The organism is Agrobacterium sp. CGMCC 11546 (assembly GCF_013365515.1).
GTDB lineage: Bacteria > Pseudomonadota > Alphaproteobacteria > Rhizobiales > Rhizobiaceae > Agrobacterium > Agrobacterium fabrum.
The window spans coordinates 508,907-566,577 of sequence record NZ_CP047387.1 but is presented as its reverse complement, the minus strand read 5'-3'; the positions used below and the strand labels follow the sequence as shown (position 1 = coordinate 566,577).

The following is a 57,671-nucleotide window of genomic DNA, read 5'->3' as shown; positions in this document are numbered from 1 at the left end:
AACTGGTCAATGCCGGCATCATGCAATCCGGTGATGGCCTTCACCCCTCCTCCAAGGGCAAAAGGGTTGTCTTCGACGGCGACAGCCGCACCGTCGTCAACGGTCCTTTCCCGCACACCAATGAGCTGGTCGCCGGTTTCTGGATCTGGAACGTGAAGGACATGGACGAGGCCGTGGAATGGGTAAAGCGTTGCCCGAACCCGATGTTGGAGAAGAGCGAGATCGAAATCCGCCCGATGTTCGAGATGGAAGATTTCGGCGATGCGGTGACGCCTGAGATCGCCGCGCATGTCGAAGAACTGCGCGCGCGTGTCGGCAAGCAATAGGCCTTCCGGCCGAAGGAGACCCCTAATTAACGAGTAAGGTGCGGCTTTCGTAGTCCCCCCACCGGAGACGACATTCGCCGCACTGCCCCTTCCCGCCTGTTCCGGCTCTGCCTACCCGTCAGGCGGGTTGCCACGGACGACGTCCGCTGGTAATGCTCAGAGCGGTTCAACACGTTTCGAGAAAGGAGGCTTCGCATGGATATTTCCTGCTTCTGGCGCAATCGTCAGCTCTGCCACCTTTTTGCCCTGCAGACACGTTTGCAGGGCTGACCGGAACACCAACACTCTGGTTTGCCCAAAAGGCCGCGCAGAATGCAGCTTGTCTGCCATTGCGCCTGTTTTCACGACGGATCACCACGAACCGAAACCCGGTACTGCCTGTGGCAGACCACGGTTGTTGACGGGTCCGTCCTGCCAGAGACGACTTCATGACCATCATCACGCTTCGAAATCTCGGAATCATTCTGGGTAAGCCGCTTTTTTCCAATCTCAGCCTCACCGTGAATGCGGGAGACCGCATCGGCATCGTTGCGGCCAATGGCTGCGGCAAATCCACCCTGCTCAACTGCCTCGCAGGTGCCATGGAGCCCACCAGCGGCGACATTACCCGGCTGCGCGGGCTGACGCAGTCGATCGTCCACCAGAATCTGCCCTCCGCGCTGATGGACCATACGATGCGCGACGCCGTGCTTTCCGCCCTGCCGGCGGACACGATCGACAGCGAAAACTGGCGTGCCGACATCATCTTCGACGCCATGCTGGTGCCCGAACCATTCCGCGAGCGTCGCCTGAAAGAACTGAGCGGCGGCTGGCAGAGGCTCGCCATGCTGGCCAAAGCCTGGATCACCGAACCTGACGTGCTGCTGCTCGACGAGCCGACCAACCATCTAGACCTCGAAAAGATCAACGTGCTGGAAAGCTGGCTGGGTGAATTGCCGCGCGATACGGCCGTCATCATCGTCAGCCATGACCGCGCTTTTCTCGACAATGTCACCCGGACCACGCTGTTCCTGCGACCGGAAAACTCGGCGCTATTCCGCCTGCCCTATGGCCATGCGCGCGTGGCGCTGGAGGAGGAGGATGCTGCCGATGAGCGGCGTTTCCAGCGCGACATGAAAACCGCCCAGCAATTGCGCCGGCAGGCGGCCAAGCTCAACAATATCGGCATCAATTCCGGCAGCGATCTCCTGACCATCAAGACCAAGCAATTGCGCCAGCGTGCGGAAAAGATCGAGGAGAAAGCGCGCCCTGCCCATAGCGACCGATCCGCCGGCAAGATCCAGCTCGCCAATCGCGGCACCCATGCCAAGGTTCTGGTGACGCTGGAGGACGTGCCGGTCTCGACGCCGGATGGAACATTGCTGTTTCGCACCGGCCGGCAATTTATCCGTCAGGGCGACCGCATCGTCATTCTCGGCCGCAATGGCGTCGGCAAGACGCGGCTGATGTCGCTGCTGCAGGCGGCGGTAACGGGTGCTGGCCAGATACAGGACGGCATAAAGGCCACGCCGTCGCTGGTGGCCGGTTATGTCGACCAGTCGCTGGCCGCAATCGACGACGACAGCACGCCGGCAGCGCTGCTGTCGCGCCGTTTCGACATTGGCGACCAACGTATCCACGGCCTGCTCGCCGGCGCTGGCATCGACATGGAAATGCAGAAACGCCGCATCGCCACGCTCTCCGGCGGGCAGAAGGCGCGGCTTGCCATGCTGGCGCTGCGGCTGGCGGAGCCGAATTTCTACCTGCTGGACGAACCCACCAACCATCTTGATATAGATGGTCAGGAAACGCTGGAGGCGGAAATCATCAGCCGTGAGGCCAGCTGCGTGCTTGTCTCGCACGACAGGAGTTTCGTGCGGACGGTCGGAACCCGCTTCTGGCTGATCGAAAAGCGCAAGCTGGTGGAAGTCGACGATCCCGAAGCGTTTTTCGCCTCGGCTTGATGCTCCCCACCAACAATGCCTCGTCAGCCGAGCAGACTGGCGAGGCGTGGATCGCCGGCGAAATCCGAGACCGCGAAACCGGTTCTGCGCATTGGAAATTCGCACAATGCCTGCACGCCCGTCTTCGACAGGCGGATGCGCCAGCTCATGCGTTCCACCGGCGCTTTTTCGGCAAAGGCTTTGGGAGAAAGGATCGCAATATTGAGGCCAGCGGCGGGATCGCGCACCGAACGGTAGAGGATCGCCTCCACCTTGGCCAGTCGCGCCTGCTCGGCCAGCGCCTGGCACGGCTCGTAATTGGTGAGATCGGTCCACGCGGTTTCGTCGCGGTTCAGGTCCGGTTGCGTCAGGTCAAGCGCCGCATCGGTGGCGATACGGGCGGCGAAGGCGGAATAATCGGCGGGATTGGCCGGAAGCGGCGTGCCGGGGGATTCGGCATAAAACAGCAGCCGGTAAAAGGCCATTTCGGCGAGCGCCGTTTCCACCTTCGCGGCGGCGTAATAGACGCCCTCGGTATAACCCGCGCGGCGGAAACGCGAGCCATGCGGATAAGCGGCGCCATATCGGAAAGGCGTGGCGAGAAGATAATCGAAACCGGCGCATTCGGGCGGAAACGGCCTTTTGCTCGTCTCCAGAATATCTTCCAGCAGCGATTGCTCCTCCACCGTATCCACCAGCTTCATGGTGGAAACCTGATGCTGCGCTTCCACCAGCCGCCAAAATTTTCCCGATGCGGCGCGTTTTTCAGACAGGAGCGCGTCGGGCGTCCAGATAGGAGAGGACATCGATCAATCCGGTAATGGTGGTGAGCCTTTCGGCAGGCACGGCATCAAGCGCCGTATTGTGATTGCGCAGCCAGTTTTTCGCCACCGCCTCATCCCCGCCGGTAATCGCATCCAGCGAGCGGAAAACCCGGATCAGCAGCACCGCAAGCTCGAAGGACTTGGCGCCCGGCTCCAGGAGGAAATCAAGCCGCCTCATGCGCGAGACCGTTGGCGCGGACACACCCAGAATATCGGCCGTGCGGGCAGCGTTCAGGCCCAGCCGCTCGGCGGCGGCGATGACGGCCTTGGTGACGATCCTGCCCTGCGATGCGGGATCCATGGCAGTCTTGGCGTGAATATTCATGGCGCACATCCTTTCCTTGGAAAGAATATAGCATATTTCTTTCTGTAAACAAGAGGGCCGGGATGAACCCGGCCCCAAGATTTATAATCAGGCGCGTAAGCCCGCTTTATCAGGCCACCGAGACCGGCACTTCCGTAGAGGTGCGCATGGCGTGGCTGTAGGGGCAAACGATGTGTGCGGCAGCGACAAGTTCTTCGGCTTTCTCACGCTCGAGACCGGGAATGTTGACCTTCAGCGACACTTCGATGCCGAAGCCGGTGCCGTCTTCGCGCGGGCCGATACCGACGGTTGCCGTCACAGTCGTGTCTTCCGGAATCTTTACCTTATGCTTGCCGGCGACAGCCTTCAAAGCGCCGAGGAAGCAGGCGGAATAACCGGCCGCGAAAAGCTGTTCCGGATTGGTGCCGCGGGCGCCATCGCCGCCCAGTTCCTTCGGAACGGTGAGCGTGACGTCGAGAACGCCGTCTTCCGACTTGGCGTTGCCGGCGCGACCACCGGTGGCGGATGCTTTGGTCGTGTAGAGAATGGGCATGGCATTTACTCCTTCGGGTTGGTGCTGGGTATCTTATAACGCACAATTAAATTGTGCGCAATATAGTTTTGCGCATTGAATGAAGATTTGTTTTTTGCGATAATTCTCAGGAAATTTCGCCGCGCATCCATGTGGCAGGAACCGAAAGCGGGGGCTGATTGTTCCCTCCCCGGTTGATTTTGGAGCAGGAAAATGGACGCAGAGGGCAACGAGAAGACAATGGAAAGCCTGTTGAGGCTGGACCAGCAGATATGTTTTGCCCTTTACGGCGCAGCGCATGCCTTTACCCGCGCCTATAAGCCGCTGCTCGACCCGATTGGGCTGACCTATCCACAATATCTCGTCATGATGGCGCTGTGGGAAAAGGAAACATCCACCGTCAAGGCGCTCGGCGAAATGCTGGGGCTCGATTCAGGCACGCTGTCGCCGCTTCTCAAGAGGCTGGAGCATGCCGGTCTGATCACCCGCAAACGGGGCACGGTGGACGAGCGTCAGGTGCTGGTGGCGCTGACCCCGAAGGGCGCCGACCTCAAGAAAGAGGGTGTGAAGATCATGGCCGCCATCGGCGGCGCCACCGGCTGCGGGCTGGAGGAACTGGCGCAGCTGCGCGATCAGGTGAATGCGCTGAAGGAAGGTCTCTCCCGGCCGTAATCCCGAAAAGAGAAAGGCGGCACGAGGCCGCCTTTTTATGCGAGGAGTTTTCGGCTTACTGCCACACCACCACACGCGCCTTCTGCGGCACGCGGTCGTAGAGGTCGATGACGTCCTGGTTCATCAGGCGTACGCAACCGGAGGAGACGGCCTTGCCGATGGAGTTCCATTCCGGCGAGCCGTGCAGGCGGTAAAGCGTGTCCTTGCCGTTCTGGAAGATATAGAGCGCGCGGGCGCCGAGCGGGTTTTTCAGGCCCGGCGGCATGCCGCCGTTCTTGGAGGAATATTTGACCAGTTCCGGCTGGCGGGCGACCATTTCGTCCGGCGGGGTCCATTTCGGCCATTTCTGGCGCCACTGGATGACACCTTCGCCCGACCAGGCGAAACCATCGCGGCCGATGCCGACGCCGTAGCGCATGGCGCTGCCGCCCTGCTCCACGACATAAAGGAAGCGCGAGCGCGTATCGACGACGACGGTGCCGGGGCGTTCGCCGGTCGGGTCGACGACCCGCTGGCGATAATAGCGGCGGTCGATCTTCTGATAGGGAACCGCGGGAATGACGTAACCGCCATCCTCGACCGAGCCGTACATGACGGCCAGTTCCGCATCGCTGACGCCTGACGAGAACATCTGGCGGAAATCGCTGCCGATGCTGCTCGCCTGCTGGCGAATGGCTTCACCCGTGCCGGAGGACGCGCAGCCGGCCAGCAATGAAGCGGAGGAAATACCCAGAAGGGAAAGAAAAGTACGTCTGGAAAGATCTGTGTCGGTGCTTGTCATAAGGCCGGATTGTCCCACATTTCGAACGGCTATATCGCCGCTGTACATCGTTTGTTCCACGTGTACAGGCGTATTGCGAAAATAGTTAACCGACCGCTAAAAGCCAGTCGGAAGGCGCTGGCAGAACGACGCCCGCATCTCTTTCTTTTAGAACGTGGTCAGATAACCACAATCTGCGCCCCCTTCGGCACACGTTCGTAGAGGTCGATCACATCCTGATTGAGCATGCGCACGCAGCCGGACGACGTCGCCTTGCCGACGGACTGCCAGTCAGGCGTTCCGTGCACGCGGTACAGCGTGTCCTTGCCATCCTTGAAGATGTAAAGCGCACGGGCGCCGAGCGGGTTGTTGAGACCCGGCGTCATACCGCCATTGGCAGCCGAGATGGAGGTGAGTTCAGGCTGGCGCTTGACCATTTCGTCGGGCGGTGTCCAGCGCGGCCATTTCGCTTTCCACTGGATCTTGCCGCGGCCCGACCAGGCATAACCATCACGGCCGAGGCCGACGCCATAACGGATCGCCTTGCCGCCGGACTGCACGAGATAGAGAAAATGCTGTCTGGTATCGACCACGATGGTGCCCGGCGCTTCCGCCGTCTGGTAGCTGACTTCCTGCCTGAGATAACGCGGATCGATGCGGCCATAGGGAATGGCCGGCAGCGAGCGGTCCTCGTCACGGATCGGGCCATACATGACCCGGTGCAGCGGGTTGGAGACAGGCAGGCCATAGGCCATCATCTGGCCCTGCGGCCGCGGCGCATTATAGCCCTGCACCTGCGGGGCTTGCAGCCCCTGCCCGCGCACTGGCGGGCCGTATTCCTGATGGAAGCGGGTTCTGAACAGATCCGGCGGGCGCGTCGAAAGCTGGCCCGGCTGCGGCGGCAGTTCCGGCTGGCGATTGGAGCTGACGGAATTAAAATTGAAGACCGGCGCCGTTTCCCTGACGAAGACGTCCGGGTCCATCCGGGTCGTATCCGTCACGAAAAGGCAGCCGCTCATCAGCGGCAGCAGGGCGAGCCCCAGCAGAGAGGCCGCCCGGCGACCGTTTTTCAAAAGGAGTGCTATCATCTGAACCGCTTCATGGAATCCAATCTGCCGGCATGATGAACCGCGCGGCTGGCGCGAGGCTGGCGTCGGTATTTTCAAAAAAAATCGGAAAACTGCATTTTTCCTCTTGAAGCTCTAGTTGCTAGAGGTGCCAGATTGGCTGTCGACTGGAATTCAGGAGCGAGAACCATGAATATTTCGACACGCGGCAGTTTGAACGGGGAATCAGAGGAACTGACCTTCAAGGTCGGCGGCATGGATTGCGGCAGCTGTGCGGCGAAGATCGAAACCGCGCTCTCGCGCCTGCCCGGCGTTGCAGACGTCAAGGTGTCGGTTGCCCGCGAAAGGTTGAACCTGTCGCTTGCCGAGAATAAAACCCCGGTCGAAAAGATCGAGGATACGTTGCGCAAGCTCGGCTTCAAGCCCGCTTTGCTGCCGCGCGACAAGGCTCCCGAGGCAAAGGCTCCCCAGGCAAGGATCGAGGCCGATCATCACGACCATTCCACCTGCGGCGGTCACCACCATGATGAAGCCGGAACACCGGCTGAAAAGAACAAAGCACTGATCTTTTCGGTCGGCGGCATGGATTGCGGCAGCTGCGCGGCCAAGATCGAAACCGCGCTTTCCCGCCTGCCCGGCGTTGGCGACGTCAAGGTCTCGGTGGCCCGCGAAAGGCTGAACCTCTCGCTTGCCGAGAACAAGACCCCGGTCGAAAAGATCGAGGACACGCTGCGCAAGCTCGGCTTCAAACCCGCTCTGCTGCCGCAGGAAAAGACTGCGCGCGAAAAGACGCCTGAGCAGAATCACGACCATGACCACGCGACATGCGGCGGCCATCACCACGATCATGATCATTCCGGACATGACCATTCCGGGCACGACCACGCGGCGCATGACCATTCGGGACACGACCACCAGTCCTGCAAAGGGCATGACCATGACCATTCCGACCATGATCATTCAGGTCATGACCATTCCGGCCACGATCATGCGGGCCACTCGCACGCTGCCGCACCTGCCGCCGCAAGCCAGAGCGCCGAGATAGGGCATGCCCATGGCGCGGATGAAAAAGGCGCGTGGTGGCGCACCGCGAAAGCACGCAATACCTTCACCGGCACCATTCTGGTCGCCATCGCCTATGCGGCGGAACTGACCTTCCCGGCCTGGGGCAGCTATGCCTTCATCGTCGCCACGCTGGCCACGCTTTTCCCGATCGCGAGAAATGCCTTCAACGCCGCCCGTTTCGGCGCGGTCTTCACCATCGAGATGCTGATGACGATTGCCGCCATTGGCGCGATCATCATTGGCGAGGCGGAAGAGGCGGCTATTGTCGTGCTGCTGTTCTCCGTCGGCGAATTGCTGGAAGGTTTCGCGGCCGCACGCGCCCGCTCCGGCATCAAGGCGCTCGGTTCGCTGCTGCCGAAAACGGCGCTGGTGGAAGAAAACGGCTCGCTGCGGCAGATCGCCGCCGATCAGGTGCGCATCGGCCAGGTGGTCGTGGCCCGCCCCGGCGACCGCATCGCCGCCGATGGCGTTGTCATGGAAGGTCAATCCAGCGTCGACGAATCGCCGATGACCGGCGAAAGCATTCCCGTCGCCAAGGAAAAGGGCGCGCGTGTCTTTGCCGGCTCGATCAACCATGACGGCTCGCTGCGCATCCGTGTCGACCGCGCGCCGGAAGACAACACCATTGCCCGCATCATCACGCTTGTCGAAGAAGCCCAGGACGCCCGCGCCCCGACGGAACGCTTCATCCAGAGCTTCTCGCGTTATTACATGCCGCTGATCGTGGCGATTTCCGCACTCACCATAGTCGTGCCGCCGCTCGTCGGCCTCGGCGACTGGGATACCTGGATCTATCGCGGCCTCGCTCTCCTGCTTATCGGTTGCCCCTGCGCGCTGGTCATCTCCGTTCCCGCGGCCATCGCCTCCAGCCTTTCGGCTGCGGCACGCCACGGCATGCTGGTGAAGGGCGGCGCGGTCATCGAAATGCTGGCGCGCACCGAAACCGTCGCCTTCGACAAGACCGGCACGCTGACGCTCGGTGAACCCGTGGTCACTGACGTGGTGGCGCTTGACGGCAATGAAGCCGAACTGATTGCGCAGGCTGCGACCATCGAGCATGAATCCAGCCATCCGCTGGCACGGGCCATCGTCAACCACGCCGAAAAGCTGGGCGTGAAGCCCCTGCCCGGTTCCGAGATCAAGGCGATTTCCGGACGCGGCATGCAGGGCAATGTCGGCGGCAAACGCCTGTTCATCGGCGCACCGCGCTTTGCCACCGACGTCGGCAACGTTTCGAAGGACCTGTCCGACCGTATCGCCAAGCTGGAGAGCGAAGGCAAGACCGTGGCCGTTGTCATGGCCGAGGGTGCGGCAAGCGGCCTCTTCGCCATGCGCGACGAGCCACGCAAGGATGCGGCCGAAGGCATCAAGGCGCTGAAGGAGATGGGCATTTCCTCGCTGATGCTGTCGGGTGACAATGCCCGCACGGCGAAGGCAATCGGCAACAAGCTGGGCCTTGAGGCGCGCGGCGAATTGCTGCCGCAGAACAAGGTCGAGGAAATCCGCAAGCTCGCCGAAAAGAAGACCGTGGTGATGGTGGGCGATGGCATCAATGACGCACCGGCCCTTGCGGCGGCCAGCGTCGGCGTCGCCATCGGCTCCGGCACCGACGTGGCGATGGAAGCCGCAGATGCGGCGCTGATGCGCAACAATGTCGGCGATGCCGCCCGCCTTATCGGCCTTTCGCGCGCCACCATGAGCAACATACGCCAGAACGTGACGATCGCGCTCGGCCTGAAGGCTGTGTTCCTGGTCACGACCGTCACCGGCCTCTCCGGCCTGTGGCTCGCCGTCTTCGCCGATACGGGCGCCACGGTTCTGGTGACCGCCAACGCCATGCGGCTGCTCGGTTACTTCAACGGCCGCAAAGCCTGACCCCCAGCTTTTCCGAAAACGGCCGAGCCCAGTTTATCCGGGCTCGGCCGGCTTGTTTTCAGCGTATTGACAAATTAATTGCCTACAATAAATACCGCGTACCGCCGTTTCCACGCGCGTGACAATAGCGACAGGAAGTGCTGGCGATTCCACACGCGGGAGCATTGAACTTGACTAAGCATGGCTACAACCCCATTGCGTACCGCGCGATCAAGATCGGCGGCAACATCGTCAAGGTCATCTTCTCCATCGATCTGTTCCTGCGGCCCGGCAGAAGAAAGACGCTTCCAGCGCACCAGCCGGCCCGCCGCCGCCCGAAATCGGAAAAAGCCATTCCACGCATCATCTGGCAGACGAATTACTCCAACCGGGTAACGACGCCGATCTATGCGAATTTCCTGTTCAACCGTTGGCTGACCCCGGAATTCGAATATCGTTATCATGATGACGAGGCGTGCCAGGCCTATATCGACCGGCATTTTCCCGGGCGTTACGCCGATGCCTTCCGCCGGCTGCAGGTGGGTGCCGCCAAGGCGGATTTCTGGCGCATTCTGGTCCTTTTGCAGGATGGCGGTATCTATCTCGACATCGATTCCAATTTCGCGGCCCGCCCGGAAGATGCGATCGGCCCGGATGAAGAAGCCGTCTTCATCGCCATGAAAGATGGCGAAGTGACGAATTATTTCATGGCCTCCAGACCCGGTCACCCGGCGCTGAAGCTGATCGCCGACCGTATTGCCCAGAATATCGAAGAGGGAACGCTCGTCAGCGTTTATGACATGACCGGCCCGACGGTAGTGCATGCCGTCGTCAAGGAGCTTGGTCTGCCGGAGCGCAATTACCGCGAGATGTGCACCCAGGGGCAATTCACCAACAAACGCGCCCAATATGCCGACAAGAAAGATGGTGCCTGGTGGGCGGAGCAGGCGAAGACGTCCATCGTCAAGAGCTAAACCTCACACGTCCTAACCAGCGGCGTCATATCGCGTTTCAAACAAATGCGTTGAAAAGGCGGATGCTCTCCTCCACCGCATGCGGCACCACGCCATTGTGGGTGCCGGGCAGCAGTTTTTTGTCGATCTTGAATCCGGATGTCAGGGCGCGATCCACGAAAAGCTGGTGATCGGCATCAAACGGCCGCTCCTCCGTGCCGCGCAGAAGCAGCGCCGGACATTTGAGGCTGGGGCCGAAGCAGACGGAGGAGCGCATGATGAATTCGCGCTCGTCGGTCTCGTCGAAACAGATCTCGTCGCTATAGCGGTTGAAATAACGCCAGGAATTGACACCGGCGGAGATGGGGGCTGCGGCGCGGAACTTGCGGCTCATGGCGGCCAGAAGCGTCAGCGTGCCGCCATTGGAATGGCCGGCGATGAAGAAGCGGTTTCGATCGATGCCGGGCAGATTTTCCAGATAGGTCGCCGCCGCCAGCGCATCCGCCGTTTCGTTGTAAAAACCGGAATAATGGCCGCTCTGGCCGTTCTCCCCGCGGAAGGACGGTAAAAGCACGACATAGCCCGCTTCCCAATAGGGCTTCATCAACGCCCAATGGCCGTCCCCCGTGGCGTTGCCGCCATGGAGAAACAGGACCGCGGGTTTCAACGTTTTTGAGGGCTGGTAGTGGGAGAGCCAGGCGACAAGCTCGATCGAACCATCCGGACCGCCGGGATAGGTGACGCGTTCCGCCCCCGGTGGCGTGCCGAGAACCGATGATTTTTCCGGCGCGGCCATCTTTCGCAGGAGATGGGTGTGGAACCGTTTGCGCGCCTCCGCATAGTCCTGCCGTTCCAGCGGCAGCACCTCGGGGGCGACAATGCCCGCTTTCGCGCGGGGTGGTAAAAATGCGGCCGCCGACAGACCCATGGCACCGGCCAGCAGGCTTCGCCGGGTCATGCTCTTCATGGTCGCGCTGCTCTCTTCCTGTCCGACGGTTGAGGAGAGAAAGCGCTTGTCTGCCATAAGGTCACCTGAAGAGGATGGTTGTAACAACAGTTCAGCACTGCGGCGGGGAGCTGTCCAATCACGGATTCGCGAATGACAACAATGTATTCGCAGCCATCATGGCAATTTCTGGACAGGGTAAGGTTTACGATCGCGAAGCTGTTTCATTTCCCTAACCCTCCACACCATCTATCATCGAAACGAGCGTCGAGAGCCTGTCGGCCTCAGCCGGCAGCTTGTCGGCGCGCAGTCTTGCGATGCGCGGGAAGCGCATGGCGACGCCTGACTTGTGGCGAGTGGAGCGGTTGATGCCTTCAAAGGCCACCTCCAGCACGAAGCCGAAATCCGGCGTGGCGCGCACCGCCCGCACCGGGCCGAAACGCTCGACGGTATTGTCGCGCACGAACTTGTCCAGCACTTCCAGTTCCGCATCGGTGAAACCGAAATAGGCCTTTCCAACAGGCACGAGCTGTTCGCCATCCTCGCCTTCCGCCCAGACGCCGAAAGTGAAATCGGAATAATAGCTCGATCTTTTGCCGTGGCCGCGCTGGGCATACATCATGACAGCGTCGATATTGTAGGGATCGCGTTTCCACTTGAACCAGGGCCCCTTGGCGCGGCCGGCCTGATAGGTGCTGTCGCGGCGCTTGATCATCACCCCCTCGATAACAGGATCGGGCGGTGCGGTGCGCAGCGTGTCGAGTTCCGACCAGCTGGAGAAGCCGATCAACGGCGACAGGTCGAAGCGATCATGCGGCGCGCGCTCGATGATGTCAGACAGCCGGTTGCGGCGCTCCAGGTAGGTTTGCGCGCGAATGTCGCTCTCGCCCTCGAACAGCAGGTCATAAGCGCGGATGAAAGCGGGATAGTCATCCCGCATCTTCGCCGTCACCGTTTTGCGGTTCAACCGCTGCTGCAAATCGGAGAAGGTGCGGGTGAGATTGTTGGATCGCGCGGTGCCGCCGATCAGCAATTCGCCATCCATCACGCCTTCGAAATCGATGGCGTCAAGCACATCCGGGAAGGCGCCGGAAATATCGTCGCCGGAACGAGAATAAAGCTTTCGCGTTTCGCCGGCACGGGACAATTGCACACGAATACCGTCCCATTTCCACTCCGCCGCATAATCAGCGGGGTCCAGCGCATCGAGATCGCCATCGGCGACCGGTGTCGCCAGCATTACCGAATGGAAGATGGCGGGCGTTGCCAGCAGCGGGCGGTCCGACTTGCCCTCCAGCCAGGCGAAAAGCGTGGTGTAGGGCGGCGTCAAACCGTGCCAGAGGGTTTCGATTTCAGTGATGTCCTTATCCGCAAAATCCGCCAGCGCCTGCCGCGCCAGCCGGGCCGAAACGCCGATACGCAGGCTGCCGGTGGCGAGTTTGAGGAAAGCGAAACGGGAGGAGGTATCGAGCCGATCAAGCAGATCGCGCACCGCGCCGCGCACCTCGGTACGCCCCAGCGAATTCATCAGCGTCACGACTTCGCCAAGGCGCGGATCCTGCGCCTCGGAATCGTCAGCACCGCCGATATTGCCCCAGACCAGCGAAATGGTCTCGGCCAGATCGCCGACATAATCATAGGAATAACGGAACAGCACCTCGTCCATGCGCTCCATCACCAGCTCGCGCAGCATGGCCGGTTTGACGCTTTTGAGGTCCAGCGTGCCGGCTATCGCCGCCAGCCCGTAACCCCGGTCGGGATCGGGCGTATCGCGGAAATAATCGGTCAGCAGCTTCAGCTTGCCGTTGCGCGACGGCGTGAGGACAAGGCGATCAAGAAGCGTGGCGAAGGCTTTCATTTCAGTCCCCCTCGTCTTCGTAACCGACGAGATGCAGCGGCTTTGCGGCAATGCCCTGCAATTCGCACCAGCGCACTAGCGCCTCCTCGCGGCCATGGGTGACCCAGACGGCCTGCGGGCCGATTTCCGTGATGGTTTCCAGCAGTTCCGGCCAGTCGCAATGGTCAGATATGACCAGCGGCAGTTCCACACCGCCCTGCTTCGCGCGCTGCCGCACCATCATCCAGCCGGAGGCGAAGGCGATCAGCGGCTCGTTGAAACGCCGCGCCCAGCGCTCCTGAAAGGCCGAGGGGGGGCCAACAACGATGGCACCCTTGAAGGCGGCGGGGTTGCTTTTTTCCAGCGTCGCGGGCCTGAGATCACCGAGATCGACACCCTGCGAGACGTAATAATCACAAAGCCGCGCCAGCGCGCCGTGAATATAGATGGGATCGGCATAACCATTATCGCGCAATAGCCTGATAACACGCTGCGCCTTGCCGAGCGAATAGGCGCCGACGAGATGGGTACGGTCGGGAAACTGTTTGATGGAGGTGAGCAGCTTGCCGATTTCCACGCGCGGCAGCGGGTGGTGAAACACCGGCAGGCCAAAAGTGGCTTCTGTGATGAAGACATCACACGGCACTGTCTCGAAGGGCGCGCAGGTGGGGTCGATACCGCGTTTGTAATCACCGGATGCGACGATGCGCAGGCCATTCATTTCCACGGAGATTTGCGCCGAACCCAGCACATGGCCTGCGGGGTGGAAACCGACGGTCACGCCGTTCACCTCCACCGTCTCACCGAAGCCGACCGCCTGCTCGCTGCCGCAGAAATCCTCGCCGTAACGAATACGCATGATATCGAGCGTCTGGCGCGTGGCCAGCACCGCGCCATGGCCGGCGCGGGCGTGATCGGAATGGCCATGGGTGATGAGCGCCCGCGCTACGGGGCGCACGGGATCGATATAAAAATCGCCCGCCGGGCAATAAAGCCCCTTCGGCGTGGAATTCAACAGCTGTTCCGGCTTCATATTCATCGAGATAGGGCCGCCCGCGCGAATGTAAAGTGCTGCGAGCATAACGCGGAACGGGCGTTAAATTTCCCGCAGGGGTGTTTTTGTTTGGCTGAAACTGGTGAGCCACCCGCCTCCTCATTCCTGTGCTTGTCACAGGAATCCAGCCAACGCGCGTCTGCGCGGTGCTAGAGTCTTTCCAGCCCAAGGACTTGGGCTGGCTGGATCCCTGTGACAGGCACAGGGATGAGGGAAGAGCGAGCAGACGGACGAAAGTGCGCGTGGGAACCGACACACCTTCGTGCAATCGTTCCTACTCTCCCGCTGCTTCCGCCGGCTTCGCTTCAACCGCCGCCGGCAGGCGTACCGGTTTCAGCATCAACGCCGCGGCAAGACCAATCGCGGCGGTGGCGGCGGCCGCGAAGAATAGCGGCGTAAACGCATCCGAATAAAGCGAGGCGACGGCGGCCTGGGAGGTTGCGGGCAGTTCGGCGAGCATTTTCGGCGTCAGTTCCTCGATCCTGCCGACACCGGGAATATCGATCGCGACACCTTTCAAGCTCGATGACACGATGGCGCCATAGACCGAGATGGCGATGGCGGCGCCGCCCATGCGGGTCAGGGTCACCGCGCCGCTTGCCGCGCCGATATCGGCCTTCGGAGCGGAGTTCTGTACGCCGATGATGGGCGCCTGCTGGCCGAGGCCGACGGCGAAACCCTGCGCCAGCATCAGCACCGCGATCAGCCAAAGCGGCGTTCCGGCATGCATCTGCGTGAAGAGCAGCATGGCGATGACATTGATGGTGAGACCGGCCACCGAGAAAGGCTTGTAGACGCCGGTGATCGAGATCAGCCGTCCGGCCGAAAGTGAGCCCATGACGATGCCGCCGGTGACGGCGATGAAGAACAGGCCGGCATGGGAGGGCGAAAGCCCGGTCGTGGTCTGCAGGAACAGCGCGTAATAATTGACCATACCGATACCGATGCCGCCGCTGGTCAGCGAAACGATCATCAACAGCGGAAAGGTGCTGTCCTTGAAGAGACGCAGCGGCACGACGGGTTCCGGCGCGCGACGCTCCACCTGCACCCACAGGAAAGCGGCGATCACGGCAAAGGCGATGATGCCGAGACTGGGGCCGGCGATGAGCGAGCCGAACAGTTCGCTGCTATCGGCCCAGAACACCACGCTGGCAATGGTGGCGGCCAGAAGAACCGCACCGAGATAATCGATCTTTGGCTGTCTCGCCGGGCGACGATAGGGCAGCATGAGAGCAAGGCCGGCGATGACGATAATACCGAGCGGCAGATTGATAAGGAAGATCGACCGCCAGCCGAACAGGTCGCTCATGGTCCCGCCGAGAATCGGGCCGACACTGCCCGACGCCATGATGGTGAGGCTGGAATAGCTCTGGTAGCGAGCTCTCTCGCGTGGCTCGAACAGATCCGCATTAACGGAGAAGATCGACACCATGATGCCGCCGCCGCCAAGCCCTTGAAGCACACGGGCCGCGATCAGGCTGTCCATAGACCATGCCAGCCCGCAGGCGAGCGAACCGAGCGTGAAGATGACGACCGCCGCAATCATCACATATTTGCGGCCGAAGAGATCACCGAGCTTGCCATAAACGGGCATGACCGCGCTGGTCGCCAGAAGATAGGCCGAGCCGATCCAGCCGAAACGCTCCAGCGCGCCGAATTCACCGACGATGGTGGGAAGCGCTGTCGAGACGATCTGGTTGTCGAGTGTGGCCATGAACATGGCCAGCATCAGAAACAGAAAAACGATGAGCCTGCGGCGGTGATCCGACACAAGCGGCGCCACGGGGGCGGTGGACATATCCATGAAAAATCTCGTTGAGTTCCGGCGATTTTGCTGCGACAATTTGTGTGCTATTGGCATATATATGTCAATGGCAAGTTTTTGACATCTGTGTTATCAGCGCTAAAAGTGATCGGAAACCGGCATCGAAAGGAACGGCTGAGAGTGGCGAGCGAGGAAGACTGGAACGAGGATTTGCCCGAGGACATCAAGCGGATCGGCAATACGATGACGCGTATGCGCATCATGATCGGCCGCCGCATCATCGGCCGCATGGCGCTTGCCAAGCTCGCTCCGGGTCTTGAACTCTCCCATATCGATGTTCTCGATATTCTGCGCCGTGCCGAAGGCGACGTCACCGTGGGTGCGATTGCCGAGGGCATGCGCATTGACCCTTCGCGCGGCAGCCGGGTCGTCGCGGATATGGTCGGGCGCGGCCTGTTGAAACGTGGCGTATCGCAGGAAGATGGCCGCCGCAGCATCGTCGAAATCACGCCGCTCGGCACCAGCCTTTTGCGGGAAATGCGCCGGACCAAGATGAGCGTCATTGAGGATGTGATGGATGGCTGGCCGGCAGAGGATGTGGAGACATTCGGCCGCCTGTTCGAGCGCTTCATCGACCGTTTTGAAAACCGGCTTTCGCCGGATGCGGACGTGCTCACGGATCAGAAAAAATCATAGTTACCCCTGACATCCACAACTTCACTTTACAACGACGAGACCGTAACGTGCCGGCGATCGAACAGGTTTCAAGGGGTAATTTCGATGTTGACGATTTACGGTGTGTACCGTTCCCGCGCCACGCGCACATTGTGGCTGGCTGCTGAACTCGGCATAGAATTCAAGCATGTGCCTGTCATTCAGGCCCGCCGCCTTGCCGATCCGCTCGCCACTGATGCGCCGCTCAACACGCTGTCGCCGGCATTTCTCGCCGTCAACCCGATGGGCACCATTCCCTGCATCGAGGATGACGGCATGGTGCTTTACGAATCCATGGCCATCAATCTCTATCTCGCCCGCAAATATGGCGGGCCGCTCGCCCCGGTCGATCTGAAGGAAGATGCGGCGATGCTGCAATGGTCCTTCTTCGCTGCCACTGAAATCGAAACGAATTCGCTGAAGATTTCTTCCGCCATCGCCGAAGGCCTTGCGGAAAGCGACGCCGGCAAGGCAGTGATCGATGTCGCCGCGCGTCTGCTGAAACGCCCCTTGCGGGTGCTGGAACAGCATCTTGCCACGCATGATTATCTGGTGGGCGACCGCTTCACCGTAGCCGATCTCAATGTGGCGGAAATCGTTCGTTACGCGCAGGGCCACCAGCCGCTGTTCGATGCCCATCCGGCGCTGAAAGCCTGGCTCGCCCGTTGCCAGGCGCGCACGGCGTTCAAGTCCATGTGGGACAGCCGGACGGCCGAGGCAGCGTAAACGAGCTCTGTGCGCGAGCTGGAGACATCTCTCCATACTCAACGTCATCCTCGGGCCTGTCCCGAGGATCCAACCACGTCTAATAAAATCAATAGGTTGCAGATCCTCGGGACAAGCCCGAGGATGACGATAGCGACTATTAACCCCTCTCCCCCTCCAGCGCCCGCTGCACCGCCGGGCGGTCGTTCATGCGGCGGAAGTGGTCGTGCACTCTCGGGAAGCGGGCAATATCCACACCATCGCTTTCCAGCCAGCCGGACATGACGAAAAGATAGGGATCGGCCACCGAATAGGCCGTGCCCAGAACCCATGGGCCGTGCAGCATGCCGTGCTCGATCAGCTCAAAGCACTCGCCCATATTTTTCGGCACCCTGGCCTTCATGTCCGCAAGCGAGCTATCCTCATTCGCCCAGCGGCTGCCGCGCCGGCCATGGGCGTGGGCAACGTGGACGGTGGAGGAAATGAAGGCATTGAAGGACTGCATCAGCGCGAACTCAAAGGGATCGTCAAGCGGCGCCAGCTTTTTCTCAGGCGCCATCTGGGCGATGAAAGCGAGGATGGCGGGCGTCTCCGTCAGCACGCCGCTCGCCGTTGCCAGTGCCGGCACGCGGCCCTTGGGATTGATCTGCAGAAATGCCTCGGAGCGCTGCTCGCCCTCCGCGAAATTGACGCGGTGGGCCTTGTAAGGCAGGCCGGATTCCTCAAGCACGATATGGCTGGCGCGGGAGCAGGAACCGGGGGAGAAGAACAGTGTGAACATGGATATGCGACCTCCAAAGCAATGAGAGCGCCCACCTGTTGCTCATGCGGACGCCGCGCCTGCCGGCGGCCATGGGATAGCCATCACACGCAGGACACCGCATCATCGTGCCGGTAAACGGCCGCGTCAAAGGTTATTTAAAGCCCGATAACGCTGATATCGCCGACATGGATGCCGTTCCAGTTGCGCATCTGGCGGTTCGCCATGCCTTTTAAAGCCTGCTGCTCGGCACTGCCGTCATCAAAATAGCGGGCAAGCAAGGCCGTGACCATGGCTTCGGCCGCGCGTGTCGTGCCGTCTTCGCATTTCACCGCCATGGCAATCCCCTGATCCGGCAGGGCGGCGATGAAAACGCCTTCCGCCCCGGTCTTGGCGAAAATCTTGCCGGGCGCGATCTGCATCAGCTTCGTGCAGGCGCGACCCGTGCCTGCCACGTAAAAAGGTTCGGCCATGCAGGCCTCGATGAGGCGGCGCGAGGCTTTCGCGCGTTCTGCCTCGAGTCCCCTGCCCGTCGCCATTTTGGCGAAACCATGCGCCAGCCCCTTGAGCGGCACGGCATAGGTGGGAATGGAGCAGCCATCCACGCCGCAATTGTCATGGCCGAGCGCCGCGCCCGTCAGGCTCTCCATCGTGGCGCGGATTTGCCGCTGCAGGGGATGATCGTAACCGACATAGCCTTTCGGATCCGTGCCGGTATGGCAGCAGGCGCAGATGAAGCCGGAATGTTTGCCGGAGCAATTATTGTGAAGCGCCGTCGGCTTTTCCAGCGTGCGGGCCTGATGAATGATGGTTTTCTGGTCCGACGACCAGTGCGCGCCGCATTCCAGCGTGTCGACATCCCGCCCCGCTTTCGCAAGCATGGCGGCGGCGAGTTCCGCATGGGCGTCTTCGCCGGAATGGGAAGAGCAAGCCAGCGCCAGTTCGCGGTTGCCGAAACCGTAGGCATCCGCCGCACCGCTCTCCACCAGCGGCAGCGCCTGCATGGCCTTGCAGGCGGAACGCGGGAAGATGCCGCGCTCGATATCGCCGGCCGAAAACAGTACACCGCCATCGCCATCCACCACCACGGCAAGGCCGTGATGGCGGCTTTCGACGAGATTGCCGCGGGTCACTTCGACGGTAACGGAATTGTTCATTCGTTCAGCCTCAAAAAATTCTGATTTTATGTCGTTGATACCGCAATTGATTTTTCGATGCACGGGGCTATCAGTGAAATTTGCGAAACGTCTGCTGCTGGCGATTGCCGTTATTTATCTGCTACCCGCGCTGGCATCGGCCGGTCTATGGGCCATGAAGGACCATCCGCGCGGCTGGAACGCCGCCAGATGGTCGTCCTCCGGCATGCTGCCGCCAGCGTCGAGCGACGGGCAAGCCGCCATCTACGTCTTTTCCGCCATGACCGGCGGCTTCAAGGGCTCCGTCGCCAGCCATGCCTGGGTCGTGCTGAAGAAGCCTGGTGCCACCACCTATGACCGGTATGACAAGGTCGGTTGGGGCACGCCAATCCGCCATAACGGGTATGCGGCTGACGCTTATTGGTATTCCAACACGCCGCGTCAGGTGGTGGCAATTCACGGCGCGGCGGCGGAAAAGTTCATCCCGAAAATCGAAAAAGCAATCGCCGACTATCCCTATGGCAAGCCGGGTGGTTATCGCATCTATCCCGGCCCCAACTCCAACACCTTCGTCGCCCATGTGCTGCGCAGCGTGCCGGAACTGGGCGTCGTGCTGCCGCCGGATGCGGTCGGCCGCGACTATCTGCCGGACGGCGCGTTTTATCACATTGCCGATGACTGGAAGGATGCGAGCGTCTCACTCGGCGGGCTGTTCGGCATTTCGGCCGGCGCGCGCAGCGGTTTCGAGGTCAATTTCCTCGGTCTCGTCGCCGGCATCGATTTTGGCCGGCCGGGAATTAAGATACCGGGGCTCGGTTATTTCGGCGTCGCGGGAATCCGGGCGTAAGCCATTACGTTTCGCTGGCCTGAGCGGCGCGCCGGGCGCGGATGCTCTGGGCAATGAAGACGCGCGACAGGCCGTGATAAAGCGGCTCCCGCGAGAAAAGACGCGAGGTCAGATATCCGAGCATTGCCGCAACCATGATGGGAATGACGCCTTCGTGATTGCCGGTCATTTCAAGGATGATGACAAAGGCGGTCATCGGCGCCTGCACGACGCCGGCAAAATATCCCGCCATGCCGACGATCGCGCCAAGGCCGATGCTGGTGCCGAGCAGGCTTGCCATGGTGCTGCCGAAACCGGCGCCCACCGACAGCGACGGCGCGAAGATACCGCCGGGAATGCCCGACATCATGGCGAGAAACGTCGCCGCCAGCTTTTCGATGAAGAAGAAGGCCGGCGCAGCCTCACCTTCGATTGCGGCGCGTGCCTGTTCATAGCCCGTTCCGAAGGTCGCTCCGCCTGTCGCAATGCCGATGACGGCGGAAGCAAGGCCGCAGGCGGCGGCGACCGCGAGCATGCGTTTCAACGGCATGGTTTGGGCAAAACGGCGAATGCGTGCTGACAGACGCAGGGCGCCGGCGCTGAACAGCGCCCCAAATGCGCCGCCGCCAACACCGCAGATCAGCACCAGCAGCCAGTCCATCATCGTTTTCGCCATGACCGAACTGGTGCCGAAATAGGTATAGCTGCCGACCAGGGCGAGCGATGCAAGACCGGAGAGGATGACCGCGGTCAGCACCAGGCCGTTGGCGCGGGATTCGTAGGTCTTGCTCATTTCCTCGATGGCGAAGACGATGCCTGCAAGCGGCGTGTTGAAGGCCGCCGCAATGCCGGCCGCCGAGCCGGCGAGGATGAGGCCCTTTGCCTGGGCCATGCCGCCCCAGCGGGCAGCCTGCAGCATGATGGAGGCCCCGACCTGAACGGTCGGTCCCTCTCGCCCTATGGAAGCGCCGGAGAGAAGGCCGGCGACCGTCAGCACCACCTTGCCGAAAGCGAGTTTCAGCGACAGAAGCCGCGAACGATCCGCATCGTCGCGCAGGTGCCGCGCGGCAATCGCCTGCGGAATGCCGCTGCCACCGGCATTGGGAAAAACCGAGATCGCAAGCCAGGCGCAGAGCGTGAAACCGAGCGGCGTGATGAGGAGCGGCAGCAGAAACGCCCATTCGCCTGCGGATGTCACTGCCGAGAAAAGATGCTGGGCGCGATCCGCAGCCCAGGCAAAAGCGACGCTGATAATGCCGACCGCAATCGCGCCAACCCAGAAAACCGCCCTCGGCTTCCACACCCGCCACGACCCCCAGACAACGCGGGAACGGCGGAGCATCTTCAGCTTCTTGTAATCGGCGGGCATGGCGATCCGGATCGGTGATTGGTGTTCGGCAGACGTTAAGCCCGTTTATCTGCCTCAAGGCCCGCGATTGCAAGGTTTTGCATTTGACTTATCACTGCCGATGACCGATCTTATGCATCGCAATTGCAACGCAGGAAGACGATCCATGAAAACGGCAACAATTCCTTCGCTGCGGGTGACAGCGGATTTTCGCGAGGCAGCCGAAAGCGTGCTGAAGGACGGCGAGACGCTTTCGGCATTTATGGAAGAAGCCGTGCGCAAGCAGGTGGAAATCCGTAAATCTCAGGCGGAGTTCATCAAGCAGGGGCTTGCAGCGCGCGAAGAATCCAAGCGAACGGGCGTCTATCACAAAGCCGAGGACGTTCTTGCAGAGCTGAAGGCTATGCTTGACGAAAAGCTTGCTGAAGACAACGACAAGTGACATTTCAGGTTTTTCTTGCCGACAGAGCGCGCGACAATATAACACGCCTCTATGCACATCTCCTTCGCCAGGACAAATATGCGGCGAAGCGAGCCTACAGGGCCATCGAAAAAGGAATTGCCGCACTTGCGGATTTTCCGCTGAGCTGCCGGAAAGTAGATGCAGAAAATCCCTTTCTGAGGGAGTTTCTTATTCCATTTGGCTCGTCAGGCTATGTCGTTCTTTTTGAGATAGAAAGTGCCGAGAAAGTAACAATCCTCGCGATCCGCCACCAACGCGAAGATGATTACCATTGATCCTCAGCGGTCGCTGACGGCCGCGCGCGGGTTCGCCCACGGCTCCTGATTGGAGCGCGGCAGCGGGGTTTTGCCAAGGATGTGATCAGCCGCCTTTTCGCCGGTCATGATCGAGGGGCCATTGAGGTTGCCGTAGGTCACATGCGGGAAGATCGAGCTGTCGGCGACCCGCAAGCCCTCCACGCCGATCACCCGGCATTCGGGGTCGACGACCGCCATCGGGTCGTCGCGGTCGCCCATCCGGCAGGTTCCGCAGGGGTGATAGGCGCTTTCCAGATGCTCGCGCAGGAAGGCGTCGATCTGTTCGTCCGTCTCGATGTTTTCACCCGGCTGGATTTCCGGCCCGCGAAAATCGTCGAAGGCTTTCTGGCCGAAAATCTCGCGCGTCAGGCGCACGCAATGGCGGAATTTTTCCCAGTCTTCCGGGTGGCTCATGTAGTTGAAGCGGATTACCGGGTCGTCATGCGGATCGGCGGAGCGCAGGGTGACGTTGCCGCGCGATTTCGACAGGTTGTAACCGACATGCGCCTGAAAGCCATGGCTTTTCGCCGCCGCCTTGCCGTCATAAGAGATGGCGACGGGCAGGAAATGATACTGGATGTCAGGCTGTTTCAGACCGGGTGCGGAGCGCAGGAAGGCGCAGGCCTCGAACTGGTTGGAGGCACCGAGCCCGCCTTTCGACAGCAGCCATTGCGCACCGGCCACGCCCTGCCAGAACCATGGCAGCCATGAATAAAGCGAGACCGGCTTGGTGGAGACCTGCTGGAAATAAAACTCCATATGGTCCTGAAGATTGGCGCCGACACCGGGACGATCCGCCTTCACCTCGATGCCCATGTCTTTCAGATGCGCGGCGGGGCCGATGCCTGAGAGCATCAGCAGTTTCGGCGAGTTGAAGGAGGAGGCCGAAACGATGACCTCGCGATTGGCCTTTACGGTTTCAACCCCACCCCTGCGCTCGATCTCGACGCCGACGGCACGGCCATTCTCGATGATGACCTTGCGGGCAAACCCATTGACCAGCGTGACGTTGCCGCGTTTCAGCGCCGGTTTAAGATAGGCATTGGCGGCCGACCAGCGGCGGCCATTGTGGATGGTCTGCTCCATCAGGCCGAAACCTTCCTGTTTGGAGCCGTTATAGTCGTCCGTCAGCTCGAAATCCGCCTGCGCGCCTGCCTGAATGAAGGCGTGAAACAGCGGATTGCTGACCGGCCCGCGCTGCACATGCAGCGGCCCATCCGTGCCGCGCCAGCCCTCTTCGCCACCATGGCTGTGCTCCATGCGCTTGAAATAAGGCAGGACATCCGCATAGGCCCAGCCCTGCGCGCCAAGCTCTTCCCAGCGATTGAAGTCCTCGGCATGGCCGCGAACGTAAACAAGGCCGTTAATGGAGGACGAGCCGCCGATGACCTTGCCGCGCGGGGCGGTGATGCGGCGGTTGTCGAGATTGGGCTCGGGCTCGGAGAGATAACCCCAATTGTAGCGTTTCATGCTCATCGGCCAGGCAAGTGCCGCCGGCATCTGGATGAAGGGGCCGAAATCCGAACCGCCAGCTTCGATGACGATGACAGAATAACGGCCGTCTTCCGACAGGCGGTAGGCAATGGCGGAGCCCGCAGAGCCGGAGCCGACGATGACGTAATCTGCTTGCATGATCTGTGCTCTCCGATGAGCGGTTGTTCAAAATGGCGGTGGTTCAAAATGATTGTCGGCGGTTGGGGCTCACCCCCCTCTGTCCTGCCGGACATCTCCCCCTCAAGGGGGGAGATCAGCAAGCGGCGCTACCGCCACTTCATTCGCAAAGGTTGAGATATGCGAGACCTCGCCGCATATCGATCTCCCCCCTTGAGGGGGAGATGCCCGGCAGGGCAGAGGGGGGTAAAGCCCCACCCTTCAACCCTCAATAAGGTGCATCCACCTTCCCCGTGCTGACATAAACCGTTTTCAACTCGCTATAATGCTCCAGCGCCGCCGCGGAATTCTCCCGTCCGAAACCGGATTGTTTCGAGCCGCCAAAGGGAATTTCCACCGGGCAGAGATTGTAGGTGTTGATCCAGAGCGTGCCCGCCTCCAGTCGATCCACCACACGGTGGGCGCGGGCGAGGTCGGCGGTGAAGACGCCGCCGGCAAGGCCGAATTCGGTGGCGTTGGCGCGGGCGAGAACCTCGTCCTCATCGTCGAAATCCAGAACGCACATGACAGGCCCGAAGATTTCCTCGCGGGCGATGGTCATGTCGTCGGTGACATCGGCAAACACAGTCGGCTGAACATAGGCGCCCTCACCCGCGACATTATTGGGAATGCCGCCGCCGGTGATCAGCGTTGCACCCTCTGCCTTGCCCTTTTCGATATAGGACAGAACCTTTTCCTGCTGGGCCTTGGAGACCAGCGGGCCGAGATGGGTGGCGTAATCCAAGGGGTCGCCGAGGATCATCGCCTCGGTGCGGCGTTTCAGGTTTTCGAGGAAACGCGCCTTCGCCTTTTTCTGCACGAAGACACGCGTGCCGTTCGAGCAGACCTGGCCGGAAGAATAGAAGTTGCCGAGCATGGCCCCACCGACGGCACTTTCAATATCGGCGTCGTCGAAGACGATCATCGGCGACTTGCCACCGAGTTCCATCGTCACATGTTTCAGATGCCCGGCAGCGGCGGCCGCCACCTTGCGACCGGTCGGCACCGAGCCGGTGAGAGAGACCTTGGCGACATCGGGATGATTGACTAGAAGTGGGCCGGTATCGCGATCACCCTGAATGACGTTGAAGAGGCCTTTTGGCAGGCCCGCCTCGATCAGGATTTCGGCGATCTTCAGGGCACCGAGCGGGGTGTTTTCCGAGGGCTTGAAGACCATGGCATTGCCGGCGACGAGGGCCGGTGCAGCCTTCCAGCAGGCAATCTGCTGCGGATAGTTCCAGGCGCCGATACCAACGCAGACGCCGAGTGGCACACGCTTGGTATAGGCGAAATCGCCGCCGAGCGGGATGTAATCGCCATTCAGCGCCGAAGGTGCGATGCCGCCGAAAAACTCGAAGGCATCGGCGCCGGAGGTGGGATCGGCGACGATGGTTTCCTGGATTGGCTTGCCGGTATCCAGCGTCTCGAGCGTGGAAAGCGCATCGTTGCGTTCGCGCATGATATCGGCGGCGCGCTTGAGGATGCGGCCGCGGGCCATGGGGCTCATCGCCGCCCATTCTTTCTGGGCGCGCTTGGCCGAGGCGATGGCGCGCTCGACGATGGCGGGCGTTGCCGCATGCAGTTTTGCAATCACCTCGCCCGTTGCAGGGAAGATGCTTTCGAACGGCGTGCCGGTATTGTCCTCGACATAATCCCCGTCGATGAAATGCGAGGCTTTCGGCTGCGCCTTGAGCGGCGTCGCAATGGTCATGTCGAAGTCTCCTAGAGAGTGCGGATGGACGGCTTGGCGCGCTGTCCATCGGGAAAGGATTTGAGCTGCATGTCGAAATAATCCTCGACAAGCGTCGGCGCGGAAGCAAGGCCAAGCGGGGCGGAACGCAGGCTGTGGCGGATATAAAGCCCGTCGATCAGGGCGGCTGCCCCTTCGGCGATACGCGCGGCATCGTCGGGCGGGCAAAGCCGGTTGAGGCTCGCCATGAGATTGGAGCGCAGGCGGCGGGAATAAATGACCAGCAGGCGGCGCGTTTCTTCCGAGCGCTGCGCCTCGACGTAAAAGGCAAGCCAGGCCGCCACCGTTTCGGGCGTGAACTGGTCGCTCTGGAAGGAGACGTGCACGATGGCGCTCAGCTTTTCACGCGGACCGGAGGCGCGGATCAGCGCCGCCACGGCATCGCGCCTCAGATCACGCAGCAGGCTGCGGATGGTTTCCAGAAGCAGTTGCTGCTTGCTGCCGAAATAATGATGCGCAAGCGCTGCCGACACGCCCGCTTCCCGGGCGATATCAGACATTGTCACATTCAGTGAACCATGGTGGCCTATGGTGCGCAAAGCCGCATCCACAAGCGCCTTGCGGCGCAAAGGCTCCATTCCGATCTTGGGCATAAGCGTCTCCTTGACGGATGGCAAATTATTCTTGATTGATTGATCAATCAATAAAAAATGCGCCATTTTATGTCGCGGATTTGCGATGGATCATATTTTCCGCCGCGGGCCGTCGCTATGATCGTCAGGAAGCACGCGAGGCAGCTTGAAATCTCCGTGCCCCGGCGGGCTCACGGGGGAAAAACTAAACCGTGATATACTGCGAATTGGGAATGAGACGCGTTTCGTGGTATGGTGTCTGGTGATACAAATTTCGCTGGAAGCGGCGCCAGACGAAAACATAAGAACGCCCGCACATAGACCGTAATGGCAGCCTTCTCAAAAAGTCTGCCGGAATTCTAAACGACGGTTAAGGGAGTGATATCATGCCAATGGTGACAGTATCGATTTCCCCGGAACAGGCAGCAAGAATGCGCGAAGCCGTGAACTGCGGGGCTTATGCTTCCGGCAGCGAGGTTGTGAGGGAAGCGCTGAGATTATGGGCGGCATCGGCCGCACATGGCACAGGCGCAAAGTCCACACAACCCGTCGAGGCAGACCGGGAACGTCTGAACGTGGCGGAACTTTATGCCGCGCATAGCGGGCATATCCGCCGGGCATGAGACCCGGCACTGCGGCCCTATGTAATTGCACGGGGCCGTTACAAAACCTTCATTAAAGCTTCACAGTCGTGAAAGCTTTTGTTGACCTGTAATCTGCAATTGTTCACCGCAAAAGAGACGGGATCCCCCAAGGTTAGCCATCGAGGGGACGGACAATAGCGGAGAAACAGAAATGCAGGCCGTCGCGCTAGAGAACGATGTCATCAGGCGTTTTGCCTCCGGGCAGATGTTTCCGATGGCGAAACTGGTGCTGGAAACGGCGTTCCAGCCGATTGTGGAAGCGACGACGGGCACGATTTTCGGTTATGAATCGCTGATGCGCGGCCATGACCGGCTTGGTTTTTCCAGTCCGCTGGCGCTTCTCGACCAGGCCGCCGCGGATGGTGAGTTGAAGGCCTTCGAGCAGATGCTGGCAAGCCGGGCGCTCGCGAAATTTTCCACCCTGCCCGACTTCTCCTCCGCCACGCTTTTCCTCAATCTCGATGTGCGGCTCATTCCGCATGGCGATGTCATTCTGGACAAGCTCGTCGGCCATCTGGCCCGGGCGGGCATTCCCGCCTCCTCCATCTGCTTTGAGCTTTCCGAACGGTTCGACAATACCAGCGTGCCGGAATTTACGTCGCTGATCGCCCGCATGCGCAAGGAAGGCTTCAAGCTGGCGATCGACGATTTCGGCGCCGGCCACGGCGAGATGAAGCTGCTCTGCGACTTCCCGCTGGATTACCTCAAGATCGACCGGCATTTCATCTCCGGTATCGACCATCTGCCGCGCAAGCAGCATCTGGTGCGCAACATCGTCAATATCGCCCATGTTCTCGGCGTCAGGGTGATTGCGGAAGGTATCGAAACGGAAGCGGAATTCCTCTCCTGCCGCGAATTCGGCGTCGATCTGGTGCAGGGCTGGCTGATCGCCAAGCCGACGGTCTTCACCAGCGAATTGCCCGAAAGTTTTCCGCACCTCAACCGCGTGGGCGTGGCGCGACGCAACAGCCAGACGCTGGACGAGATTCTGATCCGCCGGGAAATCGAGCGCCTCCCTACCGTGTTCGAACATGACAGCGTCGACAGCGTCTTCGAACTCTTTCGCAGAAATCCGCAGCAGGCCTTCTTCCCGGTTCTCAACGCCAATGGCGAACCGCGCGGCGTCATCAACGAATATCACCTCAAGGAATATATCTACCGGCCCTTCGGCCGCGATCTGCTCAAGAACAAGATCTATGAGCGCACCATTTCCCATTTCGTCGATCCTGCGCCGATCGTCGGCCTCGATGCGGATGCGGACCAGCTGATGAACATGTTCGCCAGCATGGGTGGCAGCGCCTGCATCATCCTGACCGAAAACATGCGGTATGCCGGCATCGTTTCGGCCGCGTCGCTGATCAAGGTGATCAATGAAAAACAGCTGAAGATGGCGCAGGACCAGAACCCGCTGACGGCGCTGCCCGGCAACCGCGCGATTGGCGGCTTTATTGCCGACAGTTGCAGTGACGGCGACGAGACGCGCTTCTTCTGCTATTGCGACTTCGACAATTTCAAACCCTTCAACGACAAATACGGCTTCAACGCCGGCGACCACGCCATCACCCTGTTTTCGGCGCTGATGCGCCGCTATTTCTTCGCTGGCGACTGCTTCCTTGGCCATATTGGCGGCGACGATTTCTTCATCGGTGTGCGTGACTGGTCGGTGGAGGAACTGATGGAAATCCTCGAGCGGCTGCTCAGCGATTTTCACGACGACGTCGCCGGGCTTTACTCCGACGAAGACCGTGCCGCCGGATGCATGAAGGGTCAGGATCGCAACGGCAATGAACGGGATTTTGCGCTGCTGCGCTGCTCTATCGGCGTTCTCACTTTGCCGAAGGGATCGATCATCGCCAATCCCGAGCGGATCGGCAGCGAGATTGCGAGCGTCAAGGCGGCCGCGAAGGAGAACGAAGGCGGCCTCGTCGTCAGGGTATTCGGCGAGGCAAATTGACACCAGCGACAAACGGACTCCTTCCCTCAAGCTCACATCTGACCTACATCTTCAGGTGACGCCGACAAGTGAGGAGTTGCCCCTACCCATGTCCGACACCAAGACCCTGCCCGAAACAATGCGCTTCATCGATCTTCCGTCCCATGGCGGCCCGGAAGTGATGCAGTCTTCAAAAGCACCTTTGCCGAAACCCGCCCGCGGGGAGATGCTCGTTAAGGTCGAGGCGGCGGGGGTTAACCGTCCAGACGTCGCGCAGAGACAGGGCATCTATCCGCCACCCAAAGGTGCAAGCCCCATCCTCGGGCTGGAAATCGCCGGCGAGGTCGTTGCACTCGGAGAGGGCGTCGATGAGTTCAAGCTCGGCGACAAGGTCTGTGCGCTCGCCAATGGCGGCGGTTACGCGGAATATTGCACCGTTCCCGCCGGGCAGGCCCTGCCCTTCCCCAAAGGTTACGACGCCGTCAAAGCTGCCGCACTGCCGGAAACCTTCTTCACCGTCTGGGCCAATCTCTTCCAGATGGCTGGCCTGACGGAAGGTGAGACCGTTCTCATCCACGGCGGTACCAGCGGCATCGGCACAACGGCGATCCAACTTGCGAAAGCCTTTGGCGCTGAGGTTTATGCCACGGCGGGCTCAGCGGAAAAATGCGAGGCCTGCGTGAAGCTCGGCACTAAGCGCGCGATCAACTACCGCGAGGAGGATTTCGCCGAAATCGTGAAATCCGAAACCGGCGGCAAGGGCGTCGATGTCGTTCTCGACATGATCGGTGCGGCCTATTTCGAAAAGAACCTTGCGGCCCTCGCCAAGGATGGCTGCCTCTCCATTATCGCCTTTCTGGGTGGTGCGACAGCCGAGAAGGTCGACCTGCGGCCGATCATGGTCAAACGCCTCACCGTCACCGGCTCCACCATGCGCCCCCGAACGGCCGACGAGAAGCGCGCCATCCGCGATGAGCTTGTCGAGCAGGTCTGGCCGCTCATCGAAAGCGGAAAGGTCGCGCCTGTGATCAACCGCGTGTTCACGCTGGAAGAGGTCGTGGACGCGCACCGGTTGATGGAAAGCAGCAATCATATCGGCAAGATCGTGATGAAGGTGTCGTGACGAGTGCCTCTTGCATTAATGACGAATCGTACTACCTTCTAATTATGTTCAACGTATCGGAAGGAGGTGATCCAATGTCTAGTGAGATTTCGGTCTCTGGTGCAGGCAATGGAAAGGGTGGTTTTGCGACGGGGCAACCCTCGGCGTAAACTTCTTTGCCTTCGGAACGTTGAGAAACAGTCCCGGGTCTGTAAACAAGACCAAACTCATGGAAGGGTCGCTTCGGCGGCCCTTTTCCGTTTCTGCATATTGCTTCGTCGATTGGAGAAACCCGCGCCTCGAATGCCGGTGCGGCTCTCTCGCGACGAGAAGAACTCCTTTCAGCCCAAGGACTTGAGTTGGCTGGATACCAGCTCAAGGCCGGTATGGCGGAGAACTAAAGGATGTCTGCCTAAACTGTGCAGCGGTTTTGGGAGACATGCAAAAAAAGATCTGAAGCGCGTCGCATAAATCACATCACAGTACACCGCAGTGAAATCATCGACGGTGCTGGGTGTCGTTACCCCCCTCTGTCCTGCCGGACATCTCCCCCTCAAGGGGGGAGATTGGCAAGAGGCTTTCTCGCTGCTTCATTCTCAACCGTCGAGAGGTGCGAAACCTTGCCACGGAACGATCTCCCCCCTTGAGGGGGAGATGTCCGGCAGGACAGAGGGGGGTAACGACACCCAGCACCGTCGATGATTTCAACCGCGGTGTACTGTGATCTGATTTATGCGACGCGCGTTAGAGAGCGACAAATCAGCGACCGTCGTTTACGGTCACCTCTCCCTATTTCTTGCCAAACACCTTCCACCGGGTCGGGCGAAAACGCAGCTCCGCACCTACCGCCACGGCAGCGTTGAGCGGCACTTCGATTTCGAGGTGATAGGGCTCATGGCCGTTATTGGCAATGTCGATTTCGGCGATGCGGGTGCCCGCGAGGCGGCGACAGGTGGTGACCTTGCCGTAAAGCGCATCCTTCTCGTCCGTCAGCACCACATCTTCCGGGCGGAAGAACAGCTCGCCCTCGCCTGTGCCGCCCTCGTTTATACCGATGCTTTCGCCCTGGAACAGCACATGGCCGTCCCGGATCGTCACGGGCAGGCTGGAGGATTCGCCAATGAAGGAGAAAACAAAAGGAGAGTTGGGTGTATCGTAGACATCGTCTGCCGTGCCGACCTGTTCGATCTTGCCCTGGCTCATGACAACGACGCGGTCGGCGAGTTCGAGTGCTTCTTCCTGATCATGGGTGACGAAGACGGTGGTATGGCCGGTGCGGTCGTGGAATTCACGCAGCCAGCGGCGCAACTCCTTGCGCACCTTGGCGTCGAGTGCGCCGAAGGGTTCGTCGAGAAGCAGCACCTTCGGCTCGATGGCGACGGCGCGGGCAAGCGCCACGCGCTGGCGCTGGCCGCCGGAAAGCTGGGTCGGATAGCGTTTTTCGAGGCCGGTCAAATGCACCATGTCGAGAAGCTCGGATACGCGCCTACGGATTTCTGCCTTGGGCGGACGGGTGGCGGAAGGGCGCACTTTCAGGCCGAAGGCGATATTGTCGGCAACCGTCATGTGGCGAAACAGCGCATAGTGCTGAAACACGAAACCGACATTGCGCTCCTGCACGGTGCGATGCGAGGCATCCTCATCGCCGAAATAGATATGGCCCTGCGTCGGCTGTTCGAGTCCGGCGATCAGGCGCAACAGCGTCGTCTTGCCGGAACCGGAAGGACCGAGCAGTGCGATCAGCTCGCCCGAGCGTATATCGAGCGACACGTCGTTCAGCGCCGGAAACCGATCGAACTGCTTGGTGATGCCGGAAACTTTCACTTCCATGAAGATGCCTTTCAATGCTTGCCGGCTGCGTTGCCCGCGCCAAAGCGTATTTCGAGAATGGTTTTGAGAACGAGCGTCACCAGCGCGAGGCCTGCAAGCAGTGTCGCTACGGCGAAAGATGCGCCGATATTGTACTCATTATAGAGTATCTCGACATGCAGCGGCATGGTGTTGGTCTCGCCGCGGATGTGGCCTGATACGACGGAGACGGCGCCGAACTCGCCCATGGCGCGGGCGTTGCAGAGCAGCACACCGTAAAGCAAGCCCCATTTGATATTGGGCAGCGTCACATACCAGAAGGTCTGCCAGCCGGATGCGCCAAGCGAAATCGCCGCTTCCTCGTCGCCATTGCCCTGATCCTGCATCAGCGGGATCAGTTCGCGCGCGACGAAGGGAAAGGTGACGAAGATGGTAGCTAGCACGATGCCCGGGACCGCAAAGAGGATTTCGATGCCGTAACTCTTCAACCATGGTCCGAGCACGCTGTGAGCGGAAAACAGGATGACATAGACGAGGCCCGATATGACCGGCGAGATCGAGAACGGCAGGTCGATCAGGGTGATCAGGAACGCCTTGCCCTTGAATTCGAATTTGGCGATCGCCCAGGCGGCGGCAACCCCGAAAACGACGTTGAGCGGCACCGAGATGGCGGCGACGAGCAGCGTCAGGCGGATGGCCGACAGCGCATCTGGTTCGACGATGGCATCCCAGAAGGAATCCGCGCCCTTGCGGAAGGCTTCGAAGAAGACCGAGACAAGCGGCAGCACCAGGAAGGCCGCGAGGAACAGGAAGGCAACGGCGATCAGCGCCAGCCGTGCGGGAAGGCTTTCGCTTGCAGGATCGCGGAATGGCCGGGGCGACGTGCGGGAAGCGGTCTCAGACATAACCGTACCTCTTGCGGCTCCAGGCCTGAATGAGATTGATGAGGAACAGCATGGCAAACGAGATGATCAGCATGATGGTGGCGATGCCGGTGGCTGCCGCATAATTGAACTCCTCCAGCCGGATGACGATGAGGAGCGGTGCGATTTCCGAGACGTAAGGGATATTGCCGGCGATGAAGATAACCGAACCATATTCGCCAACGCCACGCGCGAAGGCGAGCGCAAAACCCGTGAGGATGGCGGGCGTGAGGCTCGGCAGCAGAACCCGGGTGATAGTCTGGAAACGGTTGGCGCCGAGCGTTGCCGCCACTTCCTCCACCTGACGGTCGATCTCTTCCATGACCGGCTGCACCGTGCGAACGACGAAAGGCAGGCCGATGAAGATCAGCGCGATGACGATGCCGGTTGGCGTAAAGGCGATCTTGATGCCGAAAGGTTCGAACAGCGAACCGACCCAGCCGCGATTGGCGTAAAGCGTGGTGAGCGCAATACCTGCCACCGCCGTTGGCAGGGCGAAGGGCAGATCGACGATGGCATCGGCGAAACGGCGACCGGGGAAACGATACCGCGTCAGCACCCAGGCGACGATGACGCCGAAAACGGCGTTGACCAGCGCGGCAATGAAGGCCGTGCCGAAGCTGACACGCAGTGCATTCAGCGTGCGGCTATCGGTGGCAATCGCAATGAAATCTGCAAAACCGAGTTTCGCCGTGGACCAGACAAGGCCGCCGAGCGGAATAAGAATGATGAGAAACAGATAGGTGACAGTGTAACCAAACGTCAGGCCGAAGCCGGGTATGACGCTCGACTGCCGCCATTTCCACCTGTTTCCGGATGTATTATTGCTCATCAAGGCTCCGGATAATCTTTGTTTTGTACATTTTCAGGACAGGAAACCGGGGTCCACTTTTCCTGGAAATGCCCTCTGGGAGCCGGTGTTCCCCGGCGTTTATTATAAAGTATCGACCGGAACAATTGTCCGGTCGATCAGGTTCTTTTCTCTTGTCCCTGCGGACGGGGTGATCGCGTTTCACCCCATCATCCGCTTACTTCGCGGGCTTGTAAATCTGGTCGAAGATACCGCCGTCACCAAAATGTTCCGGCTGCGCCTTGGCCCAACCACCGAAGATCGGGTCGTCGATGGTGACGAGCTTGATATCAGGCAGCTGCTTGAGCAGGTCCTTGGAGACAACGGCGGGATTGGACGGACGGTAGAAGTGTTTGGCCGCAATATTCTGTCCTTCGTCGGAATAGAGATATTGCAGATAGGCTTCCGCCGCCTTGCGGGTGCCCTTGGCGTCGACATTGGCGTCAACCACGGCGACCGGCGGTTCGGCGAGGATCGAGATCGGCGGTACGACGATATCGAAAGCGTCAGCGCCGAATTCCTGACCGGCGAGATAGGCCTCGTTTTCCCAGGCCAGCAGCACGTCGCCGATCTGGCGCTGTGCGAAAGTGACGGTGGAGCCACGGGCGCCGGTATCGAGAACCGGGGCGCGTTTGTAGAGATCACCGACATAGGCCTTGATCTTGTCCTGATCGCCCTTGAACTCTTCGTTCGCCCAGGCCCAGGCGGCGAGATAATTCCAGCGCGCGCCGCCCGATGTCTTCGGGTTCGGCGTGACGATCTGGATATCGCCCTTCACCAGATCTCCCCAGTTATGGATGCCCTTCGGGTTGCCCTTGCGCACCAGGAAGACGATTGTGGAGGTATAGGGCGAGGAGTTGTGCGGCAGACGGGTGCGCCAGTCCTTGTTGATCTTGCCGGAATTCTGGACGATGGCGTCGATATCGCTCTGCAATGCGAGCGTGACGACATCCGCTTCCAGACCGTCGATGACCGAGCGCGCCTGCTTGCCGGAACCGCCATGCGACTGCTGGATGGTGAGGTCTTCACCGGTGTCGGCCTTCCACTTCTTGGCGAAGGCTTCGTTGAAATCCTTGTAGAGTTCACGGGTCGGATCGTAGGACACGTTGAGCAGCTTGGTCTGCGCGGCGGCCGAGCCAACGCCGCCGAGTGCCAGTGAAAGGCCGAGAGCGACAGCGCTCAAACCGGACAGAAGCTTGGACATCGGTATTCCCTCCTGATTGCGATGGTTTAACTCTACTGGACCGGTAGAGTTGGTCAATGAGGCCGAATACGATCGAAAAAGTGTTTCCCGAGAGCGTTTTCCCGGGCAACAAATACAGCGCAGCATAAGCGAAAGGCGCAACAAGCGTCGTGTAAAACTTTGCTGAATGCAAAACCGTTTCACATTTTTGACGATTTTTTGCCGCGATGGCGAAAAATATTATGGGGTTTTAGACAATTTTTTCGTCAGGCCGTCAAAAGCTCGGGCACTTCGACACCCGCCACCGCATCCCCAACGGTGGTGTTGAACAGGATGTTGCGGGTGGCATCGGCCACGCGGGCGAAGACGTGGCGGATCTCGCACTGCTTCTCGCCGTCGCAATCCTCACAACGGCGATAGGCGGTCTGCGACAGGCAGGGCAAGGGCGCAAGCGGCCCGTCGATGAGGCGTAGCACTTCGCCAAAGGTGATGTCTGACGCCGGGCGCGCCAGAAGATAACCGCCCTGCTTGCCGCGCCGGCTTTCGACGATCCGTTCCTTCTTCATTTCGAGAAGGATCTGTTCGAGAAACTTTTTCGGAATGGCCTGTTCGCGGGCAATGTCGGAAATCTGCACGGGACAGCCGCCGTCGGCCTTTGCCAGCGAAAGAAGCGCCCTCAGCGCATATTTTGCCTTCTGCGAAATCATCGTAAAACCAGTAGACCACAAGCCCGGATACCCGGCAATTCCCGCTTAGCGCAGAAGTTGTCACAATTCAAATCCAAGCTGCAAAGAAGGTGAACGGGCATCTTTTGCTCATAGATCGTGCGCGTGAGGCATTTTTGCTCTGAAGTGCAGCCCACAAAGACTGTCATTTCTGTTCGCATAGCCGGATTTCAACAATAATCGGCCATGGAAATCCCGGACGTGACAATGACCATCAATTCAACAAATGCTTCTGCCGATACCGCATCCCTCGACGCCACGCTTGCCGGGCTCGATCTTGCCGGACGTCTTTCTTTCGTTGCCGGCCTCGGCGGGCGCGCGGTCTTCACCACCAGCCTCGGCATCGAGGATCAGGTCATCACCGCCGCCATCGGTACGCATCGTCTGCCGATTGACGTCGTGACGCTGGAAACCGGGCGGCTGTTCAAGGAGACAGTCGATCTCATCGATGAAACCGAAGAACGTTTCGGCATCGAAATCCGCCGCTTCCGTCCCGAACAAGACGATATCGACGCCTATGCAGCGAAGTATGGTCTCAACGGCTTTTACGAGAGCGTCGAAGCCCGCCACGCCTGCTGTCATGTCAGAAAGCTGATCCCGCTTGGCAAGGCACTGGAGGGTGCAGCTTTCTGGATCACCGGGCTCCGTCGCGGCCAGTCCGGCAATCGCGCCGCGACCCCATTCGCCGAGTTCGACGCTGAGCGTAATCTTATCAAGATCAATGCTTTGGCCGACTGGGACATCGAACAGATCAGGGCCTATGTCGCCGAGGAAAACATCCCCGTCAACCCGTTGCATCAGCGCGGTTACCCCTCCATCGGCTGCGAGCCGTGTACGCGCGCCATCAAGCCCGGCGAGCCTGAGCGCGCCGGACGATGGTGGTGGGAGAACGACGAGAAGCGCGAATGCGGTCTTCACGTCGCCGGTGCGGAGCAGACACCCCCCGTTTCCGCCATCCCGCAACGATAATCATTCAGTTCATCTCCCGGAGTTCACAATGTCCAACGCAGTCCACGAGACGGACAGCAAGAATACTGTCGCATCCAAGCCGCCGCTCGATCCGCATCTGAAGGCGCTTGAAAACGAAGCTATTCATATTTTCCGCGAAGTCGCCGCCGAATTCGATAACCCTGTGATGCTCTATTCCATCGGCAAGGACTCATCCGTGCTGCTGCATCTGGCGCGCAAGGCATTCTTTCCCGGGCGCATTCCCTTCCCGCTCCTGCACGTCAATACCGGCTGGAAGTTCAAGGAAATGATCGAGTTCCGCGACAATATCGTGAAGGAATACGATCTCGACCTGATTTCCTACACCAACCCTCGCGGCGCGTTGGAAAACGTCACCCCCTTCTCCCATGGATCGGCGCTCTACACCGACATCATGAAGACGGAAGCGCTGCGTCAGGCGCTGGATGCCGGCCAGTTCGACGCGGCATTCGGCGGCGCACGACGCGACGAAGAGGCGAGCCGCGCCAAGGAACGCATCTACTCCTTCCGCACGCCCGACCATAAATGGGATCCGCGCAACCAGCGCCCGGAGCTGTGGAACATCTATAACGGCATGGTCCGCAAGGGCGAAAGCGTGCGCGCCTTCCCGCTTTCCAACTGGACCGAAGTCGATATCTGGCGTTACATCGAGGCGGAAAACATTCCGCTGGTGCCGCTCTATTACGCTGCCGAGCGCCCCTATATCGAGCGCGACGGCATGATGATCCTTGCCGAGGACGAGCGCCTTGAGCTGCTGCCCGGTGAAGAGATCAAGCATGGCTCGATCCGCTTCCGCACGCTCGGCTGCTTCCCGCTGACCGGCGCCATCCGCTCCGAGGCCGCAACGCTTCAGGACGTCATCGCCGAACTCGAAATCGCCACCGTCTCCGAGCGGCAGGGCCGCGCGATTGACCGCGACCAGTCCGGCTCTATGGAGAAAAAGAAGCGCGAGGGCTATTTCTGATGAGCACTGCCGCCGCCAACACCCCCTCCTCTTCCGCCACCATCCTGCCCTTTGCCGAACACTCGAAGGTGGCGCGCGACACGCGTCCTCTGCGCCTCATCACCTGCGGCAGCGTGGATGATGGCAAATCGACCCTGATCGGCCGTCTCCTCTGGGACACCAAGGCCGTCAAGGAAGACCAGGCCGCCACGTTGCACCGTGACAGCGGCAAGCAGAACGATCTCGGCCTGCCCGATTTCGCGCTGCTGCTGGATGGTTTGCAGGCCGAGCGCGAACAGGGCATCACCATCGATGTCGCCTATCGTTATTTCGCCACCGACCGGCGCGCCTTCATCGTCGCCGATACGCCCGGCCATGAACAATATACCCGCAACATGGCGACCGGCGCTTCCACGGCCGATCTGGCCGTGCTGCTGGTCGATGCGCGCACCGGCATTCTGGAACAGACCCGCCGCCACGCCACCATTGCGGCGCTGATGGGCATCCGGCAATTCGTGCTGGCGGTCAACAAGATCGACCTGACGAACTACGACAAGGCCGGTTTCGAACTGATCGCCCACGAGTTCCGCGATTTCGCCTCCGATCTCGGCATCAAGCAGATCACCGCGATTCCGATGTCGGCGCTGAAGGGTGAAAACGTCGTGCTGTCAGGTAAGGCCTCCATGCCCTGGTATGAAGGCCCGACGCTGGTGGAGACGCTGGAGCTTGCCACCGTCCGCTCCACGCAGTCCGGCGGTTTCCGCCTGCCCGTACAGCGCGTGTCGCGGCCAGGTGAAAGCTTCCGCGGTTATCAAGGCACGGTTGCCGGCGGTTCGGTGAAGCCCGGCGACAGCGTTGTCGTCCTGCCCTCGGGCATGGTCGCCAATGTCAAGCAGATCGTCACCTTCGATCTAGTGCGCAATGCTGCTGTCGCGGGTGATGCCGTCACGCTCGTGCTCGACCGTCAGGTGGATGTCTCCCGCGGCGACATGATCGTTTCCATCGAGGCACAACCGCTGACGGGACTTGCTTTTGACGCGCAGATCGTCGCTCTGCAGCCCGGCGGCATCGAGGCCGGCAAGCGCTACTGGCTGAAAAGCGCCAGTCGCCGCCAGCGCGTCAGCGTCCAGCCCGTCAGCCAGCTCAACCTTCGGGAAGGCGAATGGCAGGCGCATGAGACCTCGCTGCCGATGAACGCCATCGGCAAGGTGCGTCTCTCCTTCGACGAGACGGCGATCTTCGATCCCTATGAACAGAACCGGGCGACCGGCTCCTTCATCCTGATCGACCCTGACACCAACAATACGGTGGCGGGCGGCATGATCTCGGCCAAGCGCAGCACAGGTGCGACGGAGGAACAGGGGGACCGCGTCATCCTCTCCCTGCCCGCCGGTCTGGCGGAAAAGCTGCTGGCCGGAGAACTGCTCGCCAAGCACCGCGACGAGATCGACATCCGCCGCACGGATGCGGCGACAGCTTCACGGCTCATCGGCGATCTCGACTGAAAATCCCCACATGAACGGCAAAAGGCGACCACGGTGTGGTCGCCTTTTTGTTTGGTCCGTCGTCAGATGCGACTTAAAATACGAACATATAAAGCAGAATGATCACGACGACCGGAACGCCCATCGCCCACAGTGCAATACCCTTCAGCATGTTATCCTCCATCGTTGTTATGGATAGATAACGGCTGAGCGCGCTTTCCGATCCATGAGCCCCTGATTTTTACAGGTTGTTTCTCAGTCTTTGGCAAAGCCGTTCGTTCATTTGACGTTCATGTGCAAAAAGCGAATTTGCGCGCGGTCGCTCCGCCAAGCGACCCAACAGAGGCTCGTTGTTCGAGAGAACAGCGGGCCTCTTTTTTGATCGCGACAAATTGATGACCACGACAGCCCCTGAAATTCGGGGCGCAAGGCGATGACGGGTAACTTCTGAGGTTGTGGATCGGAATCGAGGCTTTTAAGACTTTCAGATGTCGCGCGTCCCCTGAAACAAGGCCGCCGCGACATTGAGGCCTGGCGCTTGGCGGAGCGACGGGCCTCTTTCGTTCGGGTGACCGGCTGCGGCGTTTAAAAGCCGGCCGAAACGGGCTTATTGGCGTGCCCATGCTGGCGTTGATGTTCATGAGGCCGCTGCATGCTCGGCATTACCAGCGATAAATTCTAAGGAATATATCTGCACAACGCTTCAGAATTCCAGCAAAGTGCTGCAAACGCATTCTGAAGCCGTGCGCAATCTGTGCGCATAGGCAAAAACGGCTATATTTTAATGGGAAGATAAAACGCCAGAAAGCCTGACACACAAGGCTTCAAGCTGGTCGGAGTGAGAGGATTCGAACCTCCGACCCCGTCGTCCCGAACGACGTGCGCTACCAGACTGCGCTACACTCCGTGACCAGCAGCGCGTCTATAGACCAGCCTCCGGCATTCGACAAGCGGCATATTGCATTTTTTATGACAAGTTTTTGCCGTCCCGTGCAACAGCCCCGTCAAGCACCCGCAGAGTGCGGCGGAAGGGCGGAAAACGTTACAAAAAAGCAATTGTGGCAGGAAATTTTCGTCAAGCCGCACACCTCCCCTGCCCCCCGCCGCCAAATCTGCTAGGGGAACGGAATGACCGGCGGGAAGCCGGACACGGCACAAAGGACATTTCACCATGCTATTTCGCAGCGTAACGCTCGCAGCGTTTGCCATTGCGCTCTCCGCCTGCACCACCTCCACCGGTGGCTCCGCGCCCACATTTGCCCAGAAGAGCCCGGTCGAGACCCGCTGGGTCGGCCAGTCAGCCGGTATTTTCTTCGCAAAATTCGGCCCGCCGCTGAGCGACACGGAAACCGGCAGCTCCACTGTCTATAACTGGCGCGGCGGCTACAAGAAGGCCACCATTCCGGCCAAGTTCGAAGAAGGCAAGGATGGCAAGAAGGGTCGCCAGATCTCGCCGGCCCGCAGCGCTTCGCTCTCCTGCACTGTGCAGCTGGTTGTTTCCAGCGACTACAAAATCACTGCCGTACGCACGGTCTCCGACCGCCCCGGCGTCAACGGCCCGAGCTATTGCGCGGAATTCCTCGCCGCAAACTGAGCTGTCGGCCTCAGAGCGAACACAACAAGGCCCGTCCGCAACGGCGGGCCTTTCACTTTTCCGGGATTATCGTCATTTTTTCGGAAATAAATCGGCACGCAGTAGCGCCGCGCCACCCATCCTGGCCGGCAAAATACGGCCGGGCGCGCTTTTCGCCATATCCGGCCGATAGAACTCTTTCAACCGTTTGAAAGCATCGCCTAATCTTCACCGTGCTGAAAATGACAATTCGCAAACGGCCAAAATTCGCCCCAGCGACCATATGTCCCGGTCAAATTCCCGCAAAAACGCTTGAACTGGAGTAAATGGGCCCGGGTTGTGCCGCCATGCGCTTTGCTATAACGGGGCGATCGGGAGGAGTGTTTTTAACACAAAACAAGAATCAGGTATGGCCGTGACTCCCATCGATCAAGACAAATCCCAGCTCACTGATCTCTCCCATGCATTTCCGCTGAACCGCCGACAGGTTCTGGGCGGCGCGCTCGCCGGAATTGCCGCAGCGGCACTGCCCTCTGCACCGCTTCTCGCCAATATGGCTGCCAAGAAGGTCGATGTGCTCCTCATCGGCGGCGGCATCATGAGCGCGACGCTCGGTGTGTGGCTTCGCGAACTGGAGCCCACCTGGTCGATGCAGATGCTGGAGCGGCTGGATGGCGTGGCGCTTGAAAGCTCCAACGGCTGGAACAATGCCGGCACCGGTCACTCCGCGCTTGCCGAACTGAATTACACGCCGGAAGACGACAACGGCAACATCAAGATCACGCAAGCCGTCAACATCAACGAATCCTTCCAGATTTCCCGGCAGTTCTGGGCATGGCAGGTGCGCAACGGCGTTTTGAAAAACCCGCGCTCCTTCATCAACCACACACCTCATATGAGCTTCGTCTGGGGTGACGAGAACGTCGCCTATCTGGAAAAGCGTTATCAGGCGCTAAAGGCCAGCCCGCTTTTCGCCGGCATGGAATTCTCCACCGATCCGGAACAGATCAAGAAGTGGGTGCCGCTGATGATGGAGGGCCGTGATCCTTCCCAGAAGATCGGCGCAACCTGGTCGCCGCTCGGCACCGACATGGAATTCGGCGAAATTACCCGTCAGTTCGTCTCGCATCTGCAGAGCGACCAGAATTTCGACCTGCAGGTCAATAGCGAGGTCTCCGACATCCAGCGCAATGCCGATGGCAGCTGGCGCGTGACCTATACCAACACCAAGACGGATGCCGAACAGGTGGTGGACGCGAAATTCGTGTTCATCGGCGCCGGCGGCGGTGCGCTGCATCTGTTGCAGATGTCCGGCGTTCCCGAAGCCGATGACTATGCCGGTTTCCCCGTGGGCGGCTCGTTCCTCATCAACGAGAACCCCGATGTGACGATGCAGCATCTGGCCAAGGCCTATGGCAAGGCCTCTGTCGGCTCGCCGCCTATGTCGGTTCCGCATCTGGATACCCGCGTGCTGGGCGGCAAGCGTGTCATCCTGTTCGGGCCTTTCGCCACCTTCTCCACCAAATTCCTGAAGGAAGGCTCCTATTTCGATCTCGTCTCCTCCGTCACGACCAGCAATGCCTGGCCGATGGTGCGGGTGGGCATCGATGAGTACCCGCTGGTGGAATATCTCGCCGGCCAGCTGATGATGTCGGATGACGACCGTTTTGCCGCCCTGAAGGAATATTTCCCCAATGCCAAGCAGGGCGAATGGCGCCTGTGGCAGGCCGGCCAGCGCGTGCAGATCATCAAGCGCGACGAGGAAAAGGGCGGCGTGCTCAGGCTCGGCACCGAAGTCGTCGCCGCCAAGGACGGCAGCATCGCCGGCCTGCTCGGCGCTTCGCCGGGCGCCTCGACCGCCGCGCCGATCATGCTCAGCGTTCTGGAAAAGGTCTTCAAGGACAAGGTGGCAACGCCGGAATGGCAGGCGAAACTGCGCCAGATCGTACCGAGCTACGGCACCAAGCTCAATGACGACCCGGAAAAGGTGCGTGAGGAATGGGCCTACACCGCCGAACACCTGCAACTGCCGACCCCGCCGCAGATCGATCTCGAGGCGCTGAAGGGTGCCGGCGCGGCGCCTGCGGGTGCACCGGTGAAGAAGGTGCCGGATATCGCGCTTTAAGGTTTAGTTGCGATTTGAGGATTGGGCGCCGCGTGTCTTTGGATACGCGGCGTTTTTGTTGGTGTCTTTATGCAAAACTCAGCGCTTAGAGAACCCGACTTTGTTTGAGCAATTTTCGCTTAATGAACCTGAAATAGACAAAGAGCATCACGGCAATTCCACCTCCGATTATAAACGCCCATTTCAAGTCACCGAGATATGCTATTACAACAAAGGCAACGATGGGAAAAACCCAGAAAACCCATTCAAAATCGGGCTTCTTTGGGGGTTGGTTGTGCGATTGGCTGGGTTCTGGTGTTTGGGACACTGATATTCACTCCTGATGTCTGAATTCAGAAATCATAAAAGTGTTGCAGATATCGTAATACACAATCTAAAATTGTATATAACTAGACATTCCCGCGGAAATACTGAGCTATCTATATGATAAATAGAGAAGAAATGGCTGGGGCGCCAGGATTCGAACCTGGGAATGCCGGTACCAAAAACCGGTGCCTTACCGCTTGGCGACGCCCCAACAGGGCAGCGAGAGCGAAACGCCGCTGCCTGAACCGCGCCTGATTAGCAAAGCCTGCCCGGCGCGGCAATGACCCGGCGACCAATTTTTTCACAAAACCCAAGCTTTTTGGGTGCCGGGCCGCAGGCGGCATGATAGGGCTTGGCGATTGTGCGGCGGGCGCCGCCGGCATTTTCGGCATGGCATTCATTCAGGAGGTCTTGATGGCGGACCCGGCATTCGATCTCGATTTCAAGCCGGCCTATGGCGAGGCGGTTCCTGTCGCCCCGCTCATTCAGCGCCTCACCGTCAACAATCCTTCCGCCTTCACCTTCCATGGAACCAACTCCTATATCGTCGGCGACCGCTCCGTTGCCGTCATCGATCCCGGCCCGGAGGATGAGGCGCATTTTCAGGCGTTGATGGCGGCGCTTGATGGGCGCGAGGTGACCCATATCTTCGTCAGCCACACCCATCGCGATCATTCGCCGCTGGCCCGCCGGCTGGCACAGGCGACCGGGGCGCTGACGGTGGCGGAAGGTCCGCATCGCGCCGCCCGGCCGCTGCATGTGGGCGAAACCAACCCCTTTGCCGAAAGTTCCGATATGGCTTTCGCGCCCGACATTACGCTTGGCGACGGGAAGAGCCTTTCCGGCGATGGCTGGACGCTGACCGCGCTGCATACGCCGGGCCACACCGCCAATCACGCCGCCTTTGCGCTTGAGGGCAGCGGCATCGTCTTTTCGGCCGATCACGTCATGGCCTGGGCCACCACCATCGTCGCACCGCCTGACGGCGCGATGAGCGACTACATGGCCTCGCTGGAGCGGCTGCTCGCCCGCGACGACCGGCTGTTTTTGCCCGGCCATGGCGGACCGGTCACCGACCCCGCCGCCTTCATGCGCGGGCTTCGCGCCCACCGCCGCATGCGGGAAAAGGCGGTCCTGAAGCGTATCCGCGACGGCGACAGGCGGATCGCCGATATGGTGAAGGTGATCTATGCCAGCACCGACAAGCGTCTGCATGGGGCAGCGGCACTTTCCGTGCTGGCGCATATCGAGGATCTGATCGAAAAGGGCGAAGTGCGGACGGATGGCGCGCCTTCGCTGCTGGGCGAATATTTTCCGGTCTGACGAGGGTTTTGGCGCGAGACATCTTCGAGGATCGGTCGCCTCATCTCTTTGCTGCGCCGTTTGACGGAATGAGCGGATACCGCCTGTTCTTCTCCCGGGCGGGGAGAAGAAACAGAGGCGATGCAGAGCCCCAATCTTGCCGAAGCTTAGCGGCAGCCAAGCTTTCGGCGTCACGAACTCAATTATCGTTCAACCCTTGCATTTCCGCATCCAGCGCATCGAGATAGGCCTCGGCAATCGCCGCACCCATGCCGAGATCATGCGGACCGTAGCGGGAGGCCACACGCACGTCGACGATGGTGGTTTCCGCCTCTTCCTTGAGCCGGATGAGGATATCGAAACGCAGGCCCCAGAGGCGGGTGCGGGTTTCGCCCTGCATCAGCACCACGCCGCTGCCATTAAAGAAGGTGGGCTGCGGCGCTTCTGCCGGGCGCGCCATGGGCACGGGCACGATGGAGGGCAGGTCTTCCACCGGCGCATCTTCCGTGGGCTGCGTCCTGTCCTGCGGCGGCACGCCAACGGAGGGGGCATCTTCCGCGCCGATCACACCCTTCGTATGGGTAATGCGGATGGACTGGGCTGCGGCCATTTTTTTGGCGGCGGCATAGATACGGTCGATTGCACCTTCATAACGACGGCCGGCTAGGCTCGCGTAAGCCTCCATCTGCGCATCGCGGTCGGCTTTCGTCACGGCCACCGGCCGCACCAGCCATTGCTGGTTGGCGGCGGGTGTGGCCAGCCATTCCGGCACGTCGGTCAGATCAGTGGAAATGTCGTAAATCTTCGGCTGCTGCCAATAAAGAAAGGCACCATAACCAACGACGCCGAGTGGCAGGGCGGAGAGAAGCAGCGCGGCCAGCGCCGAAAGCCCGCCGCGCGCGCCCGTGGTCCACAGCCGCTCCAGGCCGATCAGCGCCAGAAGCACGGCCACGAGAGCAATGCCGGCGGCAATGATGAGCAGCCCGACAAGATCCGGCGTCGTCAACGGCCCGAAGCGATGGATGCCGGCGGCGACAAGAAAAAGCGCCAGCGCCGCAAGACCGAGATAGCGGGAAAGATAGGCTGCCACCGAAAAAGGCCGGACGAAACGCACAGTCATGGAAGCGGATATCCGTTAGATCGCATTGGCTTGAAAGCGTTGCACCCGAATTCTGGCAGGGAATCACCTGCATATGATGTCATAGACCGGATTTGCGGCGAGGAAAACAAAAGAGGGGTTTGATCTGCGGGTAAAGCGTGCTCACAACCTCCGAAGACCTCTCTTCCGTCATGCCGGACATGATCCGCTGCTGTCCGGTTTAAATTTCGAGGCAGAATGCAGTCCCCTTGAAGTCGGTGATAAAGGGTGAACATTCACTCAACGTCATCCTCGGCCTTGTGCCGAGGATCTAACCACGTCGAATAAAATCAATACGTTGGCAGATCCTCGGGACAGGCCCGAGGATGACGTCGGCGCAATTGGCATGACTTTCCTTCCCATCGAACGACGCCGCTCTTCTTTGGTGTCCGGTTAAGGCGAAAATCCGGAAAGCCTATTAGAATGAGAGTCTTGTGCCTTGTCCAGAAACTTAAACCGGACAGTAGTGGACATGGTCCGGGGTACGCAACGCTCCTGCCAAATGCAGATGCTCTCCGGGCCTCCGATATTGCCCCGACCGACGGACAAGCTATGGCAACAAGAAACGAGAATATTTTTCCGAATTCCTGCCGATTAAGAGAATAATTACCCGACAATGCAACAAATACGCAAGTCCATCCCTTAATTGCTGAGGAAATCGGCGTATCCTCGGCGACCTCCCTCGAGAATGCGTGTAAAAAGAGCAGCATTCTCGTTTTCTTGCACAATAAAGAGACATATCATGTCACAGGCAACGACGTCCGCCGGCTCCTCCGGGCCGAAACCTTTTTATCGCAATTTCGGCTTTCAGGTTCTGATTGCCATGGTCATCGGCCTGCTGCTCGGTCTTGTTGCCCGCAACATCGGCCCCGATGCAGCCGGCAGCCCGAACTGGCTTTCGGTCACGCTGCAGACCATCGGCAGCATTTTCGTGCAGCTTTTGCGCGCGCTCGTACCGCCGCTGATCTTTACGGCTATCGTCGCTTCCATCGCCAATCTCAAGAATCTTTCCAATGCGGCAAAGCTCGTCTGGCAGACGCTTCTGTGGTTCGCCATCACCGCGCTCATCGCCGTGGTCATCGGCATCGTGCTCGGCCTCGTCATTCAGCCGGGCGTCAACACGGCAATTGCCAACACGGCAGCGGCGGCCCCCTCTTCCACCGGCTCCTGGCTGGATTTCCTGAAGGGTCTCGTTCCGGCCAACGTCTTCGGCCTTGAGGCGTCTACCAAAATCACCAACGGCGCCGGCAGCACCTCGCTGAACTTCAACGTGCTGCAGCTGCTCGTGGTTTCCATTGCTTTTGGTGTCGCAGCCCTCAAAGCCGGCAAGGCGGCGGAACCGTTCCTCGCCTTCAACCAGTCGCTGCTCGCCATCGTGCGTAAAATCCTGTGGTGGGTCATCCGCCTCACCCCCATCGGCACCATCGGCCTGCTCGGCCGCGCGGTTGACCAATATGGCTGGACGACGCTGTCGCAGCTCGGCTGGTATGCGGCGGCCGTTTATATCGGTCTCGCGCTCGTGCTTTTCGTCGTCTATCCGGCGCTGCTTCTCGCCCATGGTCTGAAGCCTTCGCGGTTCTTTGCGGGCGCATGGCCGGCCATCCAGCTGGCCTTCGTGTCGCGCTCCTCCATCGGCACGCTGCCCGTCACCGAAACCGTGACGGAAAAGAGCCTTGGCGTGCCGCGCGAATATGCCGCCTTCTCCGTGCCGCTCGGCGCTACCACCAAGATGGATGGCTGCGCCGCGATCTATCCGGCAATCTCGGCGATCTTCATCGCGCAGTTCTTCCAGGTGCCGCTCGGCATCCAGGAATATGTGCTGATCGTCTTCGTGTCCGTGCTCGGTTCCGCCGCAACGGCAGGTCTCACAGGCGCGGTTGTGATGCTGACGTTGACGCTTTCCACGCTCGGCCTGCCGCTTGAAGGTGTCGGCCTGCTGCTCGCCATTGATCCGATCCTCGACATGGGCCGCACGGCGGTCAACGTCGCCGGCCAGGCACTGGTGCCCACCATCGTCGCCAAGCGCGAAGGCATTCTCAATGAGGCGGTTTATAACAACGCCAAGGATATCGACACGCTCGATGACCGTGAGGCCGTGACGGCCTGACGGAGAACTGGTCAAAAAGATACGGTGCGCTCCACTTCGAAGCGCACCGTAAATAACGTGCGCCACCCGGCTTCTCGCCAGAATATCCACATTTTTGACAAAATATAAAACGAAATAAGTAAATATAACTGAATATTAGATTAATTATACTTCAGTTATATTTAAGATAAAACTCCACAACGTCAAAAATTTGGAAAATAAAAATATGAAAATATTGTACTTTACAATCATGAGCATACTGGCACTTAATGCCCATGTATCGTCAGCAGCGGCCGGTTCCACGACGGTCGACGCCGTGTCTTACGCCTGTGCAAACAATGAAACGATGCGTGTGGTCTACGTCAACGGCGCAGACGGAAAAAGTTTTGCAATCCTTTTGCAGATGGACGAAATGATCCCGATGGCAGAGCAGAGAACCGCTTCCGGCGCCGTCTACAAGGCGATCGATCGAAATTACACCTATGTTCTGCGCACCGAGGGCAACAGTGCCACTCTGAGCGACAGCCGGGAAACGCTGCTTTCCGGCTGCACTGAGTGACGGCTCGCACGCGAGAGGCGCTTGCAGCGTGACCGAGGTCTTTGTGCATGGAAGCGAGGCGCGGCGGCAACTTTCCGCGCCAGCGCGACTTTTCCCCAAATGCAAACAGGCGTATCAATCGCGGCGATAAAAGTGCCGTACGGCTGTCATATCAGGGAGAAACAAGATGCGTGTTTCCATCGTCCTCGGTTCGCTTGCCGCCCTCGTGGCGCTCACCGCCTGCCAGACGCTGACACCGGAAGAGCGCCGGGCGCGGGATGAAGCAACATGCAGGGGTTATGGTTTCCGCCCCGGCACGGACCCGATGGCCGGTTGCCTTCTCGATCTGGAGATGGACCGCCGCGCCGACAACCGCGCCTGGCAGGCGCAGATGAACCGCGACATGTTCTACCGGCCGGTCGTTGTCGAGCGTCAGATCATCGTCCGACAGAACCCCTGACGGGAATGAAGGCGACGTTGCTTGGTGTTTCCCCCTGCTTTGCCTTTGCAGCGAGCGTCGCCTGCGCCGCCGCAAGCCGGGCGATGGGCACGCGGAAGGGTGAGCACGACACGTAGTCGAGATCCGCATCCTCGCAGAAATGGATCGAGGCCGGATCGCCGCCATGTTCACCGCAGATGCCGAGCTTCAGTTCCGGCCGCGTCTGGCGGCCGCGTTCGGCGGCAATGCGGATCAGTTCTCCCACACCGTCGAAATCGAGCGAGATGAACGGATCGCGTTCGATGATGCCCTTGCGCTGATAGGTATTGATGAAACGCGCCGCATCGTCGCGCGAAATGCCGAAAGTCGTCTGCGTCAGGTCGTTGGTGCCGAAGGAGAAGAATTCCGCCGCTTCTGCAATGACATGGGCACGCAGGGCCGCACGCGGCAGCTCGATCATGGTGCCGGTCAGATATTCGATGCTCATGCCGGTCTCTTCAGCCACCTCGGCGGCCACCGTGTCGATGACGGCCTTGACGTAATCCAGTTCGGAGCGGAGGCCGACCAGCGGCACCATGATCTCAGGCACAACAGGCGCACCGGTGATGCGCGCCGCAGCCACAGCCGCTTCAAAAATGGCGCGTGCCTGCATTTCGGCGATTTCCGGATAGGAAATCGCTAGCCGGCAGCCACGGTGGCCGAGCATGGGGTTAAATTCGTGCAGCGCATCCAGCCTTTGGCGGAACACCGTCTGCGGCATGCCCATGGCGGCTGCGACCTCGACGATCTCACCATCGCTCTTCGGCAGAAATTCGTGCAGCGGCGGATCGAGCAGGCGGATCGTGACCGGCAGGCCGTGCATGATCTGGAACAGCTCGGTGAAATCCGAACGCTGCATCGGCAGAAGCTGATCGAGCGCTGCCCGCCTGCCCTTTTCGCTTTCGGCAAGGATCATCTCGCGCATCACATGGATGCGGTCGCCTTCAAAGAACATGTGTTCGGTGCGGCAGAGGCCAATACCCTCAGCGCCAAAAGCACGGGCGGCGCGGGCATCGGCCGGCGTATCGGCATTGGTGCGCACGGTCATTCGGCGCAGATTGTCCGCCCATTGCATCAGCTTGCCGAAATCGCCTGACAGTTCCGGCTGCGTCATCGGTACTTCGCCCTTCAGCACCCGGCCGGAAGAGCCATCGATGGTGATGACATCGCCGCGCTTCAGCATACAGCCGACGCCGATCAGCACCTTGTTACGCATGTCCACGCGCATGGAGCCGGCGCCGGTGACGCAAGGGATGCCCATGCCGCGTGCCACCACGGCGGCGTGGCTGGTCATGCCGCCACGCGTCGTCAGAATGCCTTCGGCGGCATGCATGCCGTGAATATCTTCCGGGCTGGTTTCGATGCGCACCAGAATGACGCGGCGCCCCTCGGCTTCGGCGGCGACCGCCTCTTCCGAGGTAAAGACGATTTCACCCGTCGCCGCACCCGGCGAGGCCGGCAGGCCGGAACCGATGATGGGGCGGGAAATGCCGGGATCGATGGTCGGGTGCAGCAGCTGGTCGAGCGACGACGGCTCGATGCGGCAGACGGCCTCCTCCTGCGAAATCAGCCCCGCTTCCACCATATCGACGGCGATCTTCATGGCGGCGCGGGTGGTGCGCTTGCCGGAACGGGTCTGCAGCATCCAGAGCTTGCCGCGCTCGATGGTGAATTCCAGATCCTGCATGTCACGGTAATGCGTTTCCAGCCGCTTGCAGATCGCAAGAAATTCGGAAAACGCCTCCGGCATCAGCTTTTCCATGGAAGGTTTGTCGGAACCCGATACCAGCCGCGCGGCCTCGGTGATGGATTGCGGCGTGCGGATGCCCGCAACCACGTCCTCCCCTTGCGCATTGACAAGGAATTCGCCGTAAAGCTCCGCCTCACCGGTGGAGGGATTGCGGGTGAAGGCGACGCCGGTTGCCGAGGACGAACCGAGATTGCCGAAGACCATGGCCTGCACATTGACCGCAGTACCCCAGTCACCCGGAATATTGTGCAGATGCCGGTAGGTCACGGCGCGATGATTGGTCCAGCTGGCGAAAACGGCGCCGATCGCGCCCCAGAGCTGGACATGACAGTCCTGCGGGAAGGCTTCGCCGAGCTCGTCCTCGATCAGCTTCTTGTAAAGCGAAACGACGTGCTGCCATTCGACCGCCGACATGTCGGTATCGTATTCATGGCCGAGGCGGCCTTTCTCATCTTCGAGAATTTCCTCGAACATTTCATGATCGAGGCCCATGACGACATCGCCATACATTTGGATGAAACGGCGGTAGCTGTCCCAGGCAAAACGGGCATCACCCGCATCATGGCCCAGCGCCTCGACCGTGCGGTCGTTGAGACCGAGGTTGAGGACGGTATCCATCATGCCGGGCATGGAGGCGCGGGCGCCGGAGCGGACGGAGATCAGCAGTGGCGAATGGCTGCCGCCGAAGGTCTTGCCGGTGACAATCTCCATGCCGTGCAGCCCGGCCATGACCTGCAGCTTCAGCTCTTCGGGAAGATCGCGGCCATTCTTGTGATAAAGCGCGCAGGCATCGGCTATAATCGTGAGGCCGGGGGGAACGGGTAGGCCGAGACTTGCCATTTCGGCAAGGTTCGCGCCCTTGCCGCCCAATATAGCAACGTCACCTGCCCTGCCTTCGGCAGCACCATTGCCGAAGGTATAAACCCACTTTTTCATTCCACGCTCTCCACCCAGAAGCGTTGTCATTTTTCTATCATCTACAGCATTGCCAGCATGTTGGGAACGCCGCAACGTGCAGTTTACATCGCAGTGCAGCATAATTGCGGCAAATTGCGCGCAAGAATTGCCGCAAAGGCCAAATACGGCATGATTGACGCATTCGTGTAGTGCGCTGAAACGGAGTGTTGCCTAAGCCATTCAAATCGCTGCAAAGAGATTATTCATGCAATTTACCCGCCGCCATACGTTGAAATTTGCCGGAATTTCCTGTGCCGCCACCGCTCTTGCCGGTGCGCTCAAAGCAGAAGGGGGTGCAGCCCCCGCAAATGCCGCCCTGCCCTTCGCCTTAACGACACCGATACATGTGGGTCAGGCGGCGCTGCGCGTCCGCGATCTCGATCAGATGATCGATTATTACCGCTCAGTACTCGGCATGAACGAGGTGGAACGCACGGCAAGGGGCGTGACGCTCGGTGTCGGTACCGCGCCGCTGCTCGATCTCGTACACAAGCCGGCGGCGGATTTCGAAAGCCCCACCTCCGCCGGCCTGTTCCACATCGCCTATCTGATGCCCTCTCGCAAGGATCTGGCACGCTGGCTTGTACATGCGGCACTGAAACAGGTGCCTCTGTCAGGTTTTGCCGATCACAATGTCAGCGAGGCGATCTATCTCAACGATCCCGAAGGCAACGGCATCGAGGTTTACAGCGACCGGCCGAAAGACACATGGGTCTGGAGCGGCAACGTGGTGAAAATGGGCACCGAACCACTCGACGTCGATGATCTCATGACGCTGACCGATACCAGAAAAAGCGATTATGAGGCAGCCCCGGCCGGCATGCGCATTGGCCACATACACCTGCGGGTCGGCGAAATCGCCACCGCCCGCGCCTTTTACGAATCGGCCGTCGGCCTGCGACCGACGCAGGATGCGCGTTCGGACGCCTCTTTCCTCTCCTCCGGTGGCTATCATCACCATCTGGCGGTGAATAGCTGGAGCAGCCGTGGTGCGAAGCAACGCAATGCCATGGAAACCGGTCTCGACTGGTTTTCACTTACCGTTCGCGATGCGGCCGATCTCGAAGCGCAGAAGACACGGTTACGGGCCGCCGGTTACGTGCTGGTGGAGATGGAGAGCAACGTCGTGGAAGCGATCGACCCCTGGGGCACGCGGCTGCGGCTGGTGCCGGGGTGAGGTTTGGGGCTTAAATTTTGCGACGGGTAGATGCCGAGAACGCCTGCGCCACATGGTTCGAATTTCGCAAAGCAAAGCATCCGCATTCCCTCATTCCTGTGCTCGTCACAGGAATCTAGCCAGCTCAAGTCCTTGGGCTGGGAGGACTCCTCTCGCCGCGCAGACGCGCGCCGGCTGGATTCCTGTGACGAGCACAGGAATGAGGGAAAAAGGGGCGCATGCCCCCAAAAAGAAAGCCTTGCGAGGCCGCGGCAGCGACCTCGCAAGGCATTCCATCCGGTACAGGAAACCGGATGGTGGGGTCTGGAGAGAACCCTAGACTTATAGGCAGACCATAACAAAATGCCGCGTGATGTCGCTCACCCGAATGGGTGAGATAGCAAGATAAATTCAAAATGAGCATAATTGGCGAAGAGAACCGGAAAAGGCGCCTCAGACGGCTTCGCGCAGCTGTTCGGCAGTCTGCAAATCCACCGACACCAGTTGCGAAACGCCCTGTTCGGCCATGGTGACACCGAACAGGCGGTTCATGCGCGCCATGGTGATGGGATTATGGGTGATGATAACGAATCGCGTCTCGGTGGAGGCCACCATCTCATCCATCAGGTTGCAATAACGCTCGACATTGTGGTCATCGAGCGGCGCGTCCACCTCGTCCAGCACGCAGATGGGCGCGGGATTGGTGAGGAAGACCGCAAAGATCAGCGCCATCGCCGTCAGCGCCTGCTCGCCGCCCGAAAGCAGCGTCATGGTCTGCGGCTTCTTGCCGGGCGGGCGGGCGAGGATTTCGAGGCCGGCTTCCAGCGGGTCGTCGGATTCGATCAGCTGCAATTCCGCCGTGCCGCCACCGAAAAGATGGGTGAACAGTCGCTGGAACTGTGAATTGACTACGTCGAAGGCGGCGATCAACCGTTCGCGGCCTTCGCGGTTGAGGTTCTGGATGCCGGCGCGCAGCTTGCGCACGGCATCGATGATGTCATCCCGCTCCTTGATCAGCGCCTCGAGCTTGGCGGAAAGCTCCGCCTGTTCCTCCTCGGCGCGCAGATTGACCGCGCCAAGCCTTTCGCGCTCGATCTTCAGCCGATCGAGATCGCGCTCGACGTCGCGGATATCGGGCTTCGGCTGGTCCGGGCCAAGGCCGGTCAGGCGAAATGCCATATGCGGCTCGGTATTCAGCGTTTCGCGGATGCGGTGTTCGGTTTCCTGCCGTTTCTCGCGGGCGGAAACCAGTCGCTCTTCGGCACGGCCACGCTTTTCGCGGGCTTCGGCCAGTTCGGAAAGGGCCGTCGCCGCCACCCGGTCGGCGGCGCGCTGCAGGTTTTCGGCCTCGGCCAGCCGGTCGGCGGCGGCGCGGCGGGCGTCTTCGGTCTTTTGCAATTCGTTGAGGAGGTTTCGGCGTTTCTCGTCGAATTCCTCGGGCGCTATGTCCAGTTCGGCAATTTCCTCGCGCGCCTCTTCCTCGCGTTCGCGCAATGTGGCGATATGATCGGCGGCACTTGCAGCGCGCGATGCCCAGGTGGAACGCTCCTGCCCTATGGCCTGAATTCTGCGCTGGCGGCTTTCCGCCTCGCGACTCACGCCTTCATGTCGGGCGCGGGCCTCCGCCAAGAGGCCGCGGTCGGTCGCGACTTCCAGCTGGCTTTCACGCAGACGGAGATCAAGCACGGAAAGATCCGGCGCATCTTCCATTTCGATGCGGGCATTTTCTTCCTGAACGGCGATCTCATCGATCTGCGCGCCGATCTGGTTCAGCGCTTCCGAGACGATATCCCGCCGGCGCAGCAGATCGCCCGAAGCCCGTTCGGCGGATGTCAGCGCCTCGCGTGCCTCGGCAAGCTGACGGGTCGCGAGCCGGCTCCGGTCACGCACCTCCGAGAGCCGCAATTCACTGCTTCTAATGTCCTCGGTCTTCGCGGCAAGCTGGTCTTCGGCCTCTTCCAGAATGGAGCGGGCCTCCTCCAGTTCGGCTTCGATTTCGGCGAGGCGGTTCTTCTGCGACAGGCGAAGTGCGGCGGCACCCGGCGCATCGGCGCTGGCGATATGGCCGTCCCAGCGGAACAGCGCACCTTCGCGCGTTACCAGCCTCTGGCCGGCTTTCAGCGACGGCAGAAGGCGTCGGGCCTCCGAAACGTCTGCAACGACGCCAATCTGCGCAAGGGCACGCCGGAGGGCATCTGGCGCCTGCACATAGTCCAGAAGCGGTTTAGAGCCCTGCGGCAGGCCGGGATCATCCGCACCGTTTCCATTGCCGCCCCAATAGGCGGGGGCGCTCGCATCGAGCGGGCTTTCGAGATCATCGCCAAGCGCCGCGCCAAGTGCGGCCTCATAACCGCGCTCCACGGTCATTTCTTCCGCCACCGGCGTGAAACTGCCATTGGCGGCAGCGCTGGTGGCGAGCATTTTGGTGATGGTGCGTGCTTCGGTATCCAGCGCATTCAGCCGGTTCTTCGCCGTTTCCAGCGGTCCGCGCGCCAGCGCTTCGGCGGAACGCGCCTCGGCAACGGCGGCCTCGGCTTCCTCCGCCACGATCAACGCATCCTCGACGGCAATCTCAGCCGCTTCCACCGCTTCACGCCGCTCCGCGGGGTCGGGAAGACCGGAGAGCTTTTCGTCGATAGTTTCAATCTCGGCGGATGCTTCCTGCGATTGCCGCTCCAGCCTCAGCTTGCGGTCAGAAAGATCGCGGATCGCCCGCTCCAGTTGCTGACGGCCGGCCGCCGCCTCAGCGCGTTCGGCGGTGATTGATGTGAAGACGGCTTCGCTTTCCGCCAGCTTGACGGCCGCAGCCTCGAAGGCTTCGCGCATCTCATCCGCATGACGACCGGAATCGGAGAGGATGTCGAGAAGTTCGGCCTCTTCTTCGTCCAGCCGAGCGAGTATCTGGGCATTATCGGCGACCAGCCGTTCCTCGCGGACGATATCCTCGCCAAGCTGCGAGAGACGGCGGGCCAGCTCGTCACGGCGGCGCAACAGGCGGTTTGCCTCGTCATCCAGCTGGGTGCGGGCAATCTGCAGGCGTTGCAGGGCGGCGGCCACGCGGGCCTCGTCCTCGCGCAGTTCCGGCAGTTTCAGGCTGGCGATGCCCTGCTGCTTGGCCGCTTCCATCTGGCCTTGAGCCTTTTCGGCGACGATGTTGGTCGCCTGATTGAGCGCGCTTTCCGCCTCGCCTTCCGCTTCCTTCGCCTCCACCCAGCGGATGTGCAGAAGGGTTGCCTCGCGGGCGCGGATATCGGCGGACAGCATCTTGAAGCGGTTGGCCTGGCGCGCCTGGCGTTTCAGGCTTTCGATCTGGCTTTCCAGCTGAGCGGTCACGTCTTCCAGCCGCTCCAGATTGGTCTCGGCGGCGCGCAGGCGAAGCTCGGCCTCGTGGCGACGCGAATGCAGGCCGGAAATGCCGGCCGCCTCTTCCAGCAGCTGGCGACGGGCTTGTGGCTTGGCATTGATGAGCTCGCCGATACGCCCTTGCCCCACCATGGAGGGCGAGCGCGCGCCGGTGGAGGCATCGGCAAACAGCAGTTGCACATCCTTGGCGCGGGCTTCCTTGCCATTGATGCGGTAAACGGAGCCGTTTTCGCGCTCGATACGGCGCGTTACCTGAATTTCATCGGCATCGTTGAAGGCGGCGGGCGCGGTGCGGTCGGAATTGTCGAGATAAAGGCCGACCTCGGCGGTGTTTCTGGCCGGGCGATTGCCGGAGCCCGAGAAAATGACGTCATCCATGCCGGATGCCCGCATGTTCTTGTAGGAGTTCTCGCCCATTACCCAGCGCAGCGCTTCGACCAGATTGGACTTGCCGCAACCATTTGGGCCGACAACGCCGGTCAGACCGGGCTCGATGATGAATTCGGAGGGTTCAACGAAGGACTTGAAACCGACGACGCGGAGCTTGTTGAACTTCATGCCGTCACACCCAGGCAGGAAGATGGGCAATAAAAAACGGGCGTGCGGAAATATCCGCCGCCCGCTTTCTGAAGGCTTCGGTGATCAGAGCAGCTTGTCGATGACAGCCGACATGGTTTCAACCGACATGTCTCCTGCGTATTTCTTGCCGTTGATGATGAAAGTCGGCGTGGAGTTGACGCCGAATTCCGTCGCACCGCGTTGCATGGTTGCGTTCACATCATCCAGAAGTTTCTGGTTCGTCAAGCAGGCCTCGAAAGACTCCTGTGAGAAACCGGCCATTTTCGACATTTGCAGCAGGGCGGCACGCGCATCCTGGGCGACAGCCCAGCTCTGCTGCTGTTTGAACAGCATGGAAACGAAGGGGAAATACTGACCTTCCGGCGCGCAGCGCGCCAGCATGAAGGCGGCAGCGGCGCGCGGATCGAACGGGAATTCGCGCAGCACGAAATAGACCTTGCCGGTATCGATGTACTTCTTCTTGATTTCTTCGAAGGTCTTGTTGTGGAAGTTGGCGCAGTGCGGGCAGGTCATCGACATATATTCGACGATCTTGACGGGTGCATTGGCATCGCCGAGCGCTGCTTCCGGCAGCGGGCCGGGCTTCATCACCGCAGCCATATCCACGTCACCGGTGGATTCAGGCAGTTCCTGCGCTTCGGCAATGCCGGGCGTGAAGGCAAACGGCAGGGCCGTGGCAATGGCGGCAAGGGCAACACCGCCGAGAAGGCTGCGACGGGAAATGGTCAGTTCGGGAAAATGCATGAAAGCACCTGTTGGTAATAGACTCTATTGTCCGTTGATTCCGATATAGCGACGGCCTGTTCATCACAAGCGGAGTTCTGGACTCTTCTTGTCAAAGAATTGTGACCAGTCAAGGACAACCGCCCCGATCAAATGCTTCGGCCACGCGGCTTCTTCTGCAAGACCGCCGTGCCAAGCCGTTCCACCGCGTTGCGCAATGCCTCGCTCTCGAGGCCTTCCATCATGTCATCGAGACGTTTTGCCGCATCGCCGCGCAGGGGTTGCGGTTTGCGACGGCGGGTGATGGCCGGCGACACCGGCTTCTGGACGATCCTGATCTGGCGCACGGCCGGAAAGCCGAAAAAGCCGTTGATGCGGGCGATGAGTTCGCCCTGGGCATGGGTGAGAAACAGGGCGCGCGCGCCTTCGCAGGCGATCGTCAGCACGCCGGGCTGATAACCGCCGCGATCCGGGCCTTCGTCGCGGCGCGGCCAGGTGATTTTTTCCGGCCGCGTGCAATCGGCAAAGTCATCACCGGCGATCTCATCCCAGGAGCCGAGCAGCGCGGTGTTGATGCCCGCCCGCTTCGACAGCACGGGATCCATGATGCCATTGGCGACTTCGGCGATCTGGACGACGCCCTTCCTCTGTACAACGCCCTTCTGGGGATAACGCATGTTTCACTCACGTTTTGGGAGCCGGCGAATCCGCATGTTCTTGATCGCCTGCTTCTTATGTCCCAACTATAGGCCAAATCGAACAGAAACGGCAAACCATGCTTCAAAAAACCGCCCCGTCGTCTTATGCGCAGATGCTGCTCGCATGGTACGACCGGCATCATCGCGAACTGCCCTGGCGCACCTCTCCGGCGATGGCGGCACGAGGGAAACGTGCCGATCCCTACCACGTCTGG

At 60.3% G+C, this 57,671-nt stretch carries 49 protein-coding genes and 2 tRNA genes (2 of these 51 running past the window's edge); 24 read left to right on the top strand and 27 right to left on the bottom strand.

Annotated features, from left to right (window positions below; all coding sequences use genetic code 11):
• Both GSF67_RS02835 and GSF67_RS02830 read left to right on the top strand, forming a co-directional pair.
• Positions 1-326, top strand: the 3' portion of a protein-coding gene (locus GSF67_RS02835; RefSeq protein WP_006312229.1) for a YciI family protein. Its footprint begins 97 nt before the window's first position; the window shows 326 of its 423 coding nt (coding positions 98-423); its start codon lies beyond the left edge, outside the window; it ends in the stop codon at positions 324-326.
• Between the two features lie 428 nt (positions 327-754).
• Positions 755-2,269 (top strand): ABC-F family ATP-binding cassette domain-containing protein, encoded by a 1,515-nt coding sequence (locus tag GSF67_RS02830; protein ID WP_006312231.1) that lies wholly within the window; start codon positions 755-757, stop codon positions 2,267-2,269.
• A gap of 23 nt (positions 2,270-2,292) precedes the next feature.
• Here the strand turns inward: GSF67_RS02830 and GSF67_RS02825 are convergent, their stop codons facing one another.
• The 3 genes from GSF67_RS02825 to GSF67_RS02815 all read right to left on the bottom strand — a co-directional run bounded on the left by GSF67_RS02825 (position 2,293) and on the right by GSF67_RS02815 (position 3,929).
• Entirely contained in the window at positions 2,293-3,054 is a 762-nt protein-coding gene (locus GSF67_RS02825) for an RES family NAD+ phosphorylase (RefSeq protein ID WP_006312232.1), read from the bottom strand.
• The gene (locus GSF67_RS02820) at positions 3,014-3,397 is read right to left on the bottom strand and encodes an MbcA/ParS/Xre antitoxin family protein (RefSeq protein ID WP_006312233.1); all 384 of its coding nucleotides are present in this window, start codon (positions 3,395-3,397) and stop codon (positions 3,014-3,016) included. Before GSF67_RS02820 ends, GSF67_RS02825 begins: the two co-directional genes overlap by 41 nt.
• Before the next feature lie 109 nt (positions 3,398-3,506).
• Entirely contained in the window at positions 3,507-3,929 is a 423-nt protein-coding gene (locus GSF67_RS02815; protein WP_006312234.1) for an organic hydroperoxide resistance protein, read from the bottom strand.
• Between the two features lie 192 nt (positions 3,930-4,121).
• Here GSF67_RS02815 and GSF67_RS02810 point away from each other — a divergent pair, with 192 nt between their 5' ends.
• Positions 4,122-4,580, top strand: a complete 459-nt coding sequence (locus GSF67_RS02810) for a MarR family winged helix-turn-helix transcriptional regulator (RefSeq protein ID WP_006312236.1) — start codon at positions 4,122-4,124, stop codon at positions 4,578-4,580.
• A 55-nt stretch (positions 4,581-4,635) separates the two neighbouring features.
• Here GSF67_RS02810 and GSF67_RS02805 read toward each other — a convergent pair whose 3' ends face one another.
• Positions 4,636-5,361, bottom strand: a complete 726-nt coding sequence (locus GSF67_RS02805) for a L,D-transpeptidase (protein ID WP_013635657.1) — start codon at positions 5,359-5,361, stop codon at positions 4,636-4,638.
• A 158-nt stretch (positions 5,362-5,519) separates the two neighbouring features.
• Positions 5,520-6,428 (bottom strand): L,D-transpeptidase, encoded by a 909-nt coding sequence (locus GSF67_RS02800; protein WP_035215056.1) that lies wholly within the window; start codon positions 6,426-6,428, stop codon positions 5,520-5,522.
• Positions 6,429-6,596: 168 nt separating this feature from the next.
• Between GSF67_RS02800 and GSF67_RS02795 the strand changes: the two genes are divergently transcribed.
• Both GSF67_RS02795 and GSF67_RS02790 read left to right on the top strand, forming a co-directional pair.
• On the top strand, positions 6,597-9,347 hold the full coding sequence (locus GSF67_RS02795) for a heavy metal translocating P-type ATPase (RefSeq protein ID WP_006312240.1): 2,751 nt from the start codon (positions 6,597-6,599) through the stop codon (positions 9,345-9,347).
• A gap of 170 nt (positions 9,348-9,517) precedes the next feature.
• On the top strand, positions 9,518-10,300 hold the full coding sequence (locus GSF67_RS02790; protein WP_006312241.1) for a glycosyltransferase family 32 protein: 783 nt from the start codon (positions 9,518-9,520) through the stop codon (positions 10,298-10,300).
• A gap of 37 nt (positions 10,301-10,337) precedes the next feature.
• Here the strand turns inward: GSF67_RS02790 and GSF67_RS02785 are convergent, their stop codons facing one another.
• From GSF67_RS02785 to GSF67_RS02770, 4 genes are all read right to left on the bottom strand, one after another.
• On the bottom strand, positions 10,338-11,303 hold the full coding sequence (locus GSF67_RS02785; RefSeq protein ID WP_006312242.1) for a S9 family peptidase: 966 nt from the start codon (positions 11,301-11,303) through the stop codon (positions 10,338-10,340).
• Positions 11,304-11,457: 154 nt separating this feature from the next.
• Positions 11,458-13,083, bottom strand: coding sequence for a cisplatin damage response ATP-dependent DNA ligase (locus GSF67_RS02780; RefSeq protein WP_006312243.1), 1,626 nt, complete (start codon positions 13,081-13,083; stop codon positions 11,458-11,460).
• 1 nt (position 13,084) lies between these two features.
• A complete protein-coding gene (locus tag GSF67_RS02775) occupies positions 13,085-14,101 on the bottom strand; it encodes a ligase-associated DNA damage response exonuclease (RefSeq protein ID WP_035215058.1) in 1,017 nt (338 codons plus the stop codon).
• 289 nt (positions 14,102-14,390) lie between these two features.
• On the bottom strand, positions 14,391-15,920 hold the full coding sequence (locus GSF67_RS02770; protein ID WP_006312245.1) for an MDR family MFS transporter: 1,530 nt from the start codon (positions 15,918-15,920) through the stop codon (positions 14,391-14,393).
• 141 nt (positions 15,921-16,061) lie between these two features.
• On the opposite strand from GSF67_RS02770, the gene GSF67_RS02765 reads away from it, so the two are divergent.
• Complete coding sequence (locus GSF67_RS02765) at positions 16,062-16,577, top strand: MarR family winged helix-turn-helix transcriptional regulator (protein ID WP_006312246.1); 516 nt, start codon at positions 16,062-16,064, stop codon at positions 16,575-16,577.
• 84 nt (positions 16,578-16,661) lie between these two features.
• The gene (locus GSF67_RS02760) at positions 16,662-17,321 is read left to right on the top strand and encodes a glutathione S-transferase family protein (protein WP_006312247.1); all 660 of its coding nucleotides are present in this window, start codon (positions 16,662-16,664) and stop codon (positions 17,319-17,321) included.
• A 139-nt stretch (positions 17,322-17,460) separates the two neighbouring features.
• Here the strand turns inward: GSF67_RS02760 and GSF67_RS02755 are convergent, their stop codons facing one another.
• Both GSF67_RS02755 and GSF67_RS02750 read right to left on the bottom strand, forming a co-directional pair.
• The gene (locus GSF67_RS02755; protein ID WP_006312248.1) at positions 17,461-18,081 is read right to left on the bottom strand and encodes a glutathione S-transferase family protein; all 621 of its coding nucleotides are present in this window, start codon (positions 18,079-18,081) and stop codon (positions 17,461-17,463) included.
• A 137-nt stretch (positions 18,082-18,218) separates the two neighbouring features.
• A complete protein-coding gene (locus tag GSF67_RS02750; protein WP_006312249.1) occupies positions 18,219-19,217 on the bottom strand; it encodes an asparaginase in 999 nt (332 codons plus the stop codon).
• A gap of 73 nt (positions 19,218-19,290) precedes the next feature.
• Here GSF67_RS02750 and GSF67_RS02745 point away from each other — a divergent pair, with 73 nt between their 5' ends.
• Complete coding sequence (locus GSF67_RS02745; RefSeq protein ID WP_006312250.1) at positions 19,291-20,043, top strand: DUF3750 domain-containing protein; 753 nt, start codon at positions 19,291-19,293, stop codon at positions 20,041-20,043.
• A gap of 4 nt (positions 20,044-20,047) precedes the next feature.
• Here GSF67_RS02745 and GSF67_RS02740 read toward each other — a convergent pair whose 3' ends face one another.
• On the bottom strand, positions 20,048-21,391 hold the full coding sequence (locus GSF67_RS02740) for a chloride channel protein (protein ID WP_006312251.1): 1,344 nt from the start codon (positions 21,389-21,391) through the stop codon (positions 20,048-20,050).
• 145 nt (positions 21,392-21,536) lie between these two features.
• Between GSF67_RS02740 and GSF67_RS02735 the strand changes: the two genes are divergently transcribed.
• On the top strand, positions 21,537-21,812 hold the full coding sequence (locus GSF67_RS02735) for a YlcI/YnfO family protein (protein ID WP_006312252.1): 276 nt from the start codon (positions 21,537-21,539) through the stop codon (positions 21,810-21,812).
• Entirely contained in the window at positions 21,809-22,108 is a 300-nt protein-coding gene (locus tag GSF67_RS02730; RefSeq protein ID WP_006312253.1) for a type II toxin-antitoxin system RelE/ParE family toxin, read from the top strand. Before GSF67_RS02735 ends, GSF67_RS02730 begins: the two co-directional genes overlap by 4 nt.
• Positions 22,109-22,111: 3 nt before the next feature.
• Here GSF67_RS02730 and betA read toward each other — a convergent pair whose 3' ends face one another.
• The 3 genes from betA to betI all read right to left on the bottom strand — a co-directional run bounded on the left by betA (position 22,112) and on the right by betI (position 26,122).
• On the bottom strand, positions 22,112-23,761 hold the full coding sequence (betA, locus tag GSF67_RS02725; RefSeq protein WP_006312254.1) for a choline dehydrogenase: 1,650 nt from the start codon (positions 23,759-23,761) through the stop codon (positions 22,112-22,114).
• A 247-nt stretch (positions 23,762-24,008) separates the two neighbouring features.
• Positions 24,009-25,490, bottom strand: a complete 1,482-nt coding sequence (gene betB, locus GSF67_RS02720; RefSeq protein ID WP_006316369.1) for a betaine-aldehyde dehydrogenase — start codon at positions 25,488-25,490, stop codon at positions 24,009-24,011.
• Between the two features lie 11 nt (positions 25,491-25,501).
• Positions 25,502-26,122 (bottom strand): transcriptional regulator BetI, encoded by a 621-nt coding sequence (gene betI, locus GSF67_RS02715; protein ID WP_035216816.1) that lies wholly within the window; start codon positions 26,120-26,122, stop codon positions 25,502-25,504.
• 365 nt (positions 26,123-26,487) lie between these two features.
• Here betI and GSF67_RS02710 point away from each other — a divergent pair, with 365 nt between their 5' ends.
• The 3 genes from GSF67_RS02710 (at position 26,488) to GSF67_RS02700 (ending at position 29,801) form a co-directional block, all read left to right on the top strand.
• Entirely contained in the window at positions 26,488-26,724 is a 237-nt protein-coding gene (locus GSF67_RS02710) for a type II toxin-antitoxin system ParD family antitoxin (protein WP_010971177.1), read from the top strand.
• 172 nt (positions 26,725-26,896) lie between these two features.
• Entirely contained in the window at positions 26,897-28,699 is a 1,803-nt protein-coding gene (locus tag GSF67_RS02705) for a GGDEF domain-containing protein (RefSeq protein WP_006316365.1), read from the top strand.
• An 88-nt stretch (positions 28,700-28,787) separates the two neighbouring features.
• Positions 28,788-29,801, top strand: a complete 1,014-nt coding sequence (locus GSF67_RS02700; RefSeq protein WP_006316364.1) for an NAD(P)H-quinone oxidoreductase — start codon at positions 28,788-28,790, stop codon at positions 29,799-29,801.
• 768 nt (positions 29,802-30,569) lie between these two features.
• Here GSF67_RS02700 and GSF67_RS02695 read toward each other — a convergent pair.
• From GSF67_RS02695 to GSF67_RS02675, 5 genes are all read right to left on the bottom strand, one after another.
• Positions 30,570-31,610 carry a sulfate/molybdate ABC transporter ATP-binding protein gene (locus tag GSF67_RS02695; protein WP_006310270.1) on the bottom strand — a complete coding sequence of 347 codons (1,041 nt, stop codon included), beginning with the start codon at positions 31,608-31,610 and terminating at the stop codon, positions 30,570-30,572.
• Positions 31,611-31,621: 11 nt separating this feature from the next.
• Complete coding sequence (cysW, locus tag GSF67_RS02690) at positions 31,622-32,494, bottom strand: sulfate ABC transporter permease subunit CysW (protein ID WP_006310269.1); 873 nt, start codon at positions 32,492-32,494, stop codon at positions 31,622-31,624.
• The gene (gene cysT / locus GSF67_RS02685; protein ID WP_006310268.1) at positions 32,487-33,344 is read right to left on the bottom strand and encodes a sulfate ABC transporter permease subunit CysT; all 858 of its coding nucleotides are present in this window, start codon (positions 33,342-33,344) and stop codon (positions 32,487-32,489) included. Before cysT ends, cysW begins: the two co-directional genes overlap by 8 nt.
• Before the next feature lie 196 nt (positions 33,345-33,540).
• Positions 33,541-34,566: a sulfate ABC transporter substrate-binding protein gene (locus GSF67_RS02680; protein ID WP_006310267.1), complete on the bottom strand. Its 1,026-nt coding sequence runs from the start codon at positions 34,564-34,566 to the stop codon at positions 33,541-33,543.
• A 245-nt stretch (positions 34,567-34,811) separates the two neighbouring features.
• Positions 34,812-35,252 carry an Rrf2 family transcriptional regulator gene (locus GSF67_RS02675; RefSeq protein ID WP_006310266.1) on the bottom strand — a complete coding sequence of 147 codons (441 nt, stop codon included), beginning with the start codon at positions 35,250-35,252 and terminating at the stop codon, positions 34,812-34,814.
• Positions 35,253-35,456: 204 nt separating this feature from the next.
• On the opposite strand from GSF67_RS02675, the gene GSF67_RS02670 reads away from it, so the two are divergent.
• The 3 genes from GSF67_RS02670 to cysN are packed head-to-tail and all read left to right on the top strand — an operon-like array spanning position 35,457 to position 38,705.
• Positions 35,457-36,239, top strand: a complete 783-nt coding sequence (locus GSF67_RS02670; RefSeq protein ID WP_006310265.1) for a phosphoadenylyl-sulfate reductase — start codon at positions 35,457-35,459, stop codon at positions 36,237-36,239.
• Between the two features lie 28 nt (positions 36,240-36,267).
• Positions 36,268-37,221 (top strand): sulfate adenylyltransferase subunit CysD, encoded by a 954-nt coding sequence (cysD, locus tag GSF67_RS02665; protein WP_006310264.1) that lies wholly within the window; start codon positions 36,268-36,270, stop codon positions 37,219-37,221.
• Positions 37,221-38,705, top strand: coding sequence for a sulfate adenylyltransferase subunit CysN (gene cysN / locus GSF67_RS02660; RefSeq protein WP_006310263.1), 1,485 nt, complete (start codon positions 37,221-37,223; stop codon positions 38,703-38,705). The genes cysD and cysN overlap by 1 nt, the downstream gene beginning before the upstream one ends.
• A gap of 809 nt (positions 38,706-39,514) precedes the next feature.
• Here cysN and GSF67_RS02655 read toward each other — a convergent pair.
• Positions 39,515-39,591, bottom strand: a tRNA-Pro gene (locus tag GSF67_RS02655).
• A 264-nt stretch (positions 39,592-39,855) separates the two neighbouring features.
• Here GSF67_RS02655 and GSF67_RS02650 point away from each other — a divergent pair.
• Complete coding sequence (locus tag GSF67_RS02650; protein ID WP_006310261.1) at positions 39,856-40,278, top strand: hypothetical protein; 423 nt, start codon at positions 39,856-39,858, stop codon at positions 40,276-40,278.
• Between the two features lie 388 nt (positions 40,279-40,666).
• The gene (gene mqo, locus GSF67_RS02645; protein WP_006310260.1) at positions 40,667-42,382 is read left to right on the top strand and encodes a malate dehydrogenase (quinone); all 1,716 of its coding nucleotides are present in this window, start codon (positions 40,667-40,669) and stop codon (positions 42,380-42,382) included.
• Positions 42,383-42,824: 442 nt separating this feature from the next.
• Here the strand turns inward: mqo and GSF67_RS02640 are convergent.
• Positions 42,825-42,899 (bottom strand) — tRNA-Gln (locus GSF67_RS02640).
• A 203-nt stretch (positions 42,900-43,102) separates the two neighbouring features.
• Between GSF67_RS02640 and GSF67_RS02635 the strand changes: the two genes are divergently transcribed.
• Positions 43,103-44,011, top strand: a complete 909-nt coding sequence (locus tag GSF67_RS02635) for an MBL fold metallo-hydrolase (protein WP_035214594.1) — start codon at positions 43,103-43,105, stop codon at positions 44,009-44,011.
• Between the two features lie 178 nt (positions 44,012-44,189).
• Here the strand turns inward: GSF67_RS02635 and GSF67_RS02630 are convergent, their stop codons facing one another.
• Positions 44,190-45,110 carry a DUF1499 domain-containing protein gene (locus tag GSF67_RS02630; RefSeq protein ID WP_006310257.1) on the bottom strand — a complete coding sequence of 307 codons (921 nt, stop codon included), beginning with the start codon at positions 45,108-45,110 and terminating at the stop codon, positions 44,190-44,192.
• Positions 45,111-45,870: 760 nt separating this feature from the next.
• Here GSF67_RS02630 and GSF67_RS02625 point away from each other — a divergent pair.
• From GSF67_RS02625 to GSF67_RS02615, 3 genes are all read left to right on the top strand, one after another.
• The gene (locus tag GSF67_RS02625; protein WP_006310256.1) at positions 45,871-47,235 is read left to right on the top strand and encodes a dicarboxylate/amino acid:cation symporter; all 1,365 of its coding nucleotides are present in this window, start codon (positions 45,871-45,873) and stop codon (positions 47,233-47,235) included.
• A 205-nt stretch (positions 47,236-47,440) separates the two neighbouring features.
• Complete coding sequence (locus GSF67_RS02620; RefSeq protein WP_006310255.1) at positions 47,441-47,773, top strand: MliC family protein; 333 nt, start codon at positions 47,441-47,443, stop codon at positions 47,771-47,773.
• Positions 47,774-47,939: 166 nt separating this feature from the next.
• On the top strand, positions 47,940-48,212 hold the full coding sequence (locus GSF67_RS02615; RefSeq protein WP_006310254.1) for a hypothetical protein: 273 nt from the start codon (positions 47,940-47,942) through the stop codon (positions 48,210-48,212).
• On the opposite strand, the gene ppdK is transcribed toward GSF67_RS02615, so the two are convergent.
• Positions 48,190-50,916 (bottom strand): pyruvate, phosphate dikinase, encoded by a 2,727-nt coding sequence (gene ppdK, locus GSF67_RS02610; protein WP_006310253.1) that lies wholly within the window; start codon positions 50,914-50,916, stop codon positions 48,190-48,192. The two genes, GSF67_RS02615 and ppdK, sit on opposite strands and share 23 nt — an antisense overlap.
• A 226-nt stretch (positions 50,917-51,142) precedes the next feature.
• On the opposite strand from ppdK, the gene GSF67_RS02605 reads away from it, so the two are divergent.
• Positions 51,143-52,114 (top strand): VOC family protein, encoded by a 972-nt coding sequence (locus GSF67_RS02605; protein WP_006310251.1) that lies wholly within the window; start codon positions 51,143-51,145, stop codon positions 52,112-52,114.
• Positions 52,115-52,546: 432 nt separating this feature from the next.
• Here the strand turns inward: GSF67_RS02605 and GSF67_RS02600 are convergent, their stop codons facing one another.
• From GSF67_RS02600 to GSF67_RS02590, 3 genes are all read right to left on the bottom strand, one after another.
• Positions 52,547-56,014, bottom strand: coding sequence for a chromosome segregation SMC family protein (locus GSF67_RS02600; protein WP_128821976.1), 3,468 nt, complete (start codon positions 56,012-56,014; stop codon positions 52,547-52,549).
• An 84-nt stretch (positions 56,015-56,098) separates the two neighbouring features.
• Positions 56,099-56,779, bottom strand: coding sequence for a DsbA family protein (locus GSF67_RS02595; RefSeq protein ID WP_006309853.1), 681 nt, complete (start codon positions 56,777-56,779; stop codon positions 56,099-56,101).
• A gap of 128 nt (positions 56,780-56,907) precedes the next feature.
• On the bottom strand, positions 56,908-57,435 hold the full coding sequence (locus GSF67_RS02590) for a DUF721 domain-containing protein (protein ID WP_006309852.1): 528 nt from the start codon (positions 57,433-57,435) through the stop codon (positions 56,908-56,910).
• A gap of 98 nt (positions 57,436-57,533) precedes the next feature.
• Here GSF67_RS02590 and mutY point away from each other — a divergent pair, with 98 nt between their 5' ends.
• Positions 57,534-57,671, top strand: partial view of an A/G-specific adenine glycosylase gene (mutY, locus tag GSF67_RS02585; protein WP_006309851.1) — the 5' portion only. 966 nt of this gene lie beyond the right edge of the window; 138 of the gene's 1,104 nt are visible here — the first part of the coding sequence; its start codon is at positions 57,534-57,536; the stop codon falls past the right edge of the window.

Bases quoted from the DNA above. Each gene is read 5' to 3' on its own strand.
- GSF67_RS02780 (WP_006312243.1), bottom strand. From the start codon at position 13,083: ATGAAAGCCTTCGCCACGCTTCTTGATCGCCTTGTCCTCACGCCGTCG.
- GSF67_RS02705 (WP_006316365.1), top strand. From the start codon at position 26,897: ATGCAGGCCGTCGCGCTAGAGAACGATGTCATCAGGCGTTTTGCCTCC.
- GSF67_RS02700 (WP_006316364.1), top strand. From the start codon at position 28,788: ATGTCCGACACCAAGACCCTGCCCGAAACAATGCGCTTCATCGATCTT.
- cysD (WP_006310264.1), top strand. From the start codon at position 36,268: ATGTCCAACGCAGTCCACGAGACGGACAGCAAGAATACTGTCGCATCC.
- GSF67_RS02595 (WP_006309853.1), bottom strand. From the start codon at position 56,779: ATGCATTTTCCCGAACTGACCATTTCCCGTCGCAGCCTTCTCGGCGGT.
- GSF67_RS02615 (WP_006310254.1), top strand. From the start codon at position 47,940: ATGCGTGTTTCCATCGTCCTCGGTTCGCTTGCCGCCCTCGTGGCGCTC.
- GSF67_RS02650 (WP_006310261.1), top strand. From the start codon at position 39,856: ATGCTATTTCGCAGCGTAACGCTCGCAGCGTTTGCCATTGCGCTCTCC.
- GSF67_RS02695 (WP_006310270.1), bottom strand. From the start codon at position 31,610: ATGGAAGTGAAAGTTTCCGGCATCACCAAGCAGTTCGATCGGTTTCCG.
- GSF67_RS02750 (WP_006312249.1), bottom strand. From the start codon at position 19,217: ATGAACAATTCCGTTACCGTCGAAGTGACCCGCGGCAATCTCGTCGAA.
- cysN (WP_006310263.1), top strand. From the start codon at position 37,221: ATGAGCACTGCCGCCGCCAACACCCCCTCCTCTTCCGCCACCATCCTG.
- GSF67_RS02710 (WP_010971177.1), top strand. From the start codon at position 26,488: ATGCCAATGGTGACAGTATCGATTTCCCCGGAACAGGCAGCAAGAATG.
- GSF67_RS02735 (WP_006312252.1), top strand. From the start codon at position 21,537: ATGAAAACGGCAACAATTCCTTCGCTGCGGGTGACAGCGGATTTTCGC.
- cysW (WP_006310269.1), bottom strand. From the start codon at position 32,494: ATGTCTGAGACCGCTTCCCGCACGTCGCCCCGGCCATTCCGCGATCCT.
- GSF67_RS02760 (WP_006312247.1), top strand. From the start codon at position 16,662: ATGTTGACGATTTACGGTGTGTACCGTTCCCGCGCCACGCGCACATTG.
- GSF67_RS02795 (WP_006312240.1), top strand. From the start codon at position 6,597: ATGAATATTTCGACACGCGGCAGTTTGAACGGGGAATCAGAGGAACTG.
- mqo (WP_006310260.1), top strand. From the start codon at position 40,667: ATGGCCGTGACTCCCATCGATCAAGACAAATCCCAGCTCACTGATCTC.
- betI (WP_035216816.1), bottom strand. From the start codon at position 26,122: ATGCCCAAGATCGGAATGGAGCCTTTGCGCCGCAAGGCGCTTGTGGAT.
- GSF67_RS02605 (WP_006310251.1), top strand. From the start codon at position 51,143: ATGCAATTTACCCGCCGCCATACGTTGAAATTTGCCGGAATTTCCTGT.
- ppdK (WP_006310253.1), bottom strand. From the start codon at position 50,916: ATGAAAAAGTGGGTTTATACCTTCGGCAATGGTGCTGCCGAAGGCAGG.
- GSF67_RS02825 (WP_006312232.1), bottom strand. From the start codon at position 3,054: ATGTCCTCTCCTATCTGGACGCCCGACGCGCTCCTGTCTGAAAAACGC.
- GSF67_RS02630 (WP_006310257.1), bottom strand. From the start codon at position 45,110: ATGACTGTGCGTTTCGTCCGGCCTTTTTCGGTGGCAGCCTATCTTTCC.
- GSF67_RS02670 (WP_006310265.1), top strand. From the start codon at position 35,457: ATGGAAATCCCGGACGTGACAATGACCATCAATTCAACAAATGCTTCT.
- GSF67_RS02680 (WP_006310267.1), bottom strand. From the start codon at position 34,566: ATGTCCAAGCTTCTGTCCGGTTTGAGCGCTGTCGCTCTCGGCCTTTCA.
- GSF67_RS02625 (WP_006310256.1), top strand. From the start codon at position 45,871: ATGTCACAGGCAACGACGTCCGCCGGCTCCTCCGGGCCGAAACCTTTT.
- GSF67_RS02820 (WP_006312233.1), bottom strand. From the start codon at position 3,397: ATGAATATTCACGCCAAGACTGCCATGGATCCCGCATCGCAGGGCAGG.
- GSF67_RS02740 (WP_006312251.1), bottom strand. From the start codon at position 21,391: ATGCCCGCCGATTACAAGAAGCTGAAGATGCTCCGCCGTTCCCGCGTT.
- GSF67_RS02770 (WP_006312245.1), bottom strand. From the start codon at position 15,920: ATGGATATGTCCACCGCCCCCGTGGCGCCGCTTGTGTCGGATCACCGC.
- GSF67_RS02635 (WP_035214594.1), top strand. From the start codon at position 43,103: ATGGCGGACCCGGCATTCGATCTCGATTTCAAGCCGGCCTATGGCGAG.
- GSF67_RS02675 (WP_006310266.1), bottom strand. From the start codon at position 35,252: ATGATTTCGCAGAAGGCAAAATATGCGCTGAGGGCGCTTCTTTCGCTG.
- betA (WP_006312254.1), bottom strand. From the start codon at position 23,761: ATGCAAGCAGATTACGTCATCGTCGGCTCCGGCTCTGCGGGCTCCGCC.
- GSF67_RS02775 (WP_035215058.1), bottom strand. From the start codon at position 14,101: ATGAATATGAAGCCGGAACAGCTGTTGAATTCCACGCCGAAGGGGCTT.
- GSF67_RS02600 (WP_128821976.1), bottom strand. From the start codon at position 56,014: ATGAAGTTCAACAAGCTCCGCGTCGTCGGTTTCAAGTCCTTCGTTGAA.
- cysT (WP_006310268.1), bottom strand. From the start codon at position 33,344: ATGAGCAATAATACATCCGGAAACAGGTGGAAATGGCGGCAGTCGAGC.
- GSF67_RS02815 (WP_006312234.1), bottom strand. From the start codon at position 3,929: ATGCCCATTCTCTACACGACCAAAGCATCCGCCACCGGTGGTCGCGCC.
- GSF67_RS02755 (WP_006312248.1), bottom strand. From the start codon at position 18,081: ATGTTCACACTGTTCTTCTCCCCCGGTTCCTGCTCCCGCGCCAGCCAT.
- GSF67_RS02620 (WP_006310255.1), top strand. From the start codon at position 47,441: ATGAAAATATTGTACTTTACAATCATGAGCATACTGGCACTTAATGCC.
- GSF67_RS02805 (WP_013635657.1), bottom strand. From the start codon at position 5,361: ATGACAAGCACCGACACAGATCTTTCCAGACGTACTTTTCTTTCCCTT.
- GSF67_RS02810 (WP_006312236.1), top strand. From the start codon at position 4,122: ATGGACGCAGAGGGCAACGAGAAGACAATGGAAAGCCTGTTGAGGCTG.
- betB (WP_006316369.1), bottom strand. From the start codon at position 25,490: ATGACCATTGCGACGCCGCTCAAGGCGCAGCCGAAAGCCTCGCATTTC.
- GSF67_RS02590 (WP_006309852.1), bottom strand. From the start codon at position 57,435: ATGCGTTATCCCCAGAAGGGCGTTGTACAGAGGAAGGGCGTCGTCCAG.
- GSF67_RS02830 (WP_006312231.1), top strand. From the start codon at position 755: ATGACCATCATCACGCTTCGAAATCTCGGAATCATTCTGGGTAAGCCG.
- GSF67_RS02785 (WP_006312242.1), bottom strand. From the start codon at position 11,303: ATGGCAGACAAGCGCTTTCTCTCCTCAACCGTCGGACAGGAAGAGAGC.
- GSF67_RS02800 (WP_035215056.1), bottom strand. From the start codon at position 6,428: ATGATAGCACTCCTTTTGAAAAACGGTCGCCGGGCGGCCTCTCTGCTG.